Raw genomic sequence first — 49,524 nt, forward strand, 5'->3', positions numbered from 1 at the left:
TCTCTGCCGATCATGGTTACAAAGCGTGCTAGTCAAATCCGATACAATCGGTGGTCAGAACGAATGCATATGACTGGTTAGGTCGAATGCAAACGGGTGGTCAAGTGGAGTGCAATTTCGCAATTAACAAGGCACTGGTCAAAGAGGCCTGCACGGCTTTGCTCCAACGCGGGCGTAAACCGACTATCGATGCGGTACGCATCGAACTCGGCAACACCGGTTCGAAGACCACCATTGCCCGCTACCCCAAGGAGTTGCAGCAGACAGCGACAGTGTTTCGCTCAGCCCACAAGAACGTCTCCGCGTTCCGCTGCTGGCGGTGGTGAATCAAGTTGGTCGACGAGTTGGCCCAGGAGGCCGAAGAGACACTGGCGCGCGCGAGCAATTTGACCAAGAGCGCGCCGTGTTGCGCACAGCGCTGTCGCGCCAGAGCAACGAGCAGGAACCGTGAAAGATTCAAGTCAGCGACCTGAGTGACGAACTCGCACAGGCACGAACACAAAAGGAGTCGCTTCGCACGCAATTGACGAGCGAGCAGCAGTTGACGGCGACGCTGCAGGCCAAAGTACAGGAGCTACTCCCGCAACTGGCCGAAAAGCAGAGCCAGTTGCAAACCCTGAGCGAGACCAGCGCCCATGCCCGTGAATCCCTGCTGCATTTTCGCGACGCTGGCAAGGAGCAACGCCACACCCTGGAGCAGGAAGCTCAGCAGGTCGAGCAGCAGCTTAGAGCAGTTCTCTGACAGTCTTCACTGTGGGAATGCTGGTAAATTCCGATGCGATCGGTGGGGGGCTCGGTGGCTGCATTTCGTACCTGGCGCGCTGCTTAGGCTGTGCGTAGAGCTTTAGGTTTAAGTAAACAATTATTGTCCTTGCGGCTGTTTTATACGTTTAGTGGAAAGATTCCTTTCCCTAACAGCGTCCACCTCGCCATACCCTCATCAGACTGGACCTCCCCACTCAAGGGCCTGAAGGACACGGCGAACTTGTTTGGCCCCTATATTAGTTTCGCAGAGCATGATCGGTGCAGTCCCTCCGAGCGCTTTATTCGGTGTCGACATCCAATGTGCGGCAGTCACTTGTGTCTCTAATATCTCCTCGGCCAAGTGACTGACCACAGCAATTCTGTCCAAACGTTCGGAGGCCACAGGATCAAGGTTTTTGTGCGCACGCCGCCGTCGTTCAAGTGTGGAAATTGATGCATTGAGCAACGTTTCCAGGTGACGGTCTTGAAGGTCGAAGGCCAAACGAAAAGCATGGATGAGGTCAGCGGGAAACCCTACTTTTATTTGGTGCAGCCGCTCCGAATCCGTCAGCGACTCTTGATTGGAACTGAATCGCCAAAAGGCCGCGATGCCCTCCTCTCGGGCCACCTCTTGCTTTTTTCCCGGACGTCGAGACGCAGTTGAAGTACCCATCCGGACGCCCTCCACATTAATTTCCCGACAACTGAAAGATGGGCTAACGCCTGCCTAACCGGAACGGCTATCGAGTGCTGGTGCAACTCCATAGCGCACAAGGTCGATAAGCAGACGGAGCCATTTCCCCTATGCGTATCAATGGCTCAGGATCAATAGCTTTGGACCGATGATGAGTAGCCACTGCGGTCAATCGATACTCGCGCTCAGGAAGGGCTCGGTCAGTCGGTCGACTCTTCGCTCTTCGAGCGGCCCTGCCCGCAGGATCTCGTTTGCATTGGGATAATGCCGTAACAGCTGGCGGGCCTGACGTCGAATTGATGCTGAAAGCGTGGGATCTTGCGCCAGCTCGACCAGAAGGTCTCGCGTCTGAATGAGTGCGTTGGGCATTGTCATGATGTCCTCCTCGCACGAACCGTGCACCGTCCGGCCGCTCTGCGCTTGATGGCGTCCGACGAAGTTTTTTTGCACTGTAAATCACCTTAAGCCTACACCTAAACCAAGACGCCACATTGAGTCTATCGCCGGGATCGGCGCGGGCTTTTCGTGAATCCCCCCCTCTCCTCCTCGGCGTACAGCCAATCGAGCCTCTGAGTGCAAAAAAATCCATGGGGTTTGAGAACCCTGCATTCTCAAACCCGTTAAACCACTCACCGCAATCGCCAATCAGTCACGTTGTACAGCTGTAATAACGTAGGCCGTAACTCAGTACGAAATCGTCGCCACGCAGTCATTTTGACTCAGCCGGATCACGCCGCCAGTCGCCGAATGGTGCATCCGCCTCCACGTAGCGCATGGCGCTGTGCACATCCGCCAACCGACATACTCCATCAGGGCTTTCGGGCACCATTGATTGCGCGTGGCCCAAGTGGCAAAGCCGCGGCGCAGCGAGTGGCCGCTATAGCGATCCCCGGCGACACCACTACGGGTCAACGCCCGACGCAACACCCGCGCCACGCTGTAAGGGTGCAGCGCCTCAGCGGAGAGATACCCCCAGCGATGGATGCCACAAAACACCGGCCCCTGCTGCAATTGGCTGGGGCTCAACCACTCCTCGTACGCCTGTACCGGGCACAGTCGTTTTAGCGCCGGCACACTGACGGTGCGGCCCTGATGCTCACGGTCGGATTTGCTGCTGGAGAGAAACAGGCTCAAGCCTTCACCCGGCACCAACTGGTTGGTTTCAATGCGTAGACAACACAAATCGTCACTGTGAAAGGCGCGCCAAAAGCCCAGCAACAGCAAGGCCCGATCGCGGCCGGCACGCAGGCGTACGGCCAGGTTGGACGATGCCTCCTCCAACTGCAGGGCCGTCACACACTGCTCCAATTCCCTTAGCTGCAACGGTTCGGCCTGACGCACTGGCCGCGGGTGCAAGGCTTGAATGCCGCGCAACACGTCCCGCACTTGCGGGGCCTTGGTGGGATCGACAAAACCGTGGTTCAGATGCCAGCGTGCCAGGGCCGCCAGATTGCCGCGCAAGGTATTGATGGACAGGTCAGCGTGCTCGGCCAGGTAACGCACGATACTTTCGCTGGAGGCGGGCAAAAAACCGCCCCAGCTCACTTCGTAATGCGCCAAAGCTTGCTGGTAACGCCGAACTGTACTTTCCCGGCGCGCCGCTTGCAGGTAACGCTCTGCGGCTGTGCTCATACCCTGCCCTCCTACACAGCGGAGTTCACCCACCACAACGCTAACCGTCCTGATGGCGGCGAGAGCTCAGGCAAGTCAATCAGCATGCGCCATACTGCATAACATCCGGGAATCCCACAGGAGCTCCTGACATGGCCCGCGGCGGTATCAACAAAGCTCTGGTGCACGCCGCGCGTGACGCCCTGCTGGCCCGCGGGCTGCATCCCAGCATTGACCTGGTACGGGTCGAGCTGGGCAATACAGGTTCGAAGAGCACGATCCAGCGCTACCTGAAAGAACTCAACGGAGCCGCCAACCAGGCACCGCTTCCGACCGTCAGTGAGGAAATGCTCACACTGGTAACGAGTCTAGCCGAGCGGTTGACTCAGCAGGCGCAAGAGGCAGTGGCTGAAGAACGTATGCAACTCGATCGGCAGCAGATGACCTATCAGCAGGAGCAGGCGCAGCTACGCGAACGCCTGGATCAAGCCTTGGCAACGATCGCCGCCCAGACAAATGAATTTGCCAGTATCGACAGGACTCGCGACTTTACTTTGAGTGGTGTGAGCTGAATGTCAGCCCACAAGGCCTGACCGCCCTCCCCGACTGGCGCATGGTTAAGCAGCCGCAATCGGCGATAGCCGATGGAAACTTCATCCAGCCAGCCCCGATGGATAAAGATGCCGCGTGGCTGTTCGGCTGTGAAACCGAATACGCCAACAGTTGGCTGCGCGTCCAGAGCCCACGCCTGCACGGGCGTTTGTTGACGGCGTCTGGTTGCGCGATCAGCGATCTCGCGCCTTCGATGATCTGGTCCGAGGATGCCCGTTATCTTGCTTTGACTCGGCTCCACACCGACGTCGACGATGACCACAGAGGTCGCATGGCATGGCGGATCTTGCTGTTGGATGTTCAGGAGCGAACCTTGAGGTATTCACCCCAATGGCTGCGCAATCGACCGCAGTTTCAAAGTTTTAATGCCGAGGTGTTGAAGGTGCGTCTGTTTCTGCGCGACTGGGAAGCCGAGGACGAAAGAGACCGCGGCTCAGTCGAGGTGATGAAGTTGAGCGAGCTGCTGGCACTCCCCGCCGAAGACCTGCGCCCGAGCGCCGGACTCTGGCTGGCGAAAGATCAACTGGATAATGCCCCGGCGTGGCAAGCATTGGATACATCAGCGTTGAGTCACTACCAAAGGGCGACAGCTTAATTTTCAAAAAATGGATCTGCCCCCCTTTTTTACTCTTTGGTATTGCTAGATCGACGGGGGAATGCTTAGGCGTTGACCTTTGTGACACGGCATTTTCTACTTTAACATTCTTATACGGCGATACAGTTTCGCTCTCATTCAGGAAGATCATGGACATTCGATTCACGGAAGAAAAAGACTGGATGCTGTTGAAACACGTCCGCCTCGCGGCGCTGCTGGACGCGCCGACAGCGTTTGGTGTGAGTTACCAAACCGCCGCCGATTACACCGACGAACAATGGAAAGAACGCGCCTCGTCAGTCACTGGAACGCAGTTCTGGTTGGCCCTCAAGGAAGCCAAACCGATAGGCATGATCGGTGCCGCGGTCAGTCAAGCCGATCGCTATAACTTGATCGGAATGTGGGTTGAACCTGCCGAGCAGGGCTCTGGCGTGGCCACTCAGCTGGTTGAGGCCGTTAAGTCGCGCGCGATTGAAAAAGGCCACGCTCATGTTTTTCTGGACGTAGCTCCAGACAATGCCAGAGCCTCGAGCTTCTATCTAAGGCAGGGGTTTTCCTTCATCGATGAATGGGAACCGTTAGCCAGTCACCCGCATATCAGGGTTCAGACAATGCTTTGGTCTGTACGGAGCTGAGAAACAAACGAGTCTGTGTGCTGTACGCACCAAAGCGCGAGAAGTTGGTGGAGCTTTGCACACCAATAAAATGAACCCTGCCCGCCACCGCCCGCCTAACGCAATGACTAACAGGAGGTGGCTAATGCAAATCGAAACGATCTGGATCGTACTCGCCGCAGTGCTTTTGCTGGTTGAACTGTGGGCAATCAACAGGGTGGTCAAAAGCACGGGAAAAGTGGACAACAAAGGCGTGTGGATCGTGGTGATCGTGTTCGTGCCGTTGATTGGGCTCATCCTGTGGGCCTTCGCCGGACCGAAACACGTGGAGCACGACCCGCATTCACCGCAGGCCAGGCAATAACCCGATACCGATCTGAGCACTGTGAAAATTCAAAGGAACAAAGCCCCGGTGATTCGGGGCTTTTTTATTTCTACCTGACTCGCCAAGCGATCCGCCATCCCCCAATCGGCGTAGGAGCTGCCGAAGGCTGCGATCCTTTGATCTTCACGTCCGAAAAACGCGTAGGAAAACACCCTTTATGCTGACGAGGCTTACCGCTGTTGGGCTGCGCCCCCCGAAATCCCGCCCCCAATTTCCCAGGACATTTCGCACTGCCCGATTTATACAACTCTTCTTCTCTTGAGGACTTACAACGTGGGTTTTGATACCCCTAAGGGGCCGTGACCAAATTCGAGTCGTAAAAACTCGCGTTACCGCGGGTTTTCATGACCTGTTGTTTACCCCAATTAAAGCAAAAGCCCTTTCACCATCGGCACACAAGCCAACTGAAGCCCCGAAGGCGAATGGTAAATGGCAGGCGCATCCCCCACAAAACCGTACCGCCGGTAAAAGTCAGCGGCGTTCAGCGTAGCGTCGAGATTGACCTCCTCCAGCCCCAAATCCCGCGCCAAACCTTCCAGGTAATTCAGGATTTTCAACCCAATGCCCTGCCCCATAAAACCCGGCAGCACAAAGATCGCACCGATTTCATTGCGCTCCAGATCAAGCATGCCTGTCGCCACCGGCGCACCTTCAATACAACCCAGATAAAAGTGCTTTTCCATCAAGCCGTCGTACCCGTCCTTGGCGGCGCCTGCTGTCCAGGCGAGCATCTGCTGCTCGGTATAGGCGCCGATGCACTGGTGCCGTATCGCTTGCAGGCGGATGTCGAATGCCGTTTCGGCATCGCTTGACGTGGCGCGTCTGATCTCAATCATTTCATTCTCCATTAGCCATCCGTGGACGAAGAACTAAAAAGCCCCGTCCATTTCTGGCGGGGCTTTGGGTACTTACGTCAAATGCTATGAACGCGTGACCTCATGGCCCGCCGGAAGCGGTCATGGAGGAACACATCATGTTCATACGGCGTGTATAGATCATGGGACGATAGTGTTTCGGACGTTCCGGCCTGTCAATCCAACAATGTGACTGTGTATCTGCGTTCAATCAGCGCTTGTAACTTTCACACTCATTACGCAAGTCAGCATCGTCGATACTCCCGCAGCGACCATTGCCTGTTTTGGCTTCGCACAGTTTGCGTTGGTCACTGTCGCTGATGCTGAAACAACCGGCATGAGCGTACCCGCCAGCATCAACAACAACGCAATAATGACTCTCATCACACACTTTCATGTTTTGCCAGGAAACAGCCTGGCGCTGATTTCTCCAGGCTGATCGGGTGCACGACTACATGTTTAAAGATCAGAAGTTTGCAGGGGTGTTGGCACTGATAATCTCCGCCTCATCCGCCCCGATATTCCGAAACCGATGCGGCAGCGTCGTCGGAAAGTAATAGCCATCCCCCGCGTTCAGCACACTAATCTGCCCATCCACTGTCAACTCAACCGTCCCTCGGGTCACCAGCCCACACTCCTCACCTTCGGAGTGCACAATCGGCTCTTCCCCCGAACTCGCCCCAGGCGCGTACTGCTCGCGCAACAAGCGCATCTGCCGGCTCGGCACCGAGGCGCCAATCAGCAACAACCGCAACCCGTGCCGGCCGAGGTCTGGCTGTTCATTGGCGCGAAACACGTACTGATGTTCACGCGGTGGTTGATCGAAGGTAAAGAAGTCCGCCAAAGACATGGGAATGCCTTCGAGCAGTTTTTTGAGGGAACTGACGGAGGGACTGACGCGATTCTGTTCGATCAGGGAGATGGTGGCATTGGTGACGCCGCTACGCCGGGCCAGCTCGCGCTGGGACATTTTGTAGCTTTCGCGTACTAATTTGAGTCGTGAGCCCGTGTCCATGACAGCCTTATGTGTGAAGTACTTAAGGGGGTTATGGGGGTGGATGGCGGGCGACTTTTGGCCGCGAGGAACACCGCTTCCCTGTCCCGGAAAAGTGAAAGGCGGGTATTAAATCACGTTTGTTCGTGTTGCTCAGCAGCTTCGATGGGTGGTGGGTGAAAAAGGCTGGCGGGCCTGGTGCTGGTCGGTTTTGGTGCGTGAATTTTGCGGTGGATTTGCTTGGGATTGCGCTGTTTCAGGCGGTATCGGTGGTGGCTGATATGGCCTCTTCGCGAGCAAGCTTTGCTCCTACAAGGTTGGTCTTCTGGCATTGATCCGTGTGGGAGCGGGCTTGCTCGCGAAAGCGGTGGGTCATTCAGCATTGATGTTGAATGGGCTGGCCTCTTCGCGAGCAAGCTTTGCTCCTACAGGGTTGGTCTTCTGGCATTGATCCGTGTGGGAGCGGGCTTGCTCGCGAAGGCGGTGGGTCATTCAGCATTGATGTTGAATGGGCTGGCCTCTTCGCGAGCAAGCTTTGCTCCTACAGGGTTGGTCTTCTGGCATTGATCCGTGTGGGAGCGGGCTTGCTCGCGAAGGCGGTGGGTCATTCAGCATTGATGTTGAATGGGCTGGCCTCTTCGCGAGCAAGCTTTGCTCCTACGGGGTAGAGCTAGATGCCGAACCGATCGCGCAGTGCGTAGTACGCGGCACCCATGGCGGTGAGCGGGGCCTGGAAGGTCCGGCCGCCGAACATTGGCATATGCGGTAAGGATGCGAAGGCGTCGAAGCGTTCGGCGTCGCCACGGATCATTTCCGAGATCAGTTTGCCGGCCAGGTGCGAGCAAGTGACGCCGTGGCCGCTGTAGCCTTGCATGTAGTAGGCGTTTTTCTCGATGCGGCCGAATTGCGGCATGCGCGACATGGTCAGCAGGAAGTTGCCGGTCCAGCGGTAGTCGATCTTCACGTCCTTGAGTTGCGGAAAGGTCTTGAGGATTTTCGGCTTGATCAGTTGCTCGATGTCGTCCGGTTCGCGGGCGCCGTAGACCACCCCGCCGCCGTACAGCAAGCGGTTATCGGCCGTGAGGCGGTAGTAGTCGAGCAGGTAGTTGCAGTCTTCGACGCAGTAGTTGTTTTTGATCAGGCTGCGCGCAACCTTCTCGGACAACGGTTCGGTGACGACGATTTGCGAGCCGCAGGGCATGCTTTTACGGGTTACGCGGTTGTCGAGGTCTTGCGGCAGGTAGGCGTTACCGGCGATCAGCAGGTACTTGGCGCGGACCACGCCTTTGGCGGTGCGCACGGTGATCGGTTCGCCATAGGTGATTTCCACCGCCGCCGATTGTTCGTAGATCTTGCCGCCCAGGCCGATGATCGCCGAGGCTTCGCCGAGCGCCAGGTTCAGCGGGTGGATGTGGCCGCCCTGCATGTCGAGCAGGCCGCCGACGTAGTTGTCGCAACCGACTTCACGCTGGATGTCTGCCGCGTCGAGCATTTTCAGGTTTTTGTTGCCGTAGCGTTCCCAGCTGCTTTTTTGCTCGGCCAGGCCTTTGAGTTGCTTCTTGTTCAGCGCAGCGAAAATGCCGCCGGGCTTGTAGTCGCACTGGATGTCGTAGTGCTGGATGCGCTGGCGGATGATGTCGGCGCCTTCGAAGATCATGCTGCCTAGGACTTCGGCAGTCTTGTCGCCGTAGCGTTCTTCGATCACGTCGACGTCGCGGCTGTAGGAATTGACCAGTTGGCCGCCGTTGCGACCGCTGGCGCCGAAACCGACTTTGGCGGCTTCGAGCACGGTGACGCTGTAGCCGGCTTCGGCAAGGAACAGTGCCGAGGACAAGCCGGTGTAACCGGCGCCGATGATGCAGACGTCACACTCCACCCGTTCTTCAAGCACCGGAAAGTCGCCGGTGAAGTTACGGGTGGCGGCGTAGTAGCTGTTTACATGCGTTTGTTTCATAGGTTTCTCCGATGGCCGCAGGCTCAGCCTGCGACCGCCGTTGTAGAAGTATTAGAGCTTGATCCAGGTCGCTTTGAGTTCGGTGTATTTGTCGAACGCATGCAGCGATTTGTCCCGACCGTTACCCGACTGCTTGAACCCGCCGAACGGCGCGGTCATGTCGCCGCCGTCGTACTGGTTGACCCAGACGCTGCCGGCACGCAAGCCGCGAGCGAAGGTGTGAGCCTTGCTCAGGTTGCTGGTCCAGACACCTGCGGCCAGGCCGAAGATGCTGTCGTTGGCAATCGCCAGCGCTTCTTCCTCGGTGTCGAAGGTGATCAGCGACAGCACCGGGCCGAAGATTTCTTCCGGGCGATGGTCATGGCGTTGGTCACGCCGTCGAAAATCGCCGGCTCCACGTACAGGCCACCGGTGGCTTCGAGGGTGCGGCTGCCGCCCGCGATCAGTTGCGCGCCCTGGTCTTTGCCGATCTGGATGTAACGCAACACGTTGTCCAGTTGACGCTGATCGACCACGGCGCCGACGGTGGTATCCGGATCGAGGGCGTGCCCTGGTTTCCAGGCTTGCAGCGCGTCCACCAGCAGCGCAATGAACGGCTCGCGAATCGAACGCTCCACCAGCAAACGGGAGCCTGCGGTGCAGACTTCGCCCTGGTTGAAAGCAATCGCCCCGGCCGCTGCTTGTGCTGCCGCGCGCAAATCCGGCGCGTCGGCGAACACCACGTTTGGACTCTTCCCCCCAGCTTCGAGCCAAACGCGTTTCATGTTGCTTTGCCCGGCGTAAATCAGCAGTTGCTTGGCAATCGCGGTCGAGCCGGTGAAGGCCAGCACGTCGACGTCCATGTGCAACGCCAGCGCCTTGCCGACGGTGTGACCATAGCCCGGCAGGACGTTGAACACGCCTTTCGGGATGCCCGCATCCAGCGCCAGTTGCGCGATACGAATCGCGGTCAATGGCGATTTTTCCGAAGGCTTGAGGATGAACGAGTTGCCTGCCGCCAGCGCCGGAGCGAACTTCCAGCTGGCCATGATCAACGGGAAGTTCCACGGCACGATGGCCGCGACAACGCCGGTGGGTTCACGAGTGATCAAGCCCAACTGGTCGTGCGGAGTGGCCGCGACTTCGTCGTAGATCTTGTCGATGGCTTCGGCGCTCCAGCGGATCGCGTTGGCGGTCGCCGGGATGTCGATGCCCATGGAGTCGCTGATCGGCTTGCCCATGTCGAGGGTTTCGAGCAGGGCCAGTTCTTCCTGGTTGGCCAGGATCAGGTCGGCGAAACGGATCAGGATGCGCTTGCGTTCGGCCGGGGCCAATTTGGCCCAGATACCGGACTCGAAGGTTTGCCGAGCGACGGCGACCGCCGCATTGGCGTCGGCTTCGTCGGTGCTGGCGACATTGGCCAGGAAACGGCCGTCTACCGGGCTGATGCATTCGAAGGTGTCACCGCTCAGTGCCGTGCGGTATTGGCCATCGATAAAGGCCCGGCCTTCAATAGTTAAGGACTGGAAGCGTTGTTCCCAGTCGCTGCGAGTGTTTGTCATTGTTGTGACTCGACGCAGAGGAATAAGTGATCGTCTGTTAAAACCTGGAGTGCAATCCCCGGTAGGAGCTGCCGAAGGCTGCGATCTTTTGATCTTGACCTTAAAAAGCAAAGTCAAAAGATCGCAGCCTTCGGCAGCTCCTACTGGGTGATTCACTGGCCGTTAGACCGTGTGCAAATACCAGTTGTACTCAAGGTCGGAGATGGAGTTCTCGAACTCGGCCAGCTCGCTTTCCTTGCACGCCACAAACACGTCGATGTAGAGCGGGTCGATGTATTTGGCCATGACTTCGCTGTCGTCCAGCTCGCGCAATGCATCGCGCAGGTTGTTCGGCAGGCTCTGCTCGTTCTGCTCGTAGCTGTTGCCTTCGACCGGTGGGCCAGGCTCGATTTTGTTGGTCAGGCCGTGGTGAATACCGGCCAGGACCGAGGCCATCAACAGGTACGGGTTGGCGTCGGCCCCCGCAACGCGGTGCTCGATGCGCACCGAATCCGCGGAACCTGTCGGCACACGGACCGCCACCGTACGGTTGTCGATGCCCCAGCTTGGCGAGTTCGGGACATAGAACTGCGCGCCGAAGCGGCGATACGAGTTGACGTTCGGGCACAGGAACGCCATCTGCGCCGGCAGGGTCTCGAGCACACCGCCGATCGCGTGACGCAGTGCGGCGTTCTGCTCGGGATCCTCGCTGGCAAAGATGTTGTTGCCTTCTTTGTCGAGAATCGAAATGTGCACGTGCAGACCATTACCCGCCTGGCCCGGATACGGCTTGGCCATGAAGGTGGTGTCCATCTCGTGGTCGTAGGCGATGTTCTTCACCAGACGCTTGAGCAACACCGCGTAGTCGCAGGCCTTGATCGGGTCAGAGACGTGATGCAGGTTCACTTCGAACTGCGCCGGGGCGCTTTCCTTGACGATGGCGTCCGCAGGAATGCCCTGCTCTTTCGCGCCTTCGAGGATGTCTTGCAGGCAATCGACGTATTCGTCGAGGTCGTCGATCAGGTACACCTGGGTCGACATCGGGCGCTTGCCGGAGACCGGCGAGCGTGGCGATTGCGGACGACCGTTCACGTTGTCCTGGTCGATCAGGTAGAACTCGAGTTCAAAGGCTGCGCAGATCGTCAGGCCCATGTCATCGAACTTGCTCACCACCTGACGCAGCACTTCGCGAGGGTCAGCGAAGAACGGTTGGCCTTCAAGTTCGTGCATGGTCATTAACAGTTGCGCGGTTGGGCGCTTCTGCCACGGCTCGATGCTGAGGGTATTGGGGATGGGGAAGCAGATTCGGTCTGAGTCGCCGATGTCCAGACCCAGGCCGGTGCTTTCCACCGTAGACCCGTTGATGTCCAGAGCAAACAGCGACGCCGGGAGGTTAATGCCTTTTTCGTAAACCTTATGAAGACTGGTGCGTTCGATGCGCTTGCCGCGCACCACACCGTTCATATCCGCAATCAGAAGGTCGACGTACAAAACCTCAGGATATTTCTTAAGGAATGCGTTTGCTTCGTTGAGTTGAACGGCACGCAGAGGGACCGACATGATGCACCTATTAGCTGTTAATTATTATGTTCACTTCATGTTCACGAGCCCAGTCAATCCGAAAGACAAAGTGAAGTCAATAGAGAACACTTGGCCTTTCAACCTTTATTTTCGGGCCTTTTATGGGGGCGAGAGTGCCATGAGAGCCTTGCACACCGTGTAAATGCTGAGGATCGGACGACCGGCGTTTAGAATTTTTTACATGAGAGTTGTTAATTAAAATCAACAAGGCTAAGCTCCGGAAAAGCTCGTTCAAGTGTGAAACTTCGAGGTGATAAAAATGGCATTCAAGCCATTGATCGGCGTTACAGCGTGCGTCAAACAGATTGGCCTGCACCCCTACCACATCAGCGGCGACAAGTACTTGCGTGCTGTCAGCGTCGCGGCTCTGGGGCTGCCCGTCGTTATTCCTTCCTTAGGCGAATTGACCGAAATCGAGGACCTGCTTGCGCAGCTCGACGGTCTGCTGCTGACCGGCTCACCCTCGAATGTGGAACCCTTCCACTATCAAGGCCCCGCCAGCGCACCCGGCACGGATCACGATCCGGCCGGGATGCCACGACCCTTCCTTTATTGCGTGCAGCGATTGCCGCCGGCGTGCCGGTACTGGGCATCTGCCGCGGCTTTCAGGAAATGAACGTGGCGTTCGGCGGCAGCCTGCATCAGAAGGTCCACGAATTGCCCGGCATGCTCGATCATCGTGAGGCGGACAGTCCGCAGTTGGCGGTGCAGTACGCACCGGCTCATGCGGTCACTGTGCAACCGGGCGGTGTGTTCGAAGCGCTGGATTTGCCCAAGGTGTTCCAGGTGAACTCGATTCACAGCCAGGGCATCGACCGACTCGCTCCCGGCCTGCGCGCCGAAGCTGTCGCGCCGGACGGTTTGATCGAAGCGATCTCGGTGGACCACAGCCCGACCTTCGCCGTCGGTGTGCAATGGCACCCGGAATGGCAGGTGCTTTCGAATCCTCCCTATTTGAGTATTTTCCAGGCGTTTGGCGACGCGTGCCGGCAACGGGCGGCGCGGCGCAATTCGCGCTGACGTAAAACACCCATTGATCCATTTACTGCCCCCGTGGGCCAGGCGGGCGTGCATTTGCGCGCCCGTCCCTCACGACAACAACACACCGCGATAACAACAAGTACTACCAGGCAGCCAGGACGGCGGCGCCGAATAAGCCCGAACAGTGCGCGCCATCAAGTCATGCGCAACATCCTGTAGGAGCTGGCGAAGCCTGCGATCTTTTGATCTTAAAGAGCAAAGTCAAAAGATCGCAGCCTTCGGCAGCTCCTACAGGGATCGCGTTCCGATTGATTGGCAGCGCAAGGCTCAGGCTTGCAATCAACTATTAAGTCAGGCCGCGTTGGCCCGACGACTGAAACCTGTTGGGAGTTTCACATGGCAAATGCCTCCAGCACTTACAGGAAGGCTCTTGAAGGTCACCAGGCACCGAAAAAGGTCCTGGTGAAAATCGATCGCGTGACCAAGAAGTTCGACGAAACCACCGCCGTGGACGATGTGTCCCTGGAAATTTACCAAGGCGAAATCTTCGCCCTGCTCGGTGGTTCCGGCTCGGGTAAATCGACCCTGCTGCGCATGCTCGCCGGCTTCGAGCGCCCGACCGAAGGGCGGATTTTGCTCGACGGTGTCGACATCACCGACATGCCGCCCTACGAGCGGCCGATCAACATGATGTTCCAGTCCTACGCGCTGTTCCCGCACATGACCGTGGCGCAGAACATCGCCTTCGGCCTGAAGCAGGATCGTTTGACCGCCAGCGAAATCGACGCCCGCGTTGAAGAGATGCTGCGCCTGGTGCACATGACCCAATACGCCAAACGCAAACCCCATCAGCTGTCCGGCGGCCAGCGTCAGCGCGTCGCCCTTGCCCGCTCCCTGGCCAAGCGTCCGAAGCTGTTGTTGCTCGATGAGCCAATGGGCGCGCTGGATAAAAAACTGCGCTCGCAAATGCAACTGGAACTGGTGCAAATCATCGAGCGGGTCGGCGTGACCTGCGTGATGGTGACCCACGACCAGGAAGAAGCCATGACCATGGCTGAACGCATCGCCATCATGCACCTGGGCTGGATCGCCCAGATCGGCAGCCCGGTGGACATCTACGAAGCGCCGGTCAGTCGCATGGTCTGCGAATTCATCGGCAACGTGAACGCCTTCGACGGCACCGTCGTCGACGATCAGGAGGGTCACGCGCTTATCCACAGCCCGGACCTGGAACAGAAGATCTACGTCGGTCACGGCGTCAGCACCTCGGTGCAGGACAAATCGGTCACCTACGCCATCCGCCCGGAAAAAATGCTGGTCAGTACCCTCAAGCCCGAGCAGCGCTACAACTGGTCCCAAGGCAAAGTGCATGATATCGCCTACCTCGGCGGCCACTCGGTGTTCTACGTCGAATTGCCTGGCGGCAAGATCGTCCAGTCGTTCATGGCCAACGCCGAACGCCGGGGCGCACGTCCGACCTGGGACGACCTGGTTTACGTGTGGTGGGAAGACGACAGCGGCGTGGTACTGCGCTCATGAAAACCTTCAATCAGCAATTCCTGAGGCTGGTCCCCAGCGGGCGCAAAATGGTGATCGGTATTCCGTTCATCTGGCTGTTCCTGTTTTTCATGTTGCCGTTCTTCCTGGTCATGAAGATCAGCTTCTCGGAAGCGGCGCTGGCGATTCCGCCGTACACCGAGATCTACAACTTCGTCGACCAGAAACTGCAAGTGCTGCTGAACCTGGGCAACTACGCGCTGCTGACCCAGGATGAGTTGTACATCTCGGCGTACCTGGGCTCGTTGAAGGTCGCGTTTTTCAGCACGGTAATGTGCCTGGTGATCGGTTTCCCGATGGCCTACGCGATTACCAAAGCAAGCAAGGAAGCGCAAAACGTCCTGATGCTGCTGATCATGATGCCGACCTGGACCGCGATCCTGATCCGCGTTTATGCGTGGATGGGCATCCTCAGCAACAACGGTTTGCTCAACGCATTCTTGATGTGGACCGGGCTGACATCGGCGCCGATCGAGGTTCTCAACACCAACACCGCCGTTTATATCGGCGTGGTGTATGCGTACCTGCCGTTCATGATCCTGCCGCTGTACGCCAACCTGGTGAAGCACGATCAAAGCCTGTTGGAAGCCGCGTCGGACCTGGGTTCGAGCAACTTCAACAACTTCTGGAAAATCACCGTGCCGCTGGCCAAGAACGGCATCATCGCCGGTTGCATGCTGGTGTTCATTCCGGTGGTCGGTGAGTTCGTGATTCCGGAACTGCTGGGCGGCCCGGAAACCCTGATGATCGGCCGTGTGCTGTGGCAAGAGTTCTTCAACAACCGCGACTGGCCGGTGGCCTCTGCCCTGGCAGTGGTGATGCTGTTGATCCTGATTGTGCCGATTCTGCTGTTTAACCGCAGCCAGGCCAAAGAGATGGAGGCACGGGGATGAAACGCTTCGGATTTTCAAAGTTCATGCTGATTTTCGGCCTGTCGTTTATCTACCTGCCGATGCTGATTCTGGTGATCTACTCGTTCAACGCCTCGAAACTGGTGACGGTGTGGGGCGGCTGGTCGGTGAAGTGGTACGTCGGCTTGCTCGACAACACCCAACTGATGGGCTCGGTGATGCGCTCGCTGGAAATCGCCTGCTACACCGCGATTGCAGCGGTGGCGTTGGGGACGTTGGCGGCGTTTGTGCTGACGCGCGTGACGCGCTTCAAGGGTCGCACGCTGTTCGGTGGCCTGGTGACGGCGCCATTGGTGATGCCGGAAGTGATCACGGGGCTGTCGTTGTTGCTGCTGTTCGTGGCGATGGCGCAACTGCTCGGCTGGCCGAAGGAACGTGGCCTGGTGACGATCTGGATCGCTCACACCACATTCTGTGCGGCGTATGTGGCAGTGGTGGTGTCGGCGCGCTTACGTGAGCTGGACCTGTCCATTGAAGAAGCCGCCATGGACCTCGGTGCGCGGCCGTTGAAGGTGTTCTTCCTGATCACCATTCCGATGATCGCGCCCTCATTGGCGGCCGGCGGCATGATGTCGTTTGCCTTGTCGCTCGATGACCTGGTGTTGGCGAGCTTCGTATCCGGGCCTGGTTCCACCACCCTGCCGATGGAAGTGTTCTCGGCGGTGCGCCTGGGTGTGAAACCTGAGATCAACGCCGTGGCCAGCCTGATTTTGCTGGCGGTGTCGATTGTCACGTTTATGGTCTGGTACTTCAGCCGCCGGGCCGAAGCCACCCGTAAACGGGCGATCCAGGAGGCGATGGACCAGACGGCCAGCGAGTCCTGGCAGCAACCTGAAAAACGACTGGCTGGAGCCACCACGTAATGTAGGAGCTGCCGCAGGCTGCGATCTTTTGATCTTGATTCTAAAAATCAAAAGATCGCAGCCTCGTTTTACTCGACAGCTCCTACAGGGAAATTGGCCTCCTCCTTCGCCAAACGGTTTTATGTTGATTGCAATTTTGCTTTGCGTACCTGAATAAAAAGAAATGGAGTTGTACCGATGAAAATGTTTGGCAGGACTCTGCTGACTCTGTCCTTACTCGGCGCCATGGCTACGGTTGCCCAGGCCGACGACAAGGTTCTGCGCGTTTACAACTGGTCGGATTACATCGCCCCGGACACCGTCAAGAAGTTCGAGGACGAAACCGGCATCCGCGTGACCTACGATGTATTCGACAGTAACGAAACCCTTGAGGCCCGCTTGCTCGCCGGTAAATCCGGCTACGACATCGTGGTGCCGTCCAACAGTTTCCTGGCCAAGCAGATCAAGGCTGGCGTCTACCAGGCGCTGGACAAATCGAAGCTGCCAAACTGGAAAAACCTTAACCCGGTGCTGCTGAAAAACGCCTCGGCCAGCGACCCGGATAACGCTCACGCCTTCCCGTACATGTGGGGCTCGATCGGCATCGGTTTCAACCCGGCCAAGGTCAAGCAAGTGCTCGGGGCCAACGCGCCGACCAACTCCTGGGACTTGCTGTTCAAACCGCAAAACGCTGAAAAACTGAAAGCCTGCGGCATCAGCTTCCTGGATTCGCCGACCGAAATGCTCCCGGCCGCCCTGCACTATCTGGGCTACCCGGTGAATTCCCAGGACAAGGGCCAGATTGCTGAAGCTGAAGCATTGTTCATGAAAATCCGGCCGTCGGTGGCGTACTTCCATTCATCCAAGTACATCTCCGACCTGGCCAACGGCAACATCTGCGTGGCCGTCGGTTACTCCGGCGACGTGCTGCAGGCCAAGGCTCGCGCCAAAGAGGCCGGCGACACGGTGAAGATCGACTACAGCATCCCGAAAGAAGGCGCCGGCAGCTTCTACGACATGGTCGCCATCCCACGGGACGCGGCGAACGTCGAGAACGCTTACCTGTTCATGAACTTCCTGATGCGCCCGGACATCATCGCCGAGATCACCAACAACATCGGCTACAGCAACGCCAACGCGGCGGCGACGCCGTTGGTGGATGAAGCGATCCGTAACGACCCGGCTCGTACCCGCCGCAAGAAGTGATGGCGACGTTGTATGCCATCCCGGACATGCCAATCGGCATTCAGCGGGTCATGACCCGGGGTGGACGCGGGTAAAACTCGGCAAATAACCCGCATTCCCCTGTAGGAGCAAAGCTTGCTCGCGATGGCGGCGGCACATCAAGCATCCATGTGACTGACCCACCGCTTTCGCGAGCAAGCTTTGCTCCTACAGGGGTGATGTATCCACCACTGATCAAATGTGGGAGCGGGCTTGCTCGCGAAGACGGCGGCACATCAAACATCCATGTGACTGACCCACCGCTTTCGCGAGCAAGCTTTGCTCCTACAGGGGTGATGTATCCACCACCGATCAAATGTGGGAGCGGGCTTGCTCGCGAAGACGGCGGCACATCAAACATCCATGTGACTGACCCACCGCTTTCGCGAGCAAGCTTTGCTCCTACAGGGGTGATGTATCCACCACCGATCAAATGTGGGAGCGGGCTTGCTCGCGAAGACGGCGGCACATCAAACATCCATGTGACTGACCCACCGCTTTCGCGAGCAAGCTTTGCTCCTACAGGGGTGATGTATCCACCACCGATCAAATGTGGGAGCGGGCTTGCTCGCGAAGACGGCGGCACATCAAACATCCATGTGACTGACCCACCGCTTTCGCGAGCAAGCTTTGCTCCTACAGGGGTGATGTATCCACCACCGATCAAATGTGGGAGCGGGCTTGCTCGCGAAGACGGCGGCACATCAAGCATCCATGTGACTGACCCACCGCTTTCGCGAGCAAGCTTTGCTCCTACAGGGGTGATGTATCCACTACCGATCAAATGTGGGAGCGGGCTTGCTCGCGAAGACGGCGGCACATCAAACATCAATGTGACTGACCCACCGCTTTCGCGAGCAAGCTTTGCTCCTACAGGGGTGATGTATCCACCACTGATCAAATGTGGGAGCGGGCTTGCTCGCGAAGACGGCGGCACATCAAGCATCCATGTGACTGACCCACCGCTTTCGCGAGCAAGCCCGCTCCCACAATGGTCTGTGGTGGAACGCAGATAGGTGAGCGACGTAAATCCCCTGTGGGAGCGAGCCTGCTCGCGATGAGGCCATCACATTCAACATAGATATCCGCTTTCCCTCTTCCGTTCATGCAGCGCCTTACCACCGCTGCACTTCCTGCGAACGGCCTCACCTGGCTTCCTCGGTCAAGGTGAATTTCAGGCGCCCTCGGGCGCCTTTTTTGTGGCTGCGATTCAGGGCACCAGCGGCCATTCGGCCAGTGCCCGGTAGTGGCCCTTGTGGGATTCGAACAACGTGAATTGATCGGCCTGCAAGACAAACTCGGGAGGCTCTGTCGTTTCAGGCACCGGCAATCGGTAGTCACGCATCAACGTCAGGTGGGGTCGAAACGCCTTCGGCGAATCCTCGAATCCAAATGGCAACATCGCCTGCTCCAACGCATAAACCAAACGCAACAACTGCGGCGGTGCCTGCTCGGGTACGAGTACCAAAACCCCATGCTTGCGCCAGACATCCAGTCGTTCAAGCATCACTCGCAACGCTGTGCCCGGCACCCGGACTTTCGCCGCCGCCGTACAGATGTCAGCAATCTGCACCACCCCCACAGCCCCCAGGAACATCAGGGTCAGGTGAAAGTTTTCCGCCGGGACCGGGCGGCCACTGCGCAGTTGCAGCGCACTGCGCCACCGGGCAAGCGCCCGGCGCTGTTCAGGTGCACAGCTCAGGGCAAAAAACAGCCGCTTGACCGGTTCATGGGATTCGTCGCTCACGCCTGGCACCTCCTGACATGCACGTTATAGTTGAACCCACCGAATCAACGGGAGGGCGCCATGCGAGCGATTATCAGCAAAGAGCCATGGTGGGCGATGCCACCGAAACCCGGTCAGGCCGAGTCCGAGCTGGAATGGGGCTGGCTGGTTCACTATAGCGAAGGTGAGCCGCGTTTCGAGTTCATCAAGGAGCGGCCGACGGACAGTGAAATCCATAACCGCAAAAGTTGCAGGATCACCCCGTCGTCGGAGTGACCCTGGGGGCGTTTGTCAGGCCTGGACGAGGACTTTGAAACCGCCAAAGACCATGCGCTGACCATCGAACGGCATCGGATTGACATCCTGCTGCATGCGCGGGTCGACCATGACTTTCTGCATCCCGGCATCGCGGGTGGCCTTGTCGGGCCAGACGATCCAGGAAAAGATCACGGTTTCGTCTTCCTTGAGTTTCACCGCCATCGGAAACGAGGTCACTTTGCCGTCCGGCACGTCATCGCCCCAGCATTCGGTGATGCTCAGGGCGCCGGCCTCCTTGAAGATCCCGGCGGCAATTTCTGCGTGCTGCTTGAATTTTTCGCGGTTGGCGGTGGGGACTGCGGCGATTAGGCCATCGATATAAGACATAGTCGTTCTCCTGCATGGGTTAATGGCCAATACCCGTTGTGACACTGCTCCCTCGCCACAGGGACGCTGTACATTCCTGGTCGCTTGATGGCATTGGTCAGGGGTCGATCTGTTGAGTAGTCGATCCGGTCGGGCTCCAATCGACAGTGCCCTCCCCGAGCCGACCGACGGTTCAGCGCTGCTTCCCAGGCTGCCCTCAACCTGCTTGGCCATGTACAGCGTTCCGGCCATGACGCCGCTGGTCGGGTTCTGCAGCAATTTCGTCCAGGCCTTGTCGAACGTGTTGCCCAGGCTGCTGCGGATCAGCGCCTCGCTGTCCGGCCGGTCGCTGGCCTGAATGATCGCCCGGATCCCCGCCACCCCCACGGTAATCAAGCCCCCGGCCAGTTTGCCGGCGGCTGCAGCCACCGCACTGGCCGCGCCGCGCGGGGCCATTTCGGCCTCCATCCGTTGGCTGGCCCGTTTGGCCACCGGCGCCATGCCGGCATCCGGCGAGGCGATACTTTTGTCACCGCCGGCCTTGTGGATCGTGTCGATCAACGCCGCATAGGCCGGCAACGTGTTCAACGGTTCGGTACTGACAACTTGATACAGCGAGGCATCCCGGGCCGGCGGCGGCCCGAGGGCGATGGCGGGGACTTTCTGGATCCGGCCGTTGAGCTGGGCGATGGGCACGCCATGGCGCTGGGCGATGACTTGCATCTGCTGGCCAAGGGTCTGCACGTAAAACACTGTGGCTTGGGCGAGGATAGCGTCGGGATCAATTTCCACCGCCACCGGCGCCAGCACCTGCTTCTGATACTGCTCCAGCAAATAGGCAGCCAGGCGCTTGGTCGAGGCATCCTGCTCGCCGCCTGCACTCAAGGTGTACAAACTGACTTTCATCGACAGCCATTCCTGGGTCCAGTAACTGCTGAACCACGGGATGAACTTCTCCTCGGTCTGTTCGTAAACCGGGTGCGCCAGTGCTCCATCGAGCCACGCGCGAACAGTCGGGCCTGTTCGGTGGCCTGTTGCGAGGCGCTGACAATCTCCCGGTCCACCTGTTGCCAGGTGCTGGGTGAGACGAATACCGCCGGTTCCAGCACCGGGGCACGCGCAGACGTGGCGCACCCCGCCAACACCAGCATCACGGCAACGATCAGCGAACACAGGTTCAAGATCGCGATATCCTACAGTCGCCCCCGAACGAAATGCCCGGTGCTCATAAAGCTATTGAGTTGAGTATAGGTCGCGGGTTTTGGCCGTTCGTCCGGAGAATGCTGGCGCCCTTGAAGCCGCCTTCGCGGGCGAGCCTCGCTCCTACGGGTCCGATGCAATCCCTGCTCGCGATGAGGCCCGCAAAAACGATGAAAAAAGCTTCACCATCATTCCTGTCGATATGCACCATCGTAATGAAAGCCTTCCGCAAAAAACCGTCCGGCGCAGGATCAGTCCCCTACCCAACGCAAACCCTGTACCAGAGGGGCAAACCATGTTGATCCATCTGCTGACCTGCCTGGCCCTGACCACTGTCACGCTGACGTTGTTTTCCCGTTTTTTTCTGGACATCGACCCATCCGAGGAGCACCCATCATGATCCACATCGTCACCCTGGCCGTGAGTTTCCCGGTGTTCGGCAGCAACTACTATTCGCAACAGGCCGTCTCGCGCAAAGAAATCGCGTTGGTGTTCGACAAGCAGTTCGAAGCCTTGCTGATGCCGGCAGCCGCCAACCACTTCAGTAACGAAGTGGTCGGGCTTAACGATCAGTTCCGGTTTTTGAATGATGTACTGGTCGAGCATTTGCTCGACACCGAAATGGCCCAGCGCCCATCACGCCAGTTCACCTTCTGACAGGGGAGCATTCCCCTGCTGACAGAATTGTAATGCCCCCATCACCTCCCCGTTATCTGCAGATTGCAACGATGTCACTCGGAGCTCTTGCGCAGGGGCCAACCCCTTGCGCCAAGAAAAATAAAACCAAGCCGAAGAACGTTCCAGTTCTGCCGAACCCAAGGAGTGATTGATGGTTAACCCTTCAAAGTATTCGATGGCCGCTTTAGCGATGGTTGTCAGTTCCGGGCCGTCCCTGGTCGCGGCCGAGGAAAAGTCCGGGGGCTTTGTTGAAGACAGCAGCCTGACCGTGCTCAACCGTAACTACTACTTCAATCGTGATCACCGCAATGGTCAGTCGAGCCCCACGGGCAATGGCTATTCCGAGGCCTGGGCCCACGCGATTATCAGCAAGTTCGAATCCGGATTTACCCAGGGCACGGTCGGTGTCGGCGTTGATGCATTTGCGATGATCGGACTGAAGCTTGATACCGGCGATGGTCGCAACGGTGGCCATAGTTCGTTCGACGTATTGCCCGTCAACAACGACGGCGAGGCGCGCGATGAATACACCAAGGTCGGTGGCGCGGCCAAAGTCCGGGCCTTTGATACCGTGGTGAAAGTCGGCGACGTATTCCCTTCCACCCCGGTGGTGGCTGCCGGTGATTCCAGGCTTCTGCCGGAAAGTTTCCGGGGCGTTACCGCGACCAATACCAGCCTTGAAGGCCTGACACTTCAGGGCGGTCGGCTTCACGCCATGAGCCAGCCGGTCTCCAGCAACATGCGCGACAACTTCGCGACGTTCTACGCCGGCCCGGTCAACTCACCGTGGGCTGGCTACTTCGGCGGTGACTACGCGCTGAATAAAAATGTCAGCGTCAGTCTTTATTCCAGCCGTCTCAAAGACGCCTGGAATCAATACTACGCGGGCACCGCGTTGAATCACCCGCTGTCGGATGAGCTCTCGGTATTTGCTGGCCTGAACTATTACAAAGCCGTCGACGAGGGTAAGCAACTGCTGGGCAAGTTCGACAACAACATCTGGAGCGGCCGCATCGGCGTGAAGTACGGCGCCCACTCGCTGGCACTGTCCCACCAACGCAATAACGGCAACGACGACTTCGATTACCTGCGCCAGTCGGACTCGATCTTTCTCGACAGCTCGATCCAGTACAGCGACTTCAACTCGCCAAAGGAACGCTCCTGGATGGTCCGCTACGACCTCGACATGAGCCCGTATGGCGTGCCTGGCTTGTCGTTCATGAGCCGTTACGGCCGCGGCTCCGGTGCCGACTATTCCAACGCGAACGCCGTGTACATGCGCCGCGATGCCGAGGGCAACCCGCTGACCGACCAGAAACGCTGGGAGCGCGATATCGAGGTGAAATACGTGGTTCAGACCGGCACGCTGAAAGACCTGTCCTTGCGCCTGCGCCAAGCCAATACCCGGGCAACGGCGTTCGAGTCGGACCTGGATGAAGTGCGCGTGATTGTCGAATACCCGCTGGCGATTCTGTAAGGCCCCGCTGCTCGGTTGAATCTGCACATTCACCTTTAGAAGCTCCTTGCTCCTTTGGAAGAGGTGAATTTTTTGGCGTCCTTCGGGGCGCCTTTTTTATGCCTGTGATGGTGATATCGCGAGGCACATACAAAACCTGTGGGAGCGGGCTTGCTCGCGAAGGCGTTGTGTCAGTCAACATTTATATCGACTGGTAGACCGCCTTCGCGAGCAAGCCCGCTCCCACAGGGAAGTGTGTTTAATGCACTAGCTGCGCTGTTGCCGACACTCCCCCGCCACCGTGTACTTGACCGTATTGAGCTGCCCTTGGGAGTCTTCATAGGTCATGGCCGCCGGCACCACAGCGCAACGCTTTTCCGGGCGCACGACGCTCACGACTTTAACCACGTCCATCTTCATCCCGTATTCATACTCCTTGACCACCGGAGCACGCTTGCCCTGGCTCACGGCGTACTGCTCCATGGCCTGCGTATTGGCGCTCATCATCTTCTCGAAGGCCCGGTCACCGCCCCCTTCCGCCCATACACTTGAAGCCATCGCCAACACCGCCACACCACTCATTACATTAATTAACTTCATATCCAACACCTCGCCAAGTAATCAATAAAATGGTATCAACTCGACGCTATCAACGGCGTTGCACCCACATTACAAAAACGATATAAACCGCCCATAAAAAAAGCCCGCCACCGAAGTTCGATGACGGGCTTGTTCATGTGCAGCACGATTACATTTGTTTGGTTTTATCATCCTTTGCAGCATTCAATACTACCGGATCACCCTTCGCTTCCTTGGCCGCAAATGCCTGCACCGCCTGGTCATTAGACGTCATCATCCGGTCGAACGTCCTGTCGCCACCGCCCTCAGCCATTGCAAAGGACGAAAGAATCAAAGCACCTGAAAACGCACAGACTTGAGCAAGTTTCATTTGTGACACCTCATTAATAATTGACGCTGTCAGGGTATCAATTGGAACCTGTCACGACGGTGGCACCGACATTACATATTCGTTATGTTTGCTTACCGACAATCAACCCACTAAGCGGCTGATATAACTTCATCTTCTTCCCGACGGTGCGCCCACTGATAAAGCGCCGGCAAGATCAGCAACGTCAGCGCCGTCGAGGACAGGATCCCGCCGATCACCACCGTCGCCAGCGGCCGCTGCACCTCCGCCCCGGTGCCGGTGGCCAACGCCATCGGAATAAAGCCAAGCGAGGCCACCAGTGCCGTCATCAACACCGGACGCAACCGCGTCAGCGCCCCCTCATTGATCGCGCTACCCAGCGAGCGCCCTTCTTCCCGAAGATTGCGGATGAACGCGATCATCACCAGACCGTTGAGCACCGCGACCCCGGACAAGGCAATAAAACCGACCCCCGCCGAGATCGACAATGGAATGTCGCGCAGCCACAACGCCATGACCCCACCGGTCAGCGCGAAAGGGATCCCGGTGAACACCAGCAAGCCGTCCTTGAGGTTGTTGAACATCATGAACAGCAAGGAAAAAACCAGCAGCAGAGCAACCGGAACCACGATCTGCAGCCGTTTGGCCGCCGATTGCAGTTGCTCGAACTGCCCGCCCCAACTGATCCAGTAACCCGCCGGGATCTGCACTTGCTGTTCAATCCCGCGGCTGGCTTGCTGGACAAACGAACCCATATCGCGCCCGCGCACGTTGGCGCTGACGATCACCAGGCGCTTGCCGTTTTCGCGGCTGACCTGGTTCGGCCCGAGCACCAGATCGAGGGAGGCCACTTCCGACAACGCGATAAAGCCAATCTGATCGGCACTGCCATTGAGCAGGGCCGGCACCGGGATCAGCAACGTCGACAAGCCCTCGACATCCTTGCGCATGGCGTCGGACAGGCGCACCACCATGTCGAATCGACGATCACCTTCATACAGCGTCCCGGCCTGGCGCCCACCGACCGCCACCGCGATGGTGTCTTGCACGTCACCGACGTTCAGGCCATAACGCGCGGCTTTGTCGCGGTCGATGTTGATGGTCAGCACCGGCAGCCCCGTAGTCTGCTCGACCTTGACCTCGGAGGCACCGCTGACCTTCTGCAGCGCCGCCGCAATTTTCGCCGCCGTGCTGTTGAGCACCGCCATGTCATCGCCGAACACCTTGACCGCCACGTCACTGCGCACCCCGGAAATCAATTCGTTGAAACGCAGCTGAATCGGCTGGGACAACTCGTAGTTGCTGCCCGGCATCATCGCCGTGGCGTTCTGGATATCGGCAATCAACGTCTCGCGGGACTTGTCCGGATCAGGCCATTGGTCCTTGGGTTTGAGCATCACGTAGCTGTCGGAGATATTCGGCGGCATCGGGTCGGACGCAATTTCCGCGGTCCCGGTGCGCGCGAACATGCGCTGCACTTCGGGCACTTTTTCCAGCACCCGTTTTTCCAGGCGCTGCTGCATTTCCACCGATTGCGTCAGGCTGGTGCCCGGCACGCGCAAGGCTTGCAGGGCAAAATCACCTTCACTGAGGCTTGGCACAAACTCGCTGCCCATTCGACTGGCCACCACACCCGACATCGCGATCACCGCCAATGCCGCGCCGAATGCGATCGAGCGATGGCCCATGACCCACTCCAGCGCCGGGGCGTAGACCCGTCGGGCGCCACGCATGATGAGGTTCTCTTCTTCCTTGACCTTGCCGGTCACGAACAGCGCAATCGCCGCCGGGACAAAAGTCACCGACAACAACATCGCCCCGAGCAAGGCAATCACCACGGTAAACGCCATCGGGTGGAACATTTTCCCTTCGACGCCGGTCAGGGCAAAAATCGGCAGGTACACGACCATGATGATCAACTGGCCGAAAATCAGCGGCCGGCGCGCTTCCTTGGCCGCGGCGAACACTTCATGAAAGCGTTCGGAGCGCGTCAGGATGCGCCCGTGATGCTGCTGCGCATGGGCCAGCCGCCGGATGGCGTTTTCGACAATCACCACCGCACCGTCGACGATGATCCCGAAGTCCAGCGCGCCGAGGCTCATCAGGTTGGCGCTGACTTTGTTGGTGAACATGCCGGTGAAGGTAAAGAGCATGGCCAACGGAATGACCATGGCGGTGATCAGCGCCGCACGAATATTGCCCAGGAACAGGAACAGAATCGCGATCACCAGGATCGCCCCTTCCACCAGGTTCTTCTTGACCGTGGCAATTGCCTTGTCCACCAGGTGCGTGCGGTCGTACACGGTGACCGCGACCACGCCTTTGGGCAGCGAGCGGTTGATTTGCTCAAGCTTGGCGGCCACGGCCTGGGACACCGTGCGGCTGTTCTCGCCAATCAGCATGAACACCGTGCCGAGCACCACTTCACGGCCGTTTTCAGTCGCGGCACCGGTGCGCAATTCGCGGCCAATGTCGACGGTCGCGACGTTCTTGATGCGGATCGGTGTGCCGTCGACATTGGCCATGACGATATTGGCGATGTCGTCGATGGTCGCCACCTGGCCTGGGGCGCGAATCAACAGCTGTTCGCCGCTGCGCTCGATGTAACCGGCGCCGACGTTGGCGTTGTTGCGCTCCAGCGCGGTCACCAGGTCGGTCAGGGTCAGTTTGTAGGCCGCCAGGCGTTTCGGATCGGGCGCAATCTGGTACTCCTTGGCGAAGCCGCCGATGGTGTTGATTTCCGCCACACCCGGCACGTTGCGCAACTGCGGCTTGATGATCCAGTCCTGGATCACCCGCAAATCGGTCGGCGTGTACGGGCTGCCGTCCTCCTTGAGCGCACCGTCCTCGGCCTCGACGGTCCAGAGAAAAATCTCCCCCAGCCCGGTGGAGATCGGCCCCATGACCGCCTTCACGCCTTCGGGCAATTGCTCCTTGGCGACCTGCAAGCGCTCATTGACCAATTGCCGGGCGAAAAACAGGTCGGTGCCTTCCTTGAAGATCACCGTGACTTGCGACAACCCCGAACGCGACAGCGAGCGGGTCTGCTCCAGCGCCGGCAAACCGGCCATGGCGGTTTCGATGGGAAAGGTGATGCGCTGCTCGGTTTCCAGTGGCGAGAAACCCGCTGCACCGGTGTTGATTTGCACCTGCACGTTGGTGATATCGGGCACCGCGTCGATCGGCAGCTTCTGATAGCTGGCGATGCCGAGGCCGGCCATGAGCAGCACCGCGAGCAGCACGATGATGCGCTGCTCGATGGAGAATTGAATCAGGCGTTCAAACATGAGGACCTTCTCGTGGCAATGACGGATCAGTGGGCGTCGTTAGTGAGCGTGCTCAGCCGAGGCTTTACCCAGTTCCGATTTGAGAATGAAGCTGCCGGCGGTCGCGACTTGCACCCTGGGCGCCAGGCCTTCGGTGATCTCGACCAGGCCGGCGGCGCGGCTGCCGATCACCACCGGCTGCGCCTTGAAGCCGTCATCGGTTCGAACGAACACCGTGGGCGTGTCCTCCACCGTTTGCAGCGCGGCTTGCGGCACGGCGACCTTGGCCTGGCGGGTTTCGGTATCCACCCGAGCGGTCACGAACAGCCCCGGACGCCAGGCGCCTTGCGGGTTGGCCAGGGTCACGCGGACCGTAGCGGTGCGGGTCTGCTCGCCCAGCAAGCTGCCGACGTAGGCCACGGTGCCACTGACTTCGGCATTCAGTTGCGGAGCACTGACCGTGACCGTTTTGCCCACCAGAACCTTGTTCAAGTCCTTCGGCGAGACACCAAAGGTCACCCACACCCGCGACAAATCCGAGAGCGTGAAGGCGTTGGTGGTTTCGCTGACGACCTCGCCGAGGCCCAGGTGTTTTTCCACCACCACACCGTCGAACGGCGCCCGAAGTTCATAGCGGTTGCCACCGCTGGCCACCGAACTGCCGCTGAGCACGCTGATTTTCTGTCGTGCGTTGCCGAGGGCGATTTCAGCTTCTTGCAGGGCCTGGCGGGCCTGGAGGAAATCCTGCTCGGCAGAAATCTTGTCCTGCCATAGCTGCCGTTCACGGGCGTAGGTGGTACGCGCCAGCTCCAGACGCCGTTGTGCGCCGGCTTGTTCGCTGCGTTGATCGGAGATCTGCTGGCTGGCGATGACCGCCAGCAACTGACCTTTCTTCACCGACTGGCCGAGGTTGACGTGCACCGACTCGACCACACCCGGCACGCGCGGCACCACGTGGGCGGTGCGATCTTCGTCGAAGCGGACCTCACCGGGAAACGGCAACGAGAGGCTGATGTCCCCGGCCTTGGCTTCGGCCAACTGGATACCGGCCGAGGCGATCTGTTCTTCGCTCAGCGTCAGGTGGCCTTCTTCGGTTTCGCCGTCACCGTGAGACGCTTTCGTTTCATCTTCGCTGGCGTGATCGTCGTGCCCCTTTTCGTCCTGCGCCTGAACGGCGGCCGTCGGTGATGCTGCGCCGCCCATCCAGAATGAGCCGATGCCAATACCCACCGCGAGGGTCAGTGCGGTGACAAATAGATGTTTTTTCCATGGAGACTCCCTGCGCCGTCCCGTTGGCCGGGCAGCGATAATAAAGATGAGATTCAGCGGCTGCGGGCGAGCGTCTCGACATCACCGAAAATCCGCTCGATACGTACCCACGCCTCGGTCGCCTCGGACATCGCCTGGATGTATTGGGCGCGGGCGCTGATCAAGGTGCGCTGGGCATCGAGCACGTCGAGGAAGTTGAACTTGCCCATCTCAAAACCACGGGTCGCGGTGTCGACGGCGCTTTGCGCGGCGGGCAGGATCGATTGGTCGAACGACTGGATTTCCGTGTTGGCGGTCAGCCATTGATCCAGGGTGGTCTGGATGTCCGTGCGCAGACGCAGCTCACTGGCGTTGCGCAGGTCGCGAGCCTGATCGGCGCGGCGCGCAGCGGCGAGGATGTTGCCCTGGTTGCGGTTGAACAGCGGGATCGGCATCGACAGCCCGAAGACGTTGACCCGCTCGCGCTCCAGTTCGCTGTATTGGCTGCCGACACTCACCGTGAGGTCTGGAATCCGCTGGGCTTTTTCCAGGCCCAGGGACGCTTCGCGCTGATCGATCTGCAGCTTGGCCAGGCGCAGTTCTGCGGTGTCTTCGATGCGCGCCAGCAGCCGCGAAGTCGACGGCACGGCGGGCATCGAGCGCTCGGGAACGCTCACGCTGACGAACGTCGGCAGCGGCGCCCCCATGACCTGCGCCAGTTGCTGCCAGGCACTGGCCTTGTCGCGCTCGGCCCTTCTGAGTTCCAGGCGGACTTGCGAGCGCTGAACCTCGGCGCGCGTCCCTTCGACCGGCGATGCCTTGCCGCTGTTGATCCGCCCTTGCGCCACCCGCACACCGCGTTCCGCAAGTTCCAGCGACTGGCGTGACAGCAACAAGCGTTGCTGCGCTGTCGAGGCGCCGTAGAACGCCTGGATGACGTCGGCCCGCAACACGTTGCGCTTGCGCTCCAGCTCGATGCCCGCCGCATCCTGGGCGCGGCGGGCGACGTCGATCCTCGCCCCGCGCTTGCCACCGAGTTCGATCGGTTGATTGAGCATCACCGTCGTGGTTCGCGAGTTGCGCCGTGTGTCCTCCGCTTGCCAGGACACCTCGGGGTTAGGGCTCAAACCGGCTTGTTGCCGATCGCCCTGGGCGATACCGATCTCCCATTGTGCCGCCGCCAGATCGGGGTTGTTGGCAAACGCCGTTCGCAGGGCTTGATCCATGGTCAGTGCTGATGAGGCCGAAGCTGCCGCAACGCTTACGCCGGCCCATGAGAGCAGGCAACTTAAACCGAGAATCCTGCTGATGTTCAGGGGAATTATTAACGTTCGATGCCAGCGCAATTTCAGACTTCCTTTAAAGCACTAATAATTCAATGGCATCAATGTAGAGTTGCACAGCTATCAACAAGGTGACTGTAAAATTACAAATACGTTATTCAAGGTTCCGCTGGTATTTCCTGCACTAACATGGCCAGGGTAAAAAGCTAATAACCCCACAAGCAATATGAAGAAACAAATACTGCTCAATTATCCGCCGAACAGCACTTGTCGAAGTTTCACAACCATGTAAGCCGTCAAACTTCATGCGACATGTTGTCGCTACCCCAAGGATTCGCCGCTCAAGAACAATGCTTTGGCTTGACCCTGTAGCAGCTACAGGCTTTACCGTGACGATCATTGAGGCGTTTCAAACGCACTTTACATTCGCTCAGAGAACCCAAAAACAACAACTAACTTTTCTGAACAATCCAACCATTTCCGGTTATTTAAAAAGGTGACCTATCATGCGAATCCTTGTCGTTGAGGACGAGCTTAAAACTGCCGAATACTTGCATCAGGGACTGACGGAAAGTGGCTATATAGTTGATCGCGCCGCGAATGGTGCTGATGGACTTCATCTGGCCCGTCACCAGGCCTACGACCTGGTGATACTTGACGCCAATCTTCCGCAACTTGATGGCTGGAGTGTGCTTGAACAACTGCGCCAAAGCAGCAACACCCAGGTGATGATGCTGACCGCACGCGGGCGCCTGGCAGACAAAATTCGCGGCCTCGACCTGGGTGCCGATGACTATCTGGTCAAGCCGTTCGAGTTTCCCGAGTTGCTGGCCCGGGTCCGAACCTTGATGCGTCGCAGCGAACACATTCCGGTGCCGCCAGTGCTCAAAGTGGCCGATCTTGAGCTCGATCAGGGCCGCCACCGGGCCTTTCGTGGCGAGCAGCGCATCGACCTGACGACCAAGGAATTTGCGCTGCTGCACCTGCTGATGCGCCAGTCGGGCGAGGTGCTCTCGCGCACGCAGATTATTTCACTGGTCTGGGACATGAACTTTGACTGCGACACCAACGTGGTCGAGGTGTCGATCCGGCGTCTGCGCGCGAAGATCGACGACCCGTTCGACAACAAGTTGATCCATACCTTGCGCGGCGTTGGCTATGTGCTGGAGGCCCGGGAATGAAGCCGGCCAGCCTGTCCATGCGACTGGGTTTGACCGTGAGTATTCTGGGGGCGTTGCTGGTGGTGTTGCTGGCGGTGCTGGCGTTTATCGCACTGTCCCATGAGCTGGACACACTCGCCAAAAGCAGCCTCGACAGCAAAATGCAGCAGATCGAGCACAGCCTTTCGGGCTATGAAAAACCCGGCGACATCAACGCCCAACCCCACGCGCTGCTTGATCAGGTGATGGGCCATGACAACCTGAACCTGACCCTCTACGACCTGAAGAACCTGCGCTCGCCGCTATTGAAATTCGGCACGGGGTTAACCGACCCAAGGGTCGAGTTGAAGGCGGCGGCATCGGCCATCGACCAGGTTTCATATTCCAGGAGCACGGATGCGGAAGGCCGGCATTTCCTGACCGCGTCACGGCTCATTCGACTCCCCAACGGCACGAGCGTCGCCGTGTTGCTGTCGATTGATAGCGCCAACGACGACACCCTGCTCAGTGCGTACCTGCGCTCGACAATCATCGCCTTGCCGTTGCTGCTGATCCTCATCGGCATCAGCGCCTGGGCCGTGGTCCAGCGTGGCCTTGCGCCGTTGCGCGAGTTTCGCAAGGTCGCGGCGATGATCTCGGCGCAGGACCTCAGCCATCGACTGTCGGTGGTCAAGATGCCCCAGGAACTCAGTGAACTGGCCCATGGCATCAACTTCATGCTGCACCGCCTCGACGGCGATGTTCAGCAGTTGTCGCAGTTCTCCGATGACCTGGCCCATGAACTGCGCTCACCGATCACCAACCTGATGGGCAAGGCCCAGGTGACACTGTCCAGGAGCGACCGAGCGAGGAATACAAAGCGGTGCTGGTGTCCTGCACCGAAGAGTTGGGCCGTGTGACGCGGATTGTTTCGGACATGCTGTTTCTGGCGCAGGTCAGTCACCCCGCCGCGCTGGTCCCGTTCGAGACCATTGCGCTGGAAGATGAAGCGTTGAAAGTCGTCGATCTGTTTTCACTGTCGGCGCAGGAGAAACGGATCAGCCTGAGCGTTACCGGCAGCGGATCGACCCTTGGCGACCGGTTGATGATCCAGCGGGCGATTTCCAACCTGATGTCCAACGCGATACGCCATTGCCCGCCCGGCCAGGCGATTTCGCTGGTCATCGAAAACCATGCCAGCCAGGTTTCACTGTGGGTGGGCAACCCTGGCACCGGGATTGAACCGCAGCATCTGGCACATGTGTTCGACCGTTTCTATCGGGTCGACACCAGTCGCTCCCGCGCGCAGGGCGGGACCGGGCTTGGTCTGGCGATTGTGCGTTCGATCATGAGCCTGCATCAGGGCAGCGCCGAGGTGCAAAGCCTGCCGGGCAGCGCCACCGTATTCAGGCTGGTGTTTCCCAATCTGGAAGGGCAGATCTCCTGGCCATCCAAACGACAGGAAACCACCGCCGGCTAGTGCTCCATGCCGAGGTCTTTTTCGAGCCCTGCATGGAACTGCGAGTGCTCCAGTTGCAGGGTCGTATGGCTGATGTGAAAGGCCTCGCTCATCAGGCGTGTCACTTCAGCCAACACCGCTTGCCCGGCCTCGGAAGAACCCTGGACCACCAGGTGCGCACTCAGGACATTCTTGCCACTGGTCACCGCCCAGATGTGCAGATCATGAAGGTCCTCGACGCCGTCAACCGCCCGAATACTGGCCTCCACTGCATTGAGGTCGATGCCTTCCGGCACGCCTTGCAAGAGGATATTGGTGCTTTCCTTGAGCAACACCCAGGTTCTGGGCAGCACCCATAAACCGATGGCCGCAGCGACGAACGAATCGACCCAGGACCAGCCGGTGTAGCGAATGATCAGTGCCGCGCCAATCACGCCGATGGAGCCAAGCATGTCGCTCCAGACCTCCAGGTACGCGCCTTTGACGTTGAGGCTTTCGTCACTCGCGGACATCAACAGGCGCATCGAGATCAGGTTTACCAACAAACCGATCACGGCGACGATCAACATGCCGGTGGACTGGATTTCTGTCGGCGTGCGAAAGCGCTGGAAGGCTTCGTACAGAATGTAGATGGCGACCAGAAACAACAGAATCGCGTTGAACGCAGCGGCGAGGATTTCGAACCGGGCGTAACCGAAGGTACGCCTCTTGTCTGCGGCGCGTTTGGCGATCTGGATGGCGACCAATGAGATCGCCAACGCGGTAGCGTCGGTCAGCATATGCGCGGCATCGGACAGCAACGCCAGACTGCCGGTGACGTAAGCACCAATGACTTCCGCGACCATGAAACTGGCGGTCAACGCCAAGGCGAACCACAGCTTTTTCTCGTGCCCGGCCCGTGCTTGTCCGTGACTGTGTCCTGCGCTCATCGGTCGCTCCATGGGGTTTCTGTTTGGGGAGAGTGGACACCCTGTAGCGGGTTCAGGGTCAAGCGGGAAACTGTGGTGACTTGAAGACCGCTTTCGCGAGCAAGCCCGCTCCCACATTTTATCCGTGTGCGACGCAGATTCCCTGTGGGAGCGGGCTTGCTCGCGAAGAGGCCCGAAAAACCACCACCACCCCAAGCCATACCCCGCCAGGACAGCAGCCAATTGCCACCTATACTCCAGACACCCTACCCCGCAAAGGATCTGCGCCTCCAACAATAATAAGCAGAGGTGGAACATGGTCTGGCAGCAAATCTACGACCCGTTCGGCAACCCGGTGTTATCGACGGCCATGGCGGCCACGCCGGTGGTGGTGGTGATGCTGGCGTCCCTGGCTTTTTTCATATCAAGGCACACATGGCCGCATTGCTGGCCCTGGGTTCGGCTTTGCTGATCGCAATATTTGCGTTTGGCATGCCGGCGAACATGGCGGGCTCGGCGGCGCTGTTCGGCGCGGCCAACGGCTTGCTGCCGATTGGCTGGATCGTGCTGAACATCATCTTCCTGCACCGGCTGACCACCGAGAACGGCTCGTTCAAAGTGCTGCAGGATTCCCTGGCGCGCATCACCGACGACCGACGCCTGCAACTACTGCTGATTGCCTTCTGCTTCGGCGCGTTCTTTGAAGGCGCCGCCGGGTTCGGCACGCCGGTGGCGGTGACCGGGGCGATTCTGATCGGGCTGGGCTTCTCGCCGTTGGCCGCGTCAGGCCTGGCGTTGATCGCCAATACCGCGCCCGTGGCGTTCGGCGCCCTCGGCACGCCGATCATCACCCTGGCCAAGGTCACTGGGCTGGATGAAATGGAGCTGTCGATGATGGTCGGCCGGCAGTTGCCGTTCTTCTCGGTACTGGTGCCGTTCTGGTTGATCTGGGCCTTCGCCGGCTGGCGCAAGATGCTGGAAATCTGGCCGCCGATTCTGGTGGCCGGGGTCAGTTTCGCCGTGCCGCAATTCATCGTGTCGAACTACCATGGGCCGATGCTGGTGGACGTGATTGCCGCGCTGATTTCCATGGCTTGCCTGACCGCGTTCCTCAAGGTCTGGAAACCCGCCACCGTATACACCTCGGCCGCCCTGTCAGGGCGCGTCGACAACTCGAAAATAGACCCGGAGCATGAGCAAAAAACCGAGGCCAGTACGACCTTTGCCAGCGATGCCAAGCCGGCGGTCATGCGCGCCTGGATGCCGTGGATCATCCTCACGGTGTTCGTGTTCGCCTGGGGCACCCAGGGCTTTAAAAACCTCTTCGACACCCGCGCCGTCACTGACCCGCAAACCCACGCGGCCATGCTCGACCCACAGGGTAAACCGCTGCGCGAAGCGAACCCGATCTTCTCGCCCGCCCTGACGTTCACCACCCTGCACCAGCAAGTCGAGAAGGTTCCGCCGGTGGTGCCGCAACCGAAAACCGAAGAAGCGATCTACAAGTTCACCTGGTTCACCGCCACCGGCAGCGGGATCTTGCTGTCGGCGATTCTCGGCGGGTTGCTGATGGGCTATTCGATCCCGCAACTGGCGCGCCAGTACCTGCGAACGCTGTGGGTGGTGCGCTTTTCGCTGATCACCATCGCGGCAATGCTCGCCTTGGGCTACCTCACGCGCTACTCGGGGCTGGACGCCACCATGGGCCTGGCATTCGCCGCCACCGGGATTTTCTACCCGATGTTCGGCACCCTGCTCGGCTGGCTCGGCGTGGCGCTGACCGGCTCGGACACCGCCTCCAACGTGCTGTTCGGCGGCTTGCAGCGGGTGACGTCCGAACAACTGGGGATCAGCCCGATCCTGATGGCCGCCGCCAACAGCTCCGGCGGGGTCATGGGCAAAATGGTCGATGCACAGTCAATCGTGGTCGCCTCCACGGCGACACGCTGGTATGGCCATGAAGGGGAGATTCTGCGCTACGTGTTTTTCCACTCGATCGTACTGGCGATCCTGGTCGGCGGATTGGTGACGTTGCAGGCGTATGTGGCGCCATTCACTCAGATGGTGGTGGGCGGGCATTGAAAGGGCACGGCGCCAGGCCGTACCCTCGGGGCCTGGCTTATATATGCAGCCAGGCCAGTGTGCCTAACACGACACTGGCGCCGCCTGCGGTGTAGGCGAGTTTTTCAGCCACTCCTTGCGGGTCAGCAAGGTGATCGCGGCCAGGGAAATGGCGATCTGAATCGCGGTCATTGCCTGGGCCCAGCGGTGATGCTGGTGCAACGCCTGCTCGGACTTCGCATCCCACACGCGAACCTCCTCCTCCAGCGCTTCGGCTTTCTTGCGCACCACTTCTTTTTCTTGCTTGTAGCGCTCGGCTTCAGCGACGTAGTGCGCGGCATCGAGACCCGGGATGTGGGTCGCCAGTTCGGACAGGTTCTGGCGGCTGGATTTGGCCTGGTAGTAATTCCACTGGTTGGAGGCTTCGGTTTTCTCGATGGCGGCGTTGTTCTTGTCCATCGCCGCTTCGCTTTCCGTGGAGCCCGCCTGATAGCTGAGCAAGGCACCCAGCGTCGCCATGATCGCCGTCATGACTGCGATTTTGCTGGCGAAATTATCACCCTTGCCATGGGCGTGGTGGGTGACGTGTTCGACATGTTCTTCGTGTGGACTGGGGACTTCGAACGCTTCAGACATGGCTTTGACTTCGGGGGTTGGACAGGTGTCGAAGTGTAAGGCGCGCCCTCCTGCGAAGTGCTTGTCATTGGACTACCGTTCAGCCTACGTTCAGGCAATGTTCATTCGGCGTGGCTCAAGCAGATGAACCATCAGGCAGGCATACAACGTTACCAGGATAAACAGCCCCATGCGCACGGCAGCCGCGGTGTAGACGTCCTTGCCGGCGGCGCTGTCCTGCACCGACTGGCCCAGCAGGATAATCAGGGTGATCAGGCTGTTGAGCCAGAACCCGGGGCTGAACCGGGTCGGGCTCAGGGCATACAGTTTGCGCGCCAGTACCAGGCCGAACAGCAGCATCCACAGAAAGAACATCCACAGGTGCACAAACAGGCTCAGAGCGCACCAGAACAGAATCGCCAATGCGCCGCCGAGCAGCGTCGAGCCGAGCAACTCGCGACCGGCGTTGCGCACGGTCGTGGTAGAACTCTGTTGACCGAGGCTGACCGCTTTGAGGATGATCGGCAGGTAGCGGGCCGGATCGATCAGCGCCAGCAGGAACGCCGGCAACACGATCAACGTGGCGCGCAAAGCGACCCGGCCGACGTCTTCCGCCGGCAGTGTCGGGGCGGCAGGTGCTGGCGGTGCATTGGCCGGCTCGGGAAACAGCCCATGACTCAATGTCACGACGATCACGGCCAGCAGCAACCCCTTGACCAGCGCTCCGATGACCATCAGCGCAAGCTCGAAACTCGCGGTGCCGGCCGCCGAAATCATGGTCAGGCCAATCACCAGGAACGTCACGATCAGGTTGTTGCCGCCGCGCAGGCCAAAACGAAAAACCACGAACAGACCGAGGCCAATCAGCAACAGCCCACTGACCGGGTAATAGCGCAGCAGCGCAATCAACAACAGCCCGATGCTGGTGGTCAACATCGCCACCAACGCCAGCACCACCCCGGCCTTGAGCGGCAGCGGCCGATTAAGGGTGGCCAGGAACAGCAGCGCCAGCACGGGCGCGAGAAAAGGAATCGGCAACGCCAGACCGAAACTGGCGGCCAGGCACAGCGCCGTCCCCGTGGCCAGGCGCAGGGCGCGCTGATCCCCGGCGGTGCGCTCAGTAGGCATACGACAACCAGCTCATCAGACTCAAGAACATCCGGCCGAGCGGGTTCAGCGGGTTGCCCTGGCTCGGGAACGCCATGACTTCAGCCTGACCGCCTGCGCGGATGGCGCGACTGTCGCGCAGGCTGTTCAAGGCGTCTTCGCCGAACTCGATCACCACCGGAAAGCGCTGGGCCGGGCGCAGCCAGGTCACGGCTGTTCTGAATACTCGGCAAGGTGCCGGGCGCTGTCGCCTGGCCGACACTGACGCCATAACCGACACTGCGCACGCGGCCCTCGAAAACTTCGCCCGGCAGAGCGTCCAGCACAATGGCCACCGGGGTCTCGGGCTGGATCAGGCTCAGGTTGTTTTCGGTCATGTCGGCGCTGATCCACACATCGTGGATGGCGATCAGGGTCATCACCGGGCTGCCGCCGGCGGCGAACAGCCCGGCGTCGGTGCGCAGGTCGGTGATCAAACCCACCGAACGCGCATAGATGCGAGTATTGGCCAAGTCCAGCTCGGCTTTCGACAACGCCGTCGCAGCGCTGCGTAGCTGTGCGTTCTCTGCCTCGTTGCCGCCCTCCTGCTCCTTCGCCCGTTGAATTTCAGCACGGGCCGCTTCCACTTGGCTGGCGGCCTGTTCGAGATTGGCCCGCGACACCTCCAGCAGGCGCACGGACACCGTTCCCCGGTCTTCGCGATACAAGCCTTCCAGTCGCTGATTGTCCTGCCGCGCCTTGAGCTCGTTGGCCTGGGCAGAGCGCAACGACGCCTGTGCCGAGGCGATGCCAGCGGTGCCGGCGCCGATCTGGCGACGGGTCGATTCGAGGTCGGCGCGGGCGCGATCGACGGCGATCTGATACGGCTGTGGATCGACCTCGAAGAGCAGGTCCCCGGCCTTGACGTCCTGGTTGTTGCGCACGTTTACGCGGATCACCCGCCCCGCCACTTCCGCCGCCACCGGAATGACAAACGCCCCGACCCGAGCCTGTTGCGTGTAAGGCGTGAAGCGGTCGGCGAGCAAGTACCAGGCAAGGCTGAGGATGATCAACAGCAGCACCCACTTAATGCCTTTTTTCGCCGGGTCGGCGGTCGGTACCGTTGCTTTCGGTGCCGGCGCTTCGACAGGGGGCGGTGCGGCTTCACTCATGGTTGTTCACCTTGTCGGACAGTGGATAGGCGGGCTGCGCAGCGCCGGGGTCGTCCAGCAGGTCGTCCCAGTCCGTGCGTTTTTCCATTTGCTTGCGCGTGGCGCTGTCGATGATTGGCTGCGCGGCGTACCAGCCACCGCCAAGGGCTTTGTACAGGGCGATCAGGTTACTCACGGCATCGCTGCGGCTGATCAGGTAGTTGTCCTGTTGCTGGAGCAATGCCTGCTGGGCATCCAGCACCCGCTGAAAGTCTGAAAAGCCTTCGCGATACTGCGCGCTGGCCAGCACCAGCGAACGTTTGGCCGCCACCTCGGCCTGGCGCAGGATGCGTTCGCGTGCCAGGGATTGGCTCAGGCCGCTGGCGGCATCGTCAGCCTCACGGGCGGCCTGGCGCACCGTGTCGCGATAAGACTCGATCAACTGTTGCAAACGCGCATCCTGCACCCGCACGTTGTTGCTGATCCTGCCGTGATCAAACAGGTTCCAGCGCAGGCTGGGGCCGCCGATAAAATCCAGGTTGTTGGACGTGCCGCCCACCGAACTGGCCGACCAGACGATGCTGCCAAGCAAGCTCAGCGACGGATAAAAATCACTTTCGGCCACGCCGATCAGCGCCGACTGGGCCGCAACGTTCAGCTCGGCCGCGCGCACATCGGGCCGGCGCAGCAGCAGGTTGGCCGGCACATCCTGCAGCACGGCGCGGTCCACCAGCGGGATCAGCCCGTCATTGTCCGTCACTTGCGGCAACTCACCCGGCGCTTGCCCGGTCAGCACCGACAAGGCATTGCGGGTTCGATGCAGTTGATCTTCGAAGTTGGGAATGCTCGCCAGGGTGCCGAGGTACTGGGTCTTGGCCTGCTGCAGGTCGAGCTCAGCCGTCTGGCCGCTGTTGAACAGTTTGCGGGTAATGTCCAGGCTGCGCTTTTGCTGCCGGGTGTTGTCGCGGGCGACGCGTAATCGCGCCTCGGTGGTACGCAGTGAAAAGTAGGTGTCCGCCACTTGGGCACGCAGCAGCACGAGCGCGTCTTCGTAGTTGGCCTGGGCGGCGAAGTAGCTGGCATCCGAGGACTCGATGGCCCGACTGAAGCGGCCCCAGAAGTCCAGTTCCCAAGCCACGTCGAAGCCTTCACTGAATTGCCAGATGTGGCTGTTCTGCGGGTTGCTGCCGCTGTACTGACGGCGTTCCACGTAGAGGCCGTCGACACTGGCCTGCTGCAGTTGCGGGTAACGTCCGGCCTGGGCGATGCCCAATTGTGCCCGGGCTTCCATTATCCGCAGGCCGGCCATTTTCAGGCTGGAGTTGTGCGCATCGGCGTCGGCAATCAGTTGGTCGAGCACCGGGTCATTGAAGACTTGCCACCACTGACGGATATCCGGGTTCGCACCCCGTTCGCTGGATTGCTCCAGCGCCGGCGTACTCCAGTGTTTGACCCAGTCTTCGCCAGGGGACTGGAAGTCCGGCCCCACACGCATGCAGCCGCTAAGGCCGAGCGCGCCCAGCAACAGGAGCGACCCTGACCGGATCAACATGGCTGCACGTGGATACATGACGGGTCCCGACCAGATAGATGACTGGAGCATAGCCGCCCCAATCAAAACGCGGACTCGCCCGTTGTGGCGTATCAGCTGCTACGCTTTTCAAGTGCTACTAACCGCTGCAGTCCATCCAGAAAAGGTACGGCCCTCATGACCACCCAACCTCACTCAGCCGGCTGGCGCTTCAAACTGGGCATCGTCATTTTGTGTTTGATGCTCGGGTCGTGGTTGATGGTGCCGCTGGCGGCCGCGGTCGGTGTCCCCGGTTCAAAGATCGCCGCGCTGACGGGGGTCTTGTTTATCAGCAATAAGGTCCTGCTGATTCTGGTCATTGCCGTCATGGGCAAGGCCGGCTTCCAGCAATTGAAGCGCAGCGTGTTTGGTTACGTGACCTCGCTGGCGCCCAGCGCCGAACTCGAAGTCGGCCCGGTGCGGCATTACATCGGCCTCGTCATGTTCTGCGTACCGCTGATCTCGGCCTTTCTTGAACCCTACGTCGACAGCATTTGGCCGGGGCTGCGGCCAAACCTCTGGCAGGTTCAAGTCTTGGGCGACCTGATGCTGATCGGCAGCTTTTTCGTGCTGGGCGGCAACTTCTGGGACAAGGTCCGCGCGTTGTTCATTCGCACCGCCAAAGTGAGCAATGCCTAGCGGGAAGCAAGCTAATGAACCGTCTGACGGCGAAAGACTTCGCCCCTGAGTTGCTGGAACTCTACGACTACTACGTACATGGCCGGATCAACCGGCGCGAGTTTCTCGACCGCGCGGCGTTGTTCGCCTTGGGCGGGTTGAGCGCCTGCGCATTGCTCGCTGCCCTGAGCCCGAATTACGCCCTGGCCGAGCAAGTGGAATTCACCGACCCGGACATCCTCGCCGAGTACATCACCTACCCGTCACCCAAGGGCCACGGCCAGGTTCGTGGCTATCTGGTGCGCCCGGCGAAAACCGCCGGCAAGGTGCCGGCGGTGGTGGTCGTGCATGAAAACCGTGGGCTCAACCCTTACATCGAAGACGTCGCCCGGCGCGTGGCCAAGGCCGGTTTCATCGCCCTCGCCCCCGATGGCCTGACATCGGTGGGCGGCTACCCCGGCAATGATGACAAGGGCCGTGAGCTGCAACTGACCGTCGACCCGGAAAAACTCATGAACGACTTTTTCGCGGCCATCGAGTGGCTGATGAATCACGCCGCCGGTACCGGGAAAGTCGGCATCACCGGATTCTGCTATGGCGGTGGCGTCGTCAACGCGGCCGCGGTGGCCTATCCGGAACTGGGGGCGGCGGTGTCTTTCTACGGCCGCCAACCCGAAGCCAGGGATGTGCCGCGAATCCAGGCGCCGCTCATGCTGCATTACGGCGAACTGGACACCCGCATCACGCAAGGCTGGCCGGCCTTCGAGCAGGCATTGAAAGCGGCGGGCAAAACCTATGAAGGCTACATCTACCCAGGCGTGAATCATGGGTTTCACAACGACTCCACGCCCCGCTACGATGAAGCCGCTGCCAAGCTTGCCTGGAGCCGGACGCTGGACTGGTTTGGCCGGTATCTGGCGTCCTGAATCACGCTCAGGCCTTCTGACCGCTACCAACGCCCCTGGCAATATCGATTCCCCAATCCAGGGCGGCTTCCATGTCCAACAAGTGTGGCGATGGATCGCTGTCTTCAAGAATGACCGTGCCATCTGGCCGGTAGACACCGATGAACATCTCCAACGAGCCGTCCCTCAGGATCTTGGCCTTGACCTCGATTTTGCATCCGTTCGACAGGGTTTCCGTGTGGATCAAGTGGCGCTCGGTCATTTTTCACTCCCGGTTTTTGGCCTGAAACCAATATCAAAAGACACTGCAGTTTAATGCCAAACGTTATATTGAAAAGTCATTATTAATGGCGATAAGGAGGCCGGTTATTTATGAGAAAAAAGCTGAACAGGCCATTCTTAATCGCCATTCCTAATATAAAAAAAGCGTCAAGCAAACACTTCGCGATGAGTAAATCCCTGTTAAAAATTTAAAAGGCATTATGCCTCCATTGGACATTGCATATTTAAAGAGTCCTGCTTAACTGCAAAAACTGCTAATGACGGCAGTACTTGCTAACACCACGGAAGGAGTCGTTATGGGCCATTCACCTTCTCACCCCATCCCCCGTACGGGGTCGCCATCCAGAGCGCTATCAAGGAAGGCAACCTGCAACAGATGAAAGCGTTATTGAAACAACGCGACCCATCGAAGCCTGAACCCAAAGAGCTACAGACCGCTTACGACACACTGGCCAGGGAAGTTTCGCGCCAGGAAAAACACTAGCTCTGTTTTCCCCCTTATTGCAATGGAGGCAATAACCATGTCTGGTACTCACCAACAACCTGTCGGTTTGTTCCCACTCGCCTATCGAATTGGTACTTCGGCGCCGGGCGCACAAAGCCTGGCATTCAATCTGCTGGTCTTTACCCCTGAAGAAACGGTCAGCGGCACCGCTGCGATCACTCAGGCGACCAACCCGCCGCTGGATATCCACTCCGATGTCTGGGGCGAATACACCTACCTGACTGTCATGTCACCCGGTGTCAGCAAAATCCTGATCACCGCACAAGGCAATCACGGCGGCCCAGGCTCGAACTCCATCGTGAATTTCAAGATACGGCTGGTGGTGGGCACCGACTGGAAGGACGGTGTCGCCAACTATTCATACCTTGATGGTCAACGCTGGGTCGAAGTGAACAACGTCCCTGCCCACCTCACCGAAGCGGTGCGCTCCAACGCCTTCCCGCCGCTGGAGCCGGGCCCGGTTATCCCGCCGAACTCGTCGTATCCGCCGATCATGCCGCTGTACGCCGCGCCGATTCAAAGCGCCATTGCCAGCGGTGACCTGGCCCAGATGAAAAACCTGGCGAGCCTGGCCACGCAACAACTGGATCAGCAGCCACAACTGCAAAGCGCACTGGAAGCCGCCAAGGGCGAAATCAGCCGGCTGGAACGCCGCTGACCCGGCCACTCAATGTGCCTGGTTTGTCCTGAATACACTTAAGGGAGTTGCACCATGTCAATCGGACTTTTTCACACTCGCCTCATCGTCAGCAATCATCTACTCGGCGCACCGGTTTTGACCCTGGACCTGTTGGTGGACACGGTTAAAAAGAAAGTCAGCGGGGTTGCCAGCCTCTTTCAAAGCGCTCATCCACCGGTGCACTTCCGTGCCCGGGTATGGGGCGAGTATTGCGAGGCCAAGCTGATTCCGACGGCCGAAAGCCACATCATCCTCACCCTGGATGGCAGCCCGAGCGGCCCGCTCAGCCAGATTGCCCAGACCTTTCATTTGAAGGGCATCCTCGGCGCGGACTGGGTCAGTGGCTTTGTCGACTACCGGTACTACGAGCAGGGCGTCTGGCATCAAGTCAAGCACGCCGCCGTCAGTCCATCGCCCGTGATTGGCCCGGTGGAGCCTCCTCATCACGTCCTGCCGCTCTACGCCGTCGCGGTGCAGCAGGCGCAAACCAGCGGTGACCTGGCGCAACTGAAATCGGTGGTGCAGCGCGGCGAACAGCAACTGGCTCACAGCGGCGCCTTACGCAGTGCGCTGGAACAGTTGACCGCTGAAATCGCTCGGCTGGAAGCACGCTAACCGGCCAATAAGCGATTGAACTAACGAGGAGCAATCTGTGGCGAGGGAGCAAGCTCTCTCGCCACACCTTCGAAGGATTCGTGCCGCGCACGTGTCTGTGCGCAAGGATTTCCCATGTCAGACAACCGCCCTGCCCGCTACCTCAGTGAAACCGACCTCAAACGTTACGTGCCGGTGCATGTGGTCTGGGAAATCACCCTGGCCTGCGACCTCAAATGCCTGCATTGCGGCTCCCGCGCAGGCCATCGTCGACCCGATGAACTGAACACCCGGGAATGCCTCGACGTTATCGACTCCCTGGCCGCGCTCGGCACCCGCGAGATCACCCTGATCGGCGGCGAAGCCTACCTGCGCAAGGACTGGACCCGGCTGATCCAGGCCATCCACGATCACGGCATGTACTGCGCGATTCAAACCGGCGGGCGCAACCTGACGCCGGCGAAAATGCAGGCCGCGGTAGACGCCGGGCTCAATGGCGTCGGTGTCTCCCTGGATGGACTGGCACCGCTGCATGACGCCGTGCGCAATGTGCCGGGCTCATTCGACAAGGCCGTCGACACCCTGCGCCGCGCCAAACAATCCGGGCTGGCGGTGAGCGTCAACACCCAGATCGGCGCCGCCACATTGCCCGACTTGCCCGAACTGATGGAGGTGATCATCGGCCTCGGCGCCACCCATTGGCAGATCCAGTTGACCGTCGCCATGGGCAACGCCGTCGATCACCCGGAGCTGTTACTGCAGCCCTATCAACTGCTGGAAGTGATGCCGTTGCTGGCACGGCTTTACCGCGAAGGCGTCGATCGTGGCTTGCTGATGAACGTCGGTAATAACATCGGTTACTACGGCCCGTATGAACACATGTGGCGCGGCTTCGGCGACGAACGCGTGCACTGGAGCGGCTGCGCCGCCGGGCAAACCGTGCTGGCACTTGAGGCCGATGGCACCGTGAAAGGCTGCCCATCATTGGCCACCGTCGGTTTTTCGGGCGGCAACGTGCGCAACATGAGCCTGCACGACATCTGGCATTACAGCGAAGGCATGCACTTTGGTCGCTTGCGCTCGGTCGACGACCTGTGGGGCTACTGCCGCAGTTGCTACTACAACGACGTCTGCCGTGGCGGCTGCACCTGGACTTCGCACTCCTTGCTCGGCAAACCCGGCAACAACCCGTACTGCCATTACCGCGCGCTGGACCTGCAAAAACGCGGACTGCGCGAACGCATCGTCAAGCTTGAAGACGCCGCGCAAAAATCCTTCGCGGTCGGGCGTTTTGATCTCATCACTGAACGCATCGAGACTGGCGAAACGGTGAGCAGCGTCAGCGACAGCGGCCAGGTGATCAAACTGGCGTGGGCGAATCAGGGCCAGAAATCACCGGACGAAGGGCGTGTTCCGACGCAGTTGGCCTTGTGCCGGGGATGTTTGCAGTACATCCACCCGCATGAAGTGACGTGCCCTCATTGCACTGCGGATGTGGCCGCCGCCGAGGCCGGGCATCAGGTGGATCGAGCGCGGCAGCAAGCGATCATGAATACGCTGAACGGGTTGTTGGGGTTGCCACAGAGCACATTGATGTGAAAGGGCTGCTCCCTTTTCTTCATCTGCGAGTGATGACCTTTCAGTCATGACACAAAGGATCGCCTCCCCGCTTACTCATCAATGGGATTGTGCCTATGGTTGGCCTCTACCCAGCGTCAGAGCAAGCAGAGGTATTCATGACCACATTCAGAACCTACGTCATCACGGGCACCGCCTCCGGCATTGGTCGTGCGACACGACAGTTGCTCGAATCACAGGGCCATCGAGTTATCGGCGCCGACTTGCGCGATGCCGAGATCATTGCCGACCTGTCCACCGCCGAGGGTCGGCAAACCTTGGTCGAGCAAGCCACGCAACTGAGTGAAGGCGTGGTCGACGGTGTACTGGCGGTGGCCGGTGTCGACCTTGCCGGACCTGCGACGGTGGCGATCAATTACTACGGTGCACTGGCGACGCTGGAGGGCTTGCGCCCGCTGCTGCTCAAGTCCCGTGAGCCACGTGCAGTGGCGGTGTCATCGATTGTGTCGATCCACCCGGTCGACCAACTGATGGTCGATGCCATGCTCGACGGCACCGAAGCCCAAGCCAGACTCCGTGCCCAAGAGGCGCCTTACGCCTATGCCAGCACCAAACAAGCCTTGTCGCGCTGGATTCGCCGCGTCGCGCTGAACGCCGAATGGGCCGGTGCCGGGATCCCCTTGAACGCCATCGCGCCGGGGCTGGTCAAGACTGAAATGCTCTCGCACCTGTTCGAGGATCAGGCCACCAGGGACCGAATCAACGCCGGCTGCCCGATGCCGTTGAAAGGTCCTTACGAACCCAACGCAGCGGCTGAACTGCTGGCGTTTCTGGCCAGCGAAAAGAATGGCCACATGACGGGCCAGACGATCTTCATCGACGGTGGCGCCGATGTGGCGTTGCGGGGCGATTCGGTCTGGTAGCGGACAGCATTTTGCGGCGGGTGGCCCGGTAATCGATGGACTAGACTGCTAACGCCGTCTTCAGGCCAAGAGCACTCAATATTGCCCAGAAAAAGCAGGCGCATGCCACGAATCCTGGTGTACATCCTCGTATCGATTGCAGCCGTGTACTTGCTGCTCTGTGCAGCGCTGTTCGTGTTTCAGCGCGCCCTGATTTACTTCCCCCAACCCAGCACCATCGAGACACCGGATACGTTGCTCAAACTGTCGGTTAGCGACGCGGACCTGCAGGTATCCGTCAGGCCACACGTGGGCCCCAAGGCGTTGATCTATTTCGGTGGCAATGCCGAGGACGTCTCTCGAAACCTGCCGTCGTTTTCCCAGGCGTTCCCGGACGAGGCGATCTATCTGCTGCATTACCGAGGCTTCGGAGGAAGCTCGGGATCACCTTCCGAGGAAGCGATTGCCCGTGATGCGCTTGATTTGTTTGACCGGGTCTACGCCGAACATCCGCAGGTTGCCGTGGTCGGTCGCAGCCTCGGCACCGGCGTTGCGATCCGCCTCGCCAGTCAACGCCCGGCCACGCGCCTGATCCTGATCACGCCCTACAACAGCCTTCTGCAAATCGCTGTGCGCCAGTACCCGATGTTTCCGGTGCAGTGGTTGTTGAAGGACACGTTTGATTCCGGGCGGTACGCCACTCACATCAGCGTGCCGACCCTGTTGATCATGGCGGAACACGATGAGGTGATACCGCGGGTGAGCACGGAGCGGCTCTATGGGCAGTTCACTCCGGGTGTGGCAACGCTGAAGGTCATCAACGGCGTGGGGCACAATTCGATCTCCGAGAGCCCCGAGTACCTCAAGTTGATAGGCGCCCAGTTGTGAGTGCGGTTGTGAACTGTCCGCACCCACCGCGTTGAAAATCGATCCCTGTAGGAGCTGCCGAAGGCTCGGGCCGCGTTCGGACGATCTTTTGATCTGGTTTTATAAAAAAGACAACGTCAAAAGATCGTCCGAACGCGGCCCAGCCTGCAGCGCTCTACGTTAGCCGCGTTTAGTGCCCCCGCGTCTAGCGTTTGCACGCCAGGCGTTGCGCCCAGTTACCGCCATTGACTCGCTGGCACTGTTCTTCGGAATCGAACTGCACATGGGCCGCGACCGGGCTGACGAGCACGTCTGCGTCCGCCAACGCCTCGGCCGTCAATTCGACCATGCGTTCGCCCTGGCCGCTGGACAATGCCTGTTGCTTTTCAGCCTCGGTATCGAAGACCCAGATCACCCGCAGACTGGAAGGAAACTCGGCGTAATCGACCTCGTGGGTCAGCCAGCAGAAACCGACGATTTGCGCTTTGGCCGTTTCGCAGGCTTCGGTCAGGGTGGCGACCAGGCGACGTTCGATGCGGGCTTGATCGCGCTTGCTTAAAGCCATGGGTTGATCCTTGTGAGTGGCGAGGGGAAGCGCCAATCATACGATCCTGCGCGCTTGTGGCGAACACTGGTTTGTTGTCAGACAGTTTTTTGCTGTCTTTAGGGCCCCTTCGCGAGCAAGCCCGCTCCCACACTGGACTGTTGTCGTTCACAAACAGTATGTTCACAACCGTCCATTGTGGGAGCGGGCTTGCTCGCGAAGACCCATTTAGCCGCCGCAAAACTATCTATTCGACCTCATTTCGGCCGACGAACCGCCCGCAATTTTCCACTACCCCCGCCACCACAAAAGAACTGATCGGCACCATCGGACTCAAGCCCCGAGACGCCGACGCCTGCGGGCATCTTTACGCTTTCCAGCACCTCACCTGTCGCCGGATCAACACGCCGCAACTCACTCTCATCGCCCTCCCACGTCCCATGCCACAACGCACCTTCGACCCAGGTCACGCCGGTGACAAAACGGTTGGACTCGATGGTGCGCAGAATCGCCCGGTCTCGGGATCGATCTGATGAATCTTGCGGTCGCGGTACTCGCCGACCCACAGCGTTCCTTCGGCCCAGGTCAGCCCGGAATCACTGGGACCGGGCGCGGGGATGGTGTGCAGCACGCGACCGGTCCTGGGGTCGATTTTCTGGATGCGGTCGGCGGCGATCTGGAACAGGTGCTCACCGTCGAACGCGGTGCCGGCATCGGCAGTGACGTCGATCGAGCGCAGGGTCTGGCCGCTGGCCGGGTCGAGGGCGTTGAGTTTTCGCCGCTGGCGAACCAGACATTCTGGCCGTCCCAGCTCACGCCATGCACGGCGTCGACACCGGTAAAAGGGCCATATTCACGGAGGATTTGGGCTGCTGAGTGTTTCATGATGGTTTCCTCGTCACGGGTTGGTGAGGTGATCCTAATCACTGGGCCACGGCGCCGTGAGTAACAAAGTCGTCGCGAAACCCGGCACCGGCGGGGTCATCCAGCGCCGCGCCCGTCCGCGCCCGAATGATTGCACCTTGGCGTCGGCCGCCAGTGTGTCGAGTGCCCGTTGCACCGTGCGCTGACTGGTGCCGAGGGCCAGCGCCAGGGCGGAGCTCGACCACGATTCACCGTCGGCGAGGAAGGCAAACAGCGCGGCGAATTTTTCTTCAACGGGCCGCGCCAGTAACACGACGTCGGTTTCATCGCGCGACACCAGGGCATAGCCGCGCGGGGTCGCGGTCACGCTGGCCAGCGGCTCAAGCGCCGCACGCAAGCGGCCGACTTCGACGCGCAACCGGGCGCGATGGGATTCATCGCTGAGCTTCAAGCGAAAGGCTCGGGCGATCAGCATTTCTCTCGGCACATCAGCGGGCCAGGCTTCAGCCAGTGCCCGGGCGATGGCAAACAGCACCGGGCGCGAGGCCAACGAGACCGACATCCCGGCGCCGCGCACGCTGTAGCGGCAGGCGTCCACCACCAGCGAGGTTGAGGCGAGCAACCTTTCTACCGCGTCCAGCAACAGCGGGCGTTCCTGACCACGGGCAATCAGTCGCGCAACAGGCGTGTTCAACACCAGAGCCGCCTGTTCGACCTCGGCACTCAGTGCCGGGATCGCCGCTTGCCGGGCGGCCTCTTCGGCTCTGGCCAGTGCCGCGCGAGCCATGTTCGATTGCAGGCGCCGCATCGCGATCCCGGCCACGACCAGCTCATGGACGGTGCGCAAGGCCGGCGGCAGTGGCGCGGGGTCAAGTTCGGCGAGCAGCTGCTGCGCGTCATCCAGCCGCCCGATCAGCAGCAGGCGCCGAATCGCCAGGTAGCGCGCATGGGCGGCGTTGACGAAATCGCCGTGGGTTTCAAGCGTCAACCGTGCCGTGTCGAGGGCCTTTACCGGCCAACCCAAATCCCGAGAGGCCAGGGCGATCTCAGCCTCGGCGACCACACACCTCGCTCGCGCCAACGCCTCTTTCGGCCCGAAGGCCCGCGCCGCCCGC

At 59.7% G+C, this 49,524-nt stretch carries 41 protein-coding genes and 10 pseudogenes; 26 read left to right on the forward strand and 25 right to left on the reverse strand.

Annotation, left to right across the window (positions count from 1 at the left end):
• Positions 1-104 precede the first annotated feature (104 nt).
• Together JFV26_RS01235 and JFV26_RS01240 are read left to right on the forward strand one after the other, a co-directional pair.
• Entirely contained in the window at positions 105-326 is a 222-nt protein-coding gene (locus JFV26_RS01235; protein WP_342215413.1) for a DNA-binding protein, read from the forward strand.
• 215 nt (positions 327-541) lie between these two features.
• Positions 542-742 (forward strand): hypothetical protein, encoded by a 201-nt coding sequence (locus JFV26_RS01240; protein WP_201189026.1) that lies wholly within the window; start codon positions 542-544, stop codon positions 740-742.
• A 198-nt stretch (positions 743-940) separates the two neighbouring features.
• Here the strand turns inward: JFV26_RS01240 and parS are convergent, their stop codons facing one another.
• The 3 genes from parS to JFV26_RS01255 form a co-directional block, all read right to left on the reverse strand.
• Positions 941-1,417, reverse strand: a complete 477-nt coding sequence (parS, locus tag JFV26_RS01245) for a type II RES/Xre toxin-antitoxin system antitoxin (protein WP_201189028.1) — start codon at positions 1,415-1,417, stop codon at positions 941-943.
• A 189-nt stretch (positions 1,418-1,606) separates the two neighbouring features.
• Positions 1,607-1,888 (reverse strand): BPSL0761 family protein, encoded by a 282-nt coding sequence (locus JFV26_RS01250; RefSeq protein ID WP_274610313.1) that lies wholly within the window; start codon positions 1,886-1,888, stop codon positions 1,607-1,609.
• A gap of 234 nt (positions 1,889-2,122) precedes the next feature.
• Positions 2,123-3,070 carry a tyrosine-type recombinase/integrase gene (locus JFV26_RS01255; protein WP_201189030.1) on the reverse strand — a complete coding sequence of 316 codons (948 nt, stop codon included), beginning with the start codon at positions 3,068-3,070 and terminating at the stop codon, positions 2,123-2,125.
• A gap of 131 nt (positions 3,071-3,201) precedes the next feature.
• On the opposite strand from JFV26_RS01255, the gene JFV26_RS01260 reads away from it, so the two are divergent.
• The 4 genes from JFV26_RS01260 (at position 3,202) to JFV26_RS01275 (ending at position 5,234) form a co-directional block, all read left to right on the forward strand.
• Positions 3,202-3,621 carry a DNA-binding protein gene (locus JFV26_RS01260; protein WP_201189032.1) on the forward strand — a complete coding sequence of 140 codons (420 nt, stop codon included), beginning with the start codon at positions 3,202-3,204 and terminating at the stop codon, positions 3,619-3,621.
• A gap of 41 nt (positions 3,622-3,662) precedes the next feature.
• Entirely contained in the window at positions 3,663-4,256 is a 594-nt protein-coding gene (locus JFV26_RS01265) for a hypothetical protein (protein ID WP_242487714.1), read from the forward strand.
• Between the two features lie 149 nt (positions 4,257-4,405).
• On the forward strand, positions 4,406-4,891 hold the full coding sequence (locus tag JFV26_RS01270) for a GNAT family N-acetyltransferase (protein WP_201189035.1): 486 nt from the start codon (positions 4,406-4,408) through the stop codon (positions 4,889-4,891).
• 124 nt (positions 4,892-5,015) lie between these two features.
• On the forward strand, positions 5,016-5,234 hold the full coding sequence (locus JFV26_RS01275; RefSeq protein WP_201189036.1) for a PLD nuclease N-terminal domain-containing protein: 219 nt from the start codon (positions 5,016-5,018) through the stop codon (positions 5,232-5,234).
• Positions 5,235-5,620: 386 nt separating this feature from the next.
• On the opposite strand, the gene JFV26_RS01280 is transcribed toward JFV26_RS01275, so the two are convergent.
• The 5 genes and pseudogenes from JFV26_RS01280 to JFV26_RS01300 form a co-directional block, all read right to left on the reverse strand.
• A complete protein-coding gene (locus JFV26_RS01280; RefSeq protein WP_201189093.1) occupies positions 5,621-6,091 on the reverse strand; it encodes a GNAT family N-acetyltransferase in 471 nt (156 codons plus the stop codon).
• A 484-nt stretch (positions 6,092-6,575) separates the two neighbouring features.
• Entirely contained in the window at positions 6,576-7,124 is a 549-nt protein-coding gene (locus JFV26_RS01285; RefSeq protein ID WP_201189038.1) for a cupin domain-containing protein, read from the reverse strand.
• A 649-nt stretch (positions 7,125-7,773) separates the two neighbouring features.
• Positions 7,774-9,057, reverse strand: a complete 1,284-nt coding sequence (locus JFV26_RS01290; RefSeq protein WP_201189040.1) for an NAD(P)/FAD-dependent oxidoreductase — start codon at positions 9,055-9,057, stop codon at positions 7,774-7,776.
• Positions 9,058-9,108: 51 nt separating this feature from the next.
• A pseudogene (locus JFV26_RS01295) lies at positions 9,109-10,598 on the reverse strand (aldehyde dehydrogenase).
• Positions 10,599-10,760: 162 nt separating this feature from the next.
• The gene (locus tag JFV26_RS01300; RefSeq protein ID WP_201189043.1) at positions 10,761-12,137 is read right to left on the reverse strand and encodes a glutamine synthetase family protein; all 1,377 of its coding nucleotides are present in this window, start codon (positions 12,135-12,137) and stop codon (positions 10,761-10,763) included.
• A gap of 280 nt (positions 12,138-12,417) precedes the next feature.
• Here JFV26_RS01300 and JFV26_RS01305 point away from each other — a divergent pair.
• The 5 genes and pseudogenes from JFV26_RS01305 to JFV26_RS01325 all read left to right on the forward strand — a co-directional run bounded on the left by JFV26_RS01305 (position 12,418) and on the right by JFV26_RS01325 (position 17,743).
• A pseudogene (locus tag JFV26_RS01305) lies at positions 12,418-13,178 on the forward strand (gamma-glutamyl-gamma-aminobutyrate hydrolase family protein).
• Positions 13,179-13,535: 357 nt separating this feature from the next.
• On the forward strand, positions 13,536-14,678 hold the full coding sequence (potA, locus tag JFV26_RS01310; RefSeq protein ID WP_201189045.1) for a polyamine ABC transporter ATP-binding protein: 1,143 nt from the start codon (positions 13,536-13,538) through the stop codon (positions 14,676-14,678).
• Positions 14,675-15,589 (forward strand): ABC transporter permease subunit, encoded by a 915-nt coding sequence (locus JFV26_RS01315; protein ID WP_201189046.1) that lies wholly within the window; start codon positions 14,675-14,677, stop codon positions 15,587-15,589. The genes potA and JFV26_RS01315 overlap by 4 nt, the downstream gene beginning before the upstream one ends.
• Positions 15,586-16,470, forward strand: coding sequence for an ABC transporter permease subunit (locus JFV26_RS01320; protein WP_201189048.1), 885 nt, complete (start codon positions 15,586-15,588; stop codon positions 16,468-16,470). Before JFV26_RS01315 ends, JFV26_RS01320 begins: the two co-directional genes overlap by 4 nt.
• A gap of 177 nt (positions 16,471-16,647) precedes the next feature.
• Positions 16,648-17,743: pseudogene (locus JFV26_RS01325) on the forward strand (polyamine ABC transporter substrate-binding protein).
• 1,140 nt (positions 17,744-18,883) lie between these two features.
• On the opposite strand, the gene thpR reads toward JFV26_RS01325, so the two are convergent.
• Complete coding sequence (gene thpR / locus JFV26_RS01330; protein ID WP_201189050.1) at positions 18,884-19,420, reverse strand: RNA 2',3'-cyclic phosphodiesterase; 537 nt, start codon at positions 19,418-19,420, stop codon at positions 18,884-18,886.
• A 60-nt stretch (positions 19,421-19,480) separates the two neighbouring features.
• On the opposite strand from thpR, the gene JFV26_RS01335 reads away from it, so the two are divergent.
• On the forward strand, positions 19,481-19,675 hold the full coding sequence (locus JFV26_RS01335; protein WP_201189052.1) for a hypothetical protein: 195 nt from the start codon (positions 19,481-19,483) through the stop codon (positions 19,673-19,675).
• A 15-nt stretch (positions 19,676-19,690) separates the two neighbouring features.
• On the opposite strand, the gene JFV26_RS01340 is transcribed toward JFV26_RS01335, so the two are convergent.
• On the reverse strand, positions 19,691-20,044 hold the full coding sequence (locus JFV26_RS01340; protein WP_201189054.1) for a DUF1428 domain-containing protein: 354 nt from the start codon (positions 20,042-20,044) through the stop codon (positions 19,691-19,693).
• Positions 20,045-20,141: 97 nt separating this feature from the next.
• Positions 20,142-21,204: pseudogene (locus JFV26_RS01345) on the reverse strand (hypothetical protein).
• Positions 21,205-21,284: 80 nt separating this feature from the next.
• On the opposite strand from JFV26_RS01345, the gene JFV26_RS01350 reads away from it, so the two are divergent.
• The 3 genes from JFV26_RS01350 to JFV26_RS01360 all read left to right on the forward strand — a co-directional run bounded on the left by JFV26_RS01350 (position 21,285) and on the right by JFV26_RS01360 (position 23,378).
• On the forward strand, positions 21,285-21,623 hold the full coding sequence (locus JFV26_RS01350; RefSeq protein ID WP_201189100.1) for a hypothetical protein: 339 nt from the start codon (positions 21,285-21,287) through the stop codon (positions 21,621-21,623).
• Positions 21,620-21,880 (forward strand): hypothetical protein, encoded by a 261-nt coding sequence (locus tag JFV26_RS01355; RefSeq protein WP_201189056.1) that lies wholly within the window; start codon positions 21,620-21,622, stop codon positions 21,878-21,880. The genes JFV26_RS01350 and JFV26_RS01355 overlap by 4 nt, the downstream gene beginning before the upstream one ends.
• A gap of 172 nt (positions 21,881-22,052) precedes the next feature.
• The gene (locus tag JFV26_RS01360; RefSeq protein WP_201189058.1) at positions 22,053-23,378 is read left to right on the forward strand and encodes an OprD family porin; all 1,326 of its coding nucleotides are present in this window, start codon (positions 22,053-22,055) and stop codon (positions 23,376-23,378) included.
• Positions 23,379-23,624: 246 nt separating this feature from the next.
• Here the strand turns inward: JFV26_RS01360 and JFV26_RS01365 are convergent, their stop codons facing one another.
• From JFV26_RS01365 to JFV26_RS01385, 5 genes are all read right to left on the reverse strand, one after another.
• Positions 23,625-23,957, reverse strand: coding sequence for a DUF2790 domain-containing protein (locus JFV26_RS01365; RefSeq protein WP_201189060.1), 333 nt, complete (start codon positions 23,955-23,957; stop codon positions 23,625-23,627).
• 148 nt (positions 23,958-24,105) lie between these two features.
• Positions 24,106-24,306 (reverse strand): co-regulatory protein PtrA N-terminal domain-containing protein, encoded by a 201-nt coding sequence (locus JFV26_RS01370; protein WP_201189062.1) that lies wholly within the window; start codon positions 24,304-24,306, stop codon positions 24,106-24,108.
• 110 nt (positions 24,307-24,416) lie between these two features.
• Positions 24,417-27,572 carry a CusA/CzcA family heavy metal efflux RND transporter gene (locus JFV26_RS01375; RefSeq protein ID WP_201189064.1) on the reverse strand — a complete coding sequence of 1,052 codons (3,156 nt, stop codon included), beginning with the start codon at positions 27,570-27,572 and terminating at the stop codon, positions 24,417-24,419.
• 39 nt (positions 27,573-27,611) lie between these two features.
• Positions 27,612-28,754: an efflux RND transporter periplasmic adaptor subunit gene (locus JFV26_RS01380; protein WP_201189094.1), complete on the reverse strand. Its 1,143-nt coding sequence runs from the start codon at positions 28,752-28,754 to the stop codon at positions 27,612-27,614.
• A 119-nt stretch (positions 28,755-28,873) separates the two neighbouring features.
• The gene (locus JFV26_RS01385; RefSeq protein WP_242487715.1) at positions 28,874-30,082 is read right to left on the reverse strand and encodes a TolC family protein; all 1,209 of its coding nucleotides are present in this window, start codon (positions 30,080-30,082) and stop codon (positions 28,874-28,876) included.
• A gap of 506 nt (positions 30,083-30,588) precedes the next feature.
• Between JFV26_RS01385 and JFV26_RS01390 the strand changes: the two genes are divergently transcribed.
• On the forward strand, positions 30,589-31,263 hold the full coding sequence (locus JFV26_RS01390; protein WP_201189068.1) for a heavy metal response regulator transcription factor: 675 nt from the start codon (positions 30,589-30,591) through the stop codon (positions 31,261-31,263).
• Positions 31,260-32,701, forward strand: a pseudogene (locus JFV26_RS01395) (heavy metal sensor histidine kinase). Before JFV26_RS01390 ends, JFV26_RS01395 begins: the two are co-directional and overlap by 4 nt.
• On the opposite strand, the gene JFV26_RS01400 reads toward JFV26_RS01395, so the two are convergent.
• A complete protein-coding gene (locus tag JFV26_RS01400; RefSeq protein ID WP_201189069.1) occupies positions 32,698-33,609 on the reverse strand; it encodes a cation diffusion facilitator family transporter in 912 nt (303 codons plus the stop codon). The pseudogene JFV26_RS01395 and the gene JFV26_RS01400 overlap by 4 nt on opposite strands.
• Positions 33,610-33,904: 295 nt before the next feature.
• Here JFV26_RS01400 and JFV26_RS01405 point away from each other — a divergent pair.
• Positions 33,905-35,670, forward strand: a pseudogene (locus JFV26_RS01405) (L-lactate permease).
• A 37-nt stretch (positions 35,671-35,707) separates the two neighbouring features.
• Here the strand turns inward: JFV26_RS01405 and JFV26_RS01410 are convergent.
• From JFV26_RS01410 to JFV26_RS01425, 4 genes and pseudogenes are all read right to left on the reverse strand, one after another.
• Positions 35,708-36,285: pseudogene (locus tag JFV26_RS01410) on the reverse strand (DUF4337 domain-containing protein).
• Between the two features lie 90 nt (positions 36,286-36,375).
• On the reverse strand, positions 36,376-37,392 hold the full coding sequence (locus JFV26_RS01415; RefSeq protein WP_201189071.1) for a DUF2955 domain-containing protein: 1,017 nt from the start codon (positions 37,390-37,392) through the stop codon (positions 36,376-36,378).
• Positions 37,382-38,522: pseudogene (locus JFV26_RS01420) on the reverse strand (HlyD family secretion protein). Before JFV26_RS01420 ends, JFV26_RS01415 begins: the two are co-directional and overlap by 11 nt.
• Complete coding sequence (locus JFV26_RS01425; RefSeq protein ID WP_201189096.1) at positions 38,515-40,053, reverse strand: efflux transporter outer membrane subunit; 1,539 nt, start codon at positions 40,051-40,053, stop codon at positions 38,515-38,517. Before JFV26_RS01425 ends, JFV26_RS01420 begins: the two are co-directional and overlap by 8 nt.
• Positions 40,054-40,209: 156 nt before the next feature.
• Between JFV26_RS01425 and JFV26_RS01430 the strand changes: the two genes are divergently transcribed.
• On the forward strand, positions 40,210-40,710 hold the full coding sequence (locus JFV26_RS01430) for a transporter suffix domain-containing protein (RefSeq protein WP_201189073.1): 501 nt from the start codon (positions 40,210-40,212) through the stop codon (positions 40,708-40,710).
• Between the two features lie 14 nt (positions 40,711-40,724).
• Positions 40,725-41,615, forward strand: coding sequence for a YghX family hydrolase (gene yghX / locus JFV26_RS01435; protein ID WP_201189075.1), 891 nt, complete (start codon positions 40,725-40,727; stop codon positions 41,613-41,615).
• A gap of 7 nt (positions 41,616-41,622) precedes the next feature.
• Here the strand turns inward: yghX and JFV26_RS01440 are convergent, their stop codons facing one another.
• Complete coding sequence (locus tag JFV26_RS01440) at positions 41,623-41,856, reverse strand: hypothetical protein (RefSeq protein WP_201189077.1); 234 nt, start codon at positions 41,854-41,856, stop codon at positions 41,623-41,625.
• A gap of 351 nt (positions 41,857-42,207) precedes the next feature.
• Here JFV26_RS01440 and JFV26_RS01445 point away from each other — a divergent pair.
• The 6 genes and pseudogenes from JFV26_RS01445 to JFV26_RS01470 all read left to right on the forward strand — a co-directional run.
• Positions 42,208-42,360 (forward strand): annotated as a pseudogene (locus JFV26_RS01445) (DUF1843 domain-containing protein); the annotation flags it as partial.
• 37 nt (positions 42,361-42,397) lie between these two features.
• Complete coding sequence (locus JFV26_RS01450) at positions 42,398-43,039, forward strand: DUF1842 domain-containing protein (protein WP_201189078.1); 642 nt, start codon at positions 42,398-42,400, stop codon at positions 43,037-43,039.
• Between the two features lie 54 nt (positions 43,040-43,093).
• On the forward strand, positions 43,094-43,675 hold the full coding sequence (locus JFV26_RS01455) for a DUF1842 domain-containing protein (protein ID WP_201189080.1): 582 nt from the start codon (positions 43,094-43,096) through the stop codon (positions 43,673-43,675).
• A 114-nt stretch (positions 43,676-43,789) separates the two neighbouring features.
• Positions 43,790-45,253, forward strand: coding sequence for a GDL motif peptide-associated radical SAM/SPASM maturase (locus tag JFV26_RS01460; RefSeq protein WP_201189082.1), 1,464 nt, complete (start codon positions 43,790-43,792; stop codon positions 45,251-45,253).
• A 137-nt stretch (positions 45,254-45,390) separates the two neighbouring features.
• Positions 45,391-46,155: an SDR family oxidoreductase gene (locus JFV26_RS01465; protein WP_201189084.1), complete on the forward strand. Its 765-nt coding sequence runs from the start codon at positions 45,391-45,393 to the stop codon at positions 46,153-46,155.
• Between the two features lie 102 nt (positions 46,156-46,257).
• Complete coding sequence (locus tag JFV26_RS01470; protein ID WP_201189086.1) at positions 46,258-47,022, forward strand: alpha/beta hydrolase; 765 nt, start codon at positions 46,258-46,260, stop codon at positions 47,020-47,022.
• Positions 47,023-47,206: 184 nt separating this feature from the next.
• On the opposite strand, the gene JFV26_RS01475 is transcribed toward JFV26_RS01470, so the two are convergent.
• From JFV26_RS01475 to JFV26_RS01485, 3 genes and pseudogenes are all read right to left on the reverse strand, one after another.
• Entirely contained in the window at positions 47,207-47,566 is a 360-nt protein-coding gene (locus JFV26_RS01475) for a hypothetical protein (protein ID WP_201189088.1), read from the reverse strand.
• A 236-nt stretch (positions 47,567-47,802) separates the two neighbouring features.
• Positions 47,803-48,430 (reverse strand): annotated as a pseudogene (locus tag JFV26_RS01480) (Vgb family protein).
• A gap of 34 nt (positions 48,431-48,464) precedes the next feature.
• Positions 48,465-49,524, reverse strand: a 1,060-nt coding sequence (locus JFV26_RS01485; protein WP_201189089.1) for a helix-turn-helix domain-containing protein, incomplete at its 5' end; no start/stop codon positions are given.

Origin of the sequence: Pseudomonas sp. TH31 (genome assembly GCF_016650815.1) — a bacterium.
Lineage (GTDB): Bacteria > Pseudomonadota > Gammaproteobacteria > Pseudomonadales > Pseudomonadaceae > Aquipseudomonas.

Bases quoted from the DNA above. Each gene is read 5' to 3' on its own strand.
- JFV26_RS01320 (WP_201189048.1), top strand. From the start codon at position 15,586: ATGAAACGCTTCGGATTTTCAAAGTTCATGCTGATTTTCGGCCTGTCG.
- JFV26_RS01460 (WP_201189082.1), top strand. From the start codon at position 43,790: ATGTCAGACAACCGCCCTGCCCGCTACCTCAGTGAAACCGACCTCAAA.
- JFV26_RS01450 (WP_201189078.1), top strand. From the start codon at position 42,398: ATGTCTGGTACTCACCAACAACCTGTCGGTTTGTTCCCACTCGCCTAT.
- JFV26_RS01315 (WP_201189046.1), top strand. From the start codon at position 14,675: ATGAAAACCTTCAATCAGCAATTCCTGAGGCTGGTCCCCAGCGGGCGC.
- JFV26_RS01270 (WP_201189035.1), top strand. From the start codon at position 4,406: ATGGACATTCGATTCACGGAAGAAAAAGACTGGATGCTGTTGAAACAC.
- JFV26_RS01465 (WP_201189084.1), top strand. From the start codon at position 45,391: ATGACCACATTCAGAACCTACGTCATCACGGGCACCGCCTCCGGCATT.
- JFV26_RS01275 (WP_201189036.1), top strand. From the start codon at position 5,016: ATGCAAATCGAAACGATCTGGATCGTACTCGCCGCAGTGCTTTTGCTG.
- potA (WP_201189045.1), top strand. From the start codon at position 13,536: ATGGCAAATGCCTCCAGCACTTACAGGAAGGCTCTTGAAGGTCACCAG.
- JFV26_RS01355 (WP_201189056.1), top strand. From the start codon at position 21,620: ATGATCCACATCGTCACCCTGGCCGTGAGTTTCCCGGTGTTCGGCAGC.
- JFV26_RS01285 (WP_201189038.1), bottom strand. From the start codon at position 7,124: ATGGACACGGGCTCACGACTCAAATTAGTACGCGAAAGCTACAAAATG.
- JFV26_RS01415 (WP_201189071.1), bottom strand. From the start codon at position 37,392: ATGCCTACTGAGCGCACCGCCGGGGATCAGCGCGCCCTGCGCCTGGCC.
- JFV26_RS01455 (WP_201189080.1), top strand. From the start codon at position 43,094: ATGTCAATCGGACTTTTTCACACTCGCCTCATCGTCAGCAATCATCTA.
- JFV26_RS01340 (WP_201189054.1), bottom strand. From the start codon at position 20,044: ATGTCTTATATCGATGGCCTAATCGCCGCAGTCCCCACCGCCAACCGC.
- JFV26_RS01260 (WP_201189032.1), top strand. From the start codon at position 3,202: ATGGCCCGCGGCGGTATCAACAAAGCTCTGGTGCACGCCGCGCGTGAC.
- JFV26_RS01375 (WP_201189064.1), bottom strand. From the start codon at position 27,572: ATGTTTGAACGCCTGATTCAATTCTCCATCGAGCAGCGCATCATCGTG.
- JFV26_RS01380 (WP_201189094.1), bottom strand. From the start codon at position 28,754: ATGGGCGGCGCAGCATCACCGACGGCCGCCGTTCAGGCGCAGGACGAA.
- JFV26_RS01390 (WP_201189068.1), top strand. From the start codon at position 30,589: ATGCGAATCCTTGTCGTTGAGGACGAGCTTAAAACTGCCGAATACTTG.
- JFV26_RS01265 (WP_242487714.1), top strand. From the start codon at position 3,663: ATGGTTAAGCAGCCGCAATCGGCGATAGCCGATGGAAACTTCATCCAG.
- JFV26_RS01335 (WP_201189052.1), top strand. From the start codon at position 19,481: ATGCGAGCGATTATCAGCAAAGAGCCATGGTGGGCGATGCCACCGAAA.
- JFV26_RS01470 (WP_201189086.1), top strand. From the start codon at position 46,258: ATGCCACGAATCCTGGTGTACATCCTCGTATCGATTGCAGCCGTGTAC.
- parS (WP_201189028.1), bottom strand. From the start codon at position 1,417: ATGGGTACTTCAACTGCGTCTCGACGTCCGGGAAAAAAGCAAGAGGTG.
- yghX (WP_201189075.1), top strand. From the start codon at position 40,725: ATGAACCGTCTGACGGCGAAAGACTTCGCCCCTGAGTTGCTGGAACTC.
- JFV26_RS01300 (WP_201189043.1), bottom strand. From the start codon at position 12,137: ATGTCGGTCCCTCTGCGTGCCGTTCAACTCAACGAAGCAAACGCATTC.
- JFV26_RS01365 (WP_201189060.1), bottom strand. From the start codon at position 23,957: ATGAAGTTAATTAATGTAATGAGTGGTGTGGCGGTGTTGGCGATGGCT.
- JFV26_RS01370 (WP_201189062.1), bottom strand. From the start codon at position 24,306: ATGAAACTTGCTCAAGTCTGTGCGTTTTCAGGTGCTTTGATTCTTTCG.
- JFV26_RS01280 (WP_201189093.1), bottom strand. From the start codon at position 6,091: ATGATTGAGATCAGACGCGCCACGTCAAGCGATGCCGAAACGGCATTC.
- JFV26_RS01255 (WP_201189030.1), bottom strand. From the start codon at position 3,070: ATGAGCACAGCCGCAGAGCGTTACCTGCAAGCGGCGCGCCGGGAAAGT.
- JFV26_RS01290 (WP_201189040.1), bottom strand. From the start codon at position 9,057: ATGAAACAAACGCATGTAAACAGCTACTACGCCGCCACCCGTAACTTC.
- JFV26_RS01425 (WP_201189096.1), bottom strand. From the start codon at position 40,053: ATGTTGATCCGGTCAGGGTCGCTCCTGTTGCTGGGCGCGCTCGGCCTT.
- JFV26_RS01440 (WP_201189077.1), bottom strand. From the start codon at position 41,856: ATGACCGAGCGCCACTTGATCCACACGGAAACCCTGTCGAACGGATGC.
- JFV26_RS01475 (WP_201189088.1), bottom strand. From the start codon at position 47,566: ATGGCTTTAAGCAAGCGCGATCAAGCCCGCATCGAACGTCGCCTGGTC.
- JFV26_RS01400 (WP_201189069.1), bottom strand. From the start codon at position 33,609: ATGAGCGCAGGACACAGTCACGGACAAGCACGGGCCGGGCACGAGAAA.
- JFV26_RS01360 (WP_201189058.1), top strand. From the start codon at position 22,053: ATGGTTAACCCTTCAAAGTATTCGATGGCCGCTTTAGCGATGGTTGTC.
- JFV26_RS01430 (WP_201189073.1), top strand. From the start codon at position 40,210: ATGACCACCCAACCTCACTCAGCCGGCTGGCGCTTCAAACTGGGCATC.